This is a genomic window from Paenibacillus sp. FSL L8-0641 (assembly GCF_038006265.1).
GTDB lineage: Bacteria > Bacillota > Bacilli > Paenibacillales > Paenibacillaceae > Paenibacillus > Paenibacillus polymyxa_D.
In genome coordinates this window covers 115,001-172,671 of sequence record NZ_JBBOUW010000001.1, presented here as the reverse complement: position 1 = coordinate 172,671, position 57,671 = coordinate 115,001, and the positions used below count along the sequence as shown (strand labels likewise).

Sequence of the window (57,671 nt, the reverse complement as noted above, 5' to 3'; positions counted from 1 at the left end):
ACCTTTGATATGCTGATCAATGGGCCGGGGTTCGAAATTGCACCCTCCTGGCAAACCGATGATCGCTTCCTTGAATCTGCCCAGCATGGCTCCCATCATATAATAAGAGGCTCGTAATTTCTTAACAGGCCCATTCGGCATAGGAATGGATTTAATAGAGGATGGATCTATTTTCATCTGGCTACCTTCCCAGGCAACCGTTGCACCAAGTTCCTCCAGTATCTCGGAATACACCGCCACATCACTTAACAGTGGCAAATTGTCCAAAATGACTTCCGACTCTGCCAGAATGGCTGCGGGAATCAAGGCGATGGCACTGTTTTTGGCACCGCTGATGGAAACTGTACCCTGAAGCGGCCGTCCACCGGTGATCATCAATTTTTCCATAAGCTTGAGGGTCCCCCTACGTGTTTTGCAGTCGGTCAAACAATAATCTCAAATCAAAATTTTTAACTTTTTTAGTGGTGAAAATGGAAAGACACCGGCTAAGCGGTGTGCTTTCCATACCAAACTATTCAACTGTACAGATTTAAGTATTTTGTGCAGCAGAACTACAGCTACAACTAAGAAATACATCTAGCCTGTGCAGACGCACGACCAGTTTAACTTATTATTACGCTTTGTTGTTGGAACCGAACTCACGAATTTTACCGATAACGGTTTGTTTAATCGCTTCACGACCTGGAGCGATGAATGTACGTGGGTCATAAGCATCCGGTTTCTCAGCAAGCACTTCACGAACCACTTTCGCAAATACGATTTGGTTCTCAGTGTTTACATTGATTTTGGAAGTTCCCAAGGAGATTGCTTTTTTAATGTCATGTGTTGGGATGCCAGTACCACCGTGCAGAACGAGTGGAAGTTTGATTGCATTGCAGATCTCTTCCATTTCTTTGAATCCGAGGTTTGGCTCGCCTTTGTATGGTCCGTGTACGGAACCCAGTGCAGGTGCCAGTGTATCGATACCTGTTTCGTTAACGATACGCAGACAGTCGTCCAACTTAGCGTACATTACGTCGCCGACAACATCATCCTCTTGACCGCCAACCATTCCAACTTCAGCTTCAACAGAAACGCCTTTGGAATGAGCATATTCAACCACTTTTTTCGTTGTAGCAATGTTTGTGTCGATTGGGCTGTGGGAATCGTCAATCATAACGGATGTGAACCCAGCGTCGATAGCTTCTTTACATTTTTCAAAGCTGGAACCGTGGTCCAAATGGATCGCAACCGGAACGGTGATTTTCATGTCATGAATAAGACCTTCTACCATTTTAACTACAGTGTAGAATCCGCCCATGTGACGTGCTGCGCCTTCAGAAACACCCAAGATTACTGGGGATTTTTCTTCTTCAGCAGCGCCCAAAATAGCTTGAGTCCACTCCAGGTTATTAATGTTGTATTGACCTACTGCGTATTTTCCTTCGAGTGCTTTGTTCAACATGTCTTTCATAGATACCAATGGCATGGTTACAGTCCTCCTAAAGGTGTTTGGGTTTGTCTATATTTTTAGCCGACATCACATACGGGCTTATTATACCACAACCCATGTTAAATACTAAACAAGCTTTTGCATATCAACACATACAAAAATCACGCTCAGGACGCCGTTTTTCGATAGAATTGTATAAGGAGAGGATTTACTTTCAGTATTTCCCATAATCACAAACAAAAAACCCTGTTGTGTTAACAGAGTTCTCAACCACCGTGACTCACCTAGTCACCTCTGAGTTGTTTGTTCACAGCAATCCGCATTTCGTCAATATCAAAGGGCTTGGTAAAATGCATTAGCGCACCTAGCTCCGTCGCCTCTTTAATCATGTCCAGTTCTCCATATGCTGTCATCATAATAACCTTGATATCGGGATTCATGGTTTTTAGATGTTTCAGAATTTCGAGTCCGTCCATACCTGGAATTTTCATATCGAGCAGAACCAGATCAGGTGGTTCCTTCTCAACAATTTCAAGTGCAATTTTCCCGTTCGCCGCCTGAAAGGTCTCATAACCCTCACTTCCGAACACTTCCATCAGTAAAATCCGTATTCCATTCTGGTCATCGACGATTAATACTTTCTTCTTTTCCAATGTTTTAACCTCCTAAGATCTTAAAACGAGGATCATGCAGCTATTGCCATAACAGCGTCCGATGACGTACAATATCCGTCCCATACCTAAAACTATATTCGCTCCTGCAAAAAGAAAATCCTTCTCTAATACATAATTGTGGAATATTCTTTCATAATCAGGAAGCATGGGATAAAAAAAGACCTCCCGTAGGAGGTCTTTCAAGCCGTAGCATTAACCTTGAAGCTGCAATGCTGCCTTTACAAATTCACGGAACAAAGGCTGCGGACGATTCGGACGGGAAGTAAATTCCGGGTGGAATTGTACCGCCAGGAACCACGGATGCTCAGGGAGCTCCACGATTTCCACCAAGCGTCCATCCGGTGAAGTACCGGAAATGCGAAGACCCGCTTTTTCAATAACTTCACGATATTCGTTATTGAATTCGTACCGATGACGGTGTCTTTCGTACACCAGCTCGTCGTTGTAGCAAGCCGAAGCCAGGGAACCTTCCACCAGTTTGCATGGATACAAGCCAAGACGCATCGTACCGCCCAGATCTTCGATGTCTTTTTGGTCGGGAAGCAAGTCAATGACAGGATAATCCGTTGCCGGATTAATTTCCGAGCTGTTGGCTCCTTCGAGACCAGCCAGGGAACGTGCAACCTCAATGACAGATACCTGCATACCCAGACAAATACCGAAGAACGGAATTTTTTGCTCCCGTGCATAACGGATAGTACTAATTTTGCCTTCAATTCCGCGATCGCCGAAGCCACCTGGTACGAGAATGCCGCCAATGCCGCCCAGCATGTCAGCTACGTTCTCGTCCGTCACTTCTTCAGCGTTCACCCAACGGATTTTTACGTCTGCATTCGCATCAAATCCAGCGTGCGAAAGTGATTCAACCACACTTAAATAAGCATCATGTAATGCAACATATTTACCAACAATAGCAATTTCAACCGTTTTATCCAGCTTGCTGATTCGATCAACTAACCCTTCCCATTCGGTCATATCTGGTGCAGGTGTTGTCAGCTTGAGATGGTTAACTACGATTTCGTCCAAGCCTTCTTCACGTAGGTTCAACGGAACCTCGTAGAGGGTTGAAGCATCGCGGCATTCTACCACTGCATTCGCATCAATATCGCAGAACAATGCAATTTTAGCCTTCATATCGGAGGACAGTTCATGCTCTGTACGGCAAACAATGACATTCGGTTGGATGCCGATGCTGCGCAGTTCTTTTACACTGTGCTGGGTTGGCTTGGTTTTAACCTCACCAGCAGCTTTAATATAAGGAATGAGCGTTACGTGAATATACATCACATTTTCGCGCCCAACTTCGCTTTTGAGCTGACGAATAGCTTCCAAAAATGGCAAGCTCTCAATATCGCCCACAGTACCGCCGATTTCTGTAATAATTACGTCCGAACCCGCTTCACGGCCTGCACGGTACACGCGCTCCTTGATTTCGTTCGTAATATGAGGGATAACCTGCACCGTACCGCCCAAATATTCTCCGCGACGCTCTTTGCTGATTACGCTGGAATATACCTTGCCTGTTGTGACATTGCTGTTCTTGGACAGATTAATATCAATAAAGCGCTCATAGTGTCCCAAGTCAAGGTCCGTTTCCGCACCATCATCCGTTACAAACACTTCACCGTGCTGGTAAGGACTCATCGTACCCGGATCGACATTCAGGTAAGGGTCAAATTTTTGAATCGTTACCTTCAGTCCCCTGTTCTTCAAAAGCCTCCCCAGTGAAGCTGCCGTAATCCCTTTGCCCAAGGAAGACACAACCCCGCCTGTCACAAAAATATACTTTGTCACTGTTCAAAACCCTCCTAGATAAGATGCAAAATTCAGGCGACATTATGATGTTATCGTAACCCGTTTGCACGGATTATCATCCATGAAGAAGGCAGCGGAATCATTTTCCATGTCCGCCGCCCTTAGCCTTCTTTCATGAGTGAAAACACCCCTATAAAAAACAAAAAAGCACTCCCGTAGTACGGGGCACTTTTATAAAAAAAGCAAACATATAAGTGAATCAATCATAAGCCCAAGCAATAGTTTACCCCGTGTCCAATCCGCTGTCAAGGAAGTTATATGTGTTAATTTGTCCATTGAACCAGATTGGAGAGAATCCACCTGAAAGCTTTAAATCAGAAGAGGTTTTCAATAAAACGGTCATGAAAAAGGGGAGAACGCATCTCCCCTTGCAGCCTGTTCCTAACGAAGTGAATCGTCGTCTTCCGTCGACTCATCGTCATTTTCATCTTCTGAATCTTCCTCATCACTGAGGTCCTCGTCGTCTATAACCACGTCTTCATCACTATCATCATCATCTTCTCCGTCGAACAGCTCGTCTTCGCCGTCCTCGTCTTCGCTATCTGCATCGAAGTCGTCATCAGAGTTGTATGTTTCTTCTTCATGATAGTCATCTTCGTCGTCATCGTCTTCGTCGTTAATAATACGAGGACGCTTGGCGCCTGTCAGGGCATCTTCGGATTTATCTACCGGATACCAACGTTTCAAGCCCCACAGATTCGTACCGACACAGGCAAAACGCCCGTCAATGTTGATTTCAGTATATAGCTGAGCAATAACGTCATTAATTTCTTCGTCAGACAAGCCGCGCAATTTGGCGACTTCCTTCATCAGGTCACGGTAATAATATGGAGTATTGGCTGCTTTCAATACCATAAATGCCAAGTCCACCATTGGAGTCTCGTGGACTTTCTCCGGGTCAATCTTCAAGTTGAGTGGGGTACTCACCTAGGGACACTTCCTCTCACACGTAATTCACAAGAACATGTTTCAGAGCATACACGATACATGCAATACTAACATATCCATTATCAAAACTAAGTAAAACCTATTTGGAAGCAAATTGCAAGTTAAAGATGGGTATCGTCATAATTTCCAGGAATATCCCCCTAAACAAGACGGCACACGTAAAAAGACGGGGTCCCCCCCGTCTTCGACTGTACCCGCTTCGGGAGAACCCCCCAAAGTTGTTGCACAAGAGCTTATGCCCTCCATGTATCGTATGTGTCCACATCCACTTTGACACGACAAGCAGGCCTATTTACTTAAAAAAGGGGCAGGTTTCCCATGCCGCAGCTGACGCTTGCTCATACTATACCTCAGCATGGCTCATCGGAGGGGGACCGTCTCAAATGGACTATCCGGATTTTTTGCAGCGTTTGCATGAGGGTATTTCGGAGCCGTCCGGCAGTGGACGGAACAAACAGATCATCACGTTCGATAAGCCTCACCAATACCGGGAATGCCTGTCCTATCTCAGGAAGCTGAAACCCGAGCTTGCGGGATTACGGCAAGTACAACCGGCCAGACTAATCCGTGCTTTAATCGCTCCGCTTTCAGGGGGAGACAGGCTGGGCAAATATCACAACGGTGTTACCGTTGAAGAAGATACCCGCATGAAGGTTCACGCTGAAACTGCTCATATACCAAAAGCAGAGAAGAACCTTTCCATGCCATGGGGAGTCAAACAGGTACGTGCATACAAGGCTTGGCCTTCCTCGACAGGGAATCGGGTCAGAATCGGTGTAATCGACACAGGAGCGGATTTTCAACATCCTGATCTTCGCCATTCTCTCGCCAGAGGTATTAATTTGCTTAACCGAACCATGCTACCCTATGACGATAATGGCCATGGTACTCATATTGCTGGAACTATCGCGGCGTCCAACTATGACGAAGGTATGGTGGGCGTAGCACCACGAGCTTTAATTCATCCCGTAAAAGCATTTGATCATAATGGAGCCGCCTACGTCTCCGATATCATTCTTGGTATCGACTGGTGTGTATTAAATCGTGTCGATATCATCAATATGAGCTTTGGTATGAAGTCGCGCAGCAAGGCATTACTTGATATGGTGAATAAGGCATATCATAACGGCATCGTCGTTGTAGCGTCCTCAGGAAACGAGGGCAAGCGCCGAAGTATTGACTACCCCGCCCGCTATTCCCAGACGATCTCAGTGGGGGCTACCGACAAATACAGACGCATTGCACCTTTCAGCAACCGAGGGCAATTTGTAGACGTGTACGCACCTGGCGAAAAGATCACATCCTCCTGGATCCATGGCAAGCATCACGAAATGAGTGGTACCTCTATGGCTACTTCCCATGTGACCGGAAGCATCGCACTTCTCCTTTCACTGAGGCCGGAACTGGGGCCTGGAGAAATCAAGGCGTTGCTTAAGCGTACCGCCACACCACTACGCCTGCGCAAAAGCGCTGGACGTAGCTCTATCTCGACCAAACTTGGCGAAGTCGATGCCTTCCGGTTGATGCAGGAGGGCACAAAGTGAATGATGATGTGATGCTAAACCTCTAGTGTATCGCCTGGCTCCAGAGAGTGAACTTTTCTGGAAGGACCTTCACATCCACTATTTTCTTCTCTTATCAACTCATCTCGTACCAGGTCAGTCTGCAGCTTCGGCGCATGAACGAGTACAACCTGTTTGCTAGGCAGCTCCTTCAGCATTTGCCGCACATCTGATAATCCCTGATGCACCTTATAAATCAAATGCCGAGCTACACAGCTGTTATTTTGATCCACACGTTCCAACAGATATTTGCCAAAAGAACCATGTGGAGCATGCCCGGTCAATATAACACTGTTGCTGATTCTTTCTCCGCTATCATTACCCTCCCCCATGTTGCGGTTATCCGATAGATACTGATAGTACCAGCGCGCCTGTGGGGAATCCATCATGCCGTCTCTTGTTATGATAATAGCCGTTGGGTTCTGTTCCAGCAGACTCACTCGTTCCGCAGCATCACGAGGCACGAAGACCCTGTCACTGTTTAGCACATGTTTTATTCGCGCTAGAGCTTCCGGACGCAGCCATTCTTTCCAGCGGTTTAACTGTTTCAATCCCTGCCATATGTCGTGCTCTACAATCATTGCCTGTTCAGGGAATTGCTCACTAGCCCATACAATCAAGTCCTGTCCTCTGCCAAAGGCAGGCACCGGCAACAACACATGGCCACCAGACCATAATATCCGCTCCATCTCGACCCTCAGCCGCTCCAGCTTAACAGGCTGCGGGTCTATATCCATGCCATACGCATTGTCCATAATGGATATGTCCGCTAGATTGGGCTCTGACTTCCATTCAGGCAGGTCATGCAGCCCCTCCCCAACACCCAAGTCTGGCGCATCGGCAGCAAGAAGCTCAGATTCGCGGCTGTAATCTCCAGAAAAAAACAACCGCTTCCCTTCCATTTCTACCACATACCATACTGCACCAGCCAAATGTCCACTGCGTCCCCACATGATTCTCATACTCGGACAAGCCTCAAGCCATTCTCCTGCTGGCGCCTCATCTTCTAGATAGCGATAAGCAATGGATTGGATGTTCTGTTCGTCGTATGGTAGTTCTGCTCCTCTTGATTCAACATAAGTATGCCAGGAGCGAAAATAGGAGCCTAACTGCTCAGCAGTGGCCTTGGTCGTCCAGACCTCCCCCTGGTATCCATACTTGTACAGTAGGGGGAGTGCCATGGAATGATCCTCATGTGCATGAGACAGCAATACAGCGGTCAGTCTCTCCGCCACCTGCGGTGGGAAAACCGGATATTGTCCGGTTCCTTCCTTTTTCACGCCACAATCCAGCATGACGCGATGCTGTTTTCCTTCAAAAACATAGCAGGAACGGCCATGTTCGCCCGCCCCTCCCCAAATCCTAAGCTTAGTCATGATTATTTCCACTTTCTTCGCGAGTTTAAGCTTTCCATTAAGATCAGTAGCAACGTGGTCATTCCGACCGATATGACAGCCATCGCCATCCCAAGCGACACCTGTCCCTGTTCAAATTGTGCAAATATGTAGGTTGCTGACGTCTGAACGGATGGTGGCAAAATCAGTAATGATCCTACCAATTCGCGTGAAGCAATGGTAAATGTCAACATCCAACCAGCGAGCATTCCCGGTACAATCAGCGGCAGTACAATCCGGCGGAATATATAAGACAGTCGCCCGCCAAATACCTGCCCCGCCTGAAAAAGGCCAGCGTCCACCTGTGTAAAGGCGCTTTTGACATACTGCACAGTATAAGGAACAAACAAGATAACATACGTCAGAATGACCATGCCGTATGTGTTATACAATGGAATCGGCATCCATGGTGAGTTCCACCACAAAATCAGGCCCACCACCATAACAATTCCCGGCACCGTATTCGGAAGCAAACTAAATGCATCAACCGTCCGTTGGATTCTTGTGCGTGAGCCGCCAATGACAAGTGCAAACCAAGTGCCCAGCACCACAGCAAGCGTCGATGCGCCCAAAGAGAGAAATACGCTGTTCAGGAGCGCCTCCATACTCTCTGATCCCCAAGACAGCAGTTCCTTGTAAGAGTCGAGCGTCAAATTATCCCAGGCAAGTCCCATTCCCCTCAGCTTCATCGTCGAGGCTGAAAGAATTGAAAAATAAGGAATGCCAATGGACGCAATGAGCAACAATAGAATGAATGCAACACTCAGCCCCGTAGTCCAACCGGATATACGAAGACGGGACGGACGCGAACCTTTACCACCTACCAGCCTATACGTAAACTTCCGGTTGATCACCGACTGCGCATACCACATGAGCAGGCAGGCGGTTAACAGCACAGAGGCCATCGACGTCGCTTTGCTAAAATCTATGGGCCAGCTAGAAATGTATTTGTGGATTTCTGAAGTCATGACCTCATACCCGATACGTCGCCCAAAGGTAGCGGGGGTGCCAAACTCGGCAATCGTTTTAACGAAAATGAGCAGCGCGCCCATTCCGTAAGCCGAAAGCAGCAGCGGTAAAATGATTCGACGGAATCTGTACAGAAAGCCGCCGCCCATTACGGCACCCGCCTCCTCCAGACTCCCGCCAATCCTCACCAGCGCCCCGCGCAGCAGCAGGTACAGGAATGGAAATAGATGTAGGCTCATGATCATCACCATGCCACCAAGGCTAAAGAAGGATGGCGTTAAGAAATACAGGTCCGGGAACAACTGCTCCAGATATCCGTTTTTTTGCATAAACAGAATCCAGCCCATGGACCCGATATAGGGCGGGGTCATAAACGGAATTAGCAGCACGACATCCAACCAGCGCCAGTGCGCAAGACGAGTGTTGGACATGATCCAGGCTAGCGGAAGTGCAAGTACCGTTGTTCCTGCAATCACACAGATACCTAGCCAAATCGAGCTGAATAGCACTCCCGCAAATGGTGAAGCAGCTAACGTTCGAAAAGGTGCATCCCACTGAAATTCTTCATCAACATACACACTTTGGATAAAGATTTGCAGCAACGGCATCACAATCAAGAAAAGAAGCGCGATCAGAGCCAGCGTCAGACACCACGCTCTGATGTGTTTAACGGATAAGCCTCCCATCGGCTTATTTGAACATTTGCGTGAACTTCTCTGTCACGTCTGATCCATGTTCGCCCATCCATTCCCAATTGGTTTTCAGCAATGGGATCTCGTCCAGATTGGCACGCTTGTCAGCTTTGATATCCGTGCGGCCCGGGAGTAAGGAGGCATCCGCTACTAGTTTCTGTGCGTCGTCCGACAACAGATAGTCAATAAATGCCTTGGCATTCTGCTCATGCTGCGTTGACTTGAGAATTGCAGCAGGACGTGGGCTGATGACGGTTCCCTCTGTTGGATAGACGATGTCAATCGGCTCGCCTTTGGCTTTAGCCTTGTAGGTCATGTAATCGACCGCAGCAACGACTATACCTTTAGCTCCGGTAATCACGGGGTCCAGCGCTTCCTGATTGGCACCAGCCATGGCCACACCGTTTGCCTTGTACTGCTCAAACAACGTCCAGCCTCCATCGCCCTTGGCGCTCAGATAGCCTGTCATAAAGTCCAATGCTGAGCCGGACAGTGATGGGTCGGGGATGTTAACCTGATCCTTGTACTCAGGCTTCGCTAAATCGGCCCATGAAGTTGGTGGTGTTTTCACCAGCTTTGTGTTATACGCAATGCCCAGAGCAGAAGCACTGGTACTGAAGTAGTTGCCCTCCTTATCGGACCAGTCTGGATTTAGCTTGTCCGCGTTTTTGGCATCCGGGTAAGGCAGTGTTAGTCCTTCCTTTTTCAAGCCTTGTACAGACGGAAGCGATGCCAGCACAACCACGTCCGCTACCGGATTCGTCTTCTCGGCTTCCATACGGGCCAAAATTTTTCCTGTCGTTCCCTGAAACAACTCTACCTTCACTCCGCTCTGCGCCTCATATCCTGCTATCAGCTTTTTCGCCAGTCCATCCGGGCCTGCGCTGTAGACCACCAACTTCTGATCGGTGGATGCCGCCTCCGCTTGTCCTGCTGATCCATTAGCTGGCGCCCCATCCTTGGTTGGCGTTGCTGTTCCGCAACCCGCCACAGCGAGTCCAAAAGTCAAGGTTAATGCGAGCATCGTCCCTTTTTTCCATCCTGTACGAAAAACATGCCTATTCATCATCTTATATATACCCCTTTTCCTTATGCTTCAAGTTGGTGGATGTGTTGCGGTGATACCCAAATGTGCATTTTTTCGCCAATCGGCAAGCGGGTGGAGTGATATGCAGTCCATTGCTCACCGTTCTCGGCTAGTATACGAATTTCATAACGATCGCCGACATAGCTGACATGCAGGATCTCTACTGTAAAAGCGTGCTGATCCGCTTGCTCCTGTTCCCAACGGACATGTTCAGGACGAAACAGTGTCCGTTCCAACTCCAGCCAGTTGGATTTGCCGATAAACCTCGCCACCTCTGGATGAGCTGGGCAACCGTAGATCACCTCTGGTGTTCCGGTCTGCAAAATATGTCCATTTTTCATAACAACCACTTCATCAGACATGGACATGGCCTCGATCTGATCATGGGTGACATATAGGGCGGTCAGCCCCAGATCGCGCACAAGCGACAACATCTCAATGCGCATCTCCTCCCGTAGCACCGCATCCAGCGCACTGAGAGGCTCGTCGAACAACACCAGTCGAGGCCGGATAGCAACCGCTCTTGCGAAGGCAACCCGCTGCTGCTGACCACCGGACAGCTGATGAGGATACCGATCCTCCATCCCTGACAATCTGACCATGTCGAGCGCCTCCAGCACCACTGTCCGCAGTTCCTTGTCTCGGGCGCTGGCAAACCCTTTCCCCCGCTTGCCCGCACGCAGGCCGAAGGCCACATTTTCAAACACCGTCATATGCGGCCACAGAGCGAAATCCTGAAAGACCATACCAAAGTGGCGGAGATGTGCGGGAATATCCTTTTTGCGTTCAGCCGAAAAAAGAATTTCCTCTCCCATCGTGATTGTGCCGGTATCCGGTGTCTCCAGACCAGCAATCAAGCGCAAGAGCGTTGTTTTCCCACATCCGGACGGTCCGAGCAGTGTTGTGAATTTACCCCGTCGTACGACCAGATTCGTCTCATGCAGCGCTGTTATTTGGCTGAAGGTTTTACTTAATCCGTGAATATATAGATCCTGATTCATCGCATTACCTGCCTGTTCTTCTGACTGACCCCAGTGTAAAACTTGAATTCGCAAGCTGTGTTATTGGAAAGTTAAAACAAAATTAATTATTTCAATGAATTGTGTTAACACTCATAGATTTAATCTATATAGAGGGGATTGATGCTGCTACCCATACAAATAGGCATGATTGTTCGATTAACCTGAAAGCGAGGCATTCTAAGTGAATTTAAGTCTTCTAAAGTTACATATTGTAGAACTGCTGAATAAGCACCATAAAATTACCACGGTCGCCGAGCTTCTTGGCCTAAAGCAACCCACTGTTACTTTTCATATGAAAAATCTGGAGCGTGAATTCGGCGTAAAGCTGTTTGACACACGCATGGGCAAAATCATCCTGACGGATGCTGGAAATGCGCTACTGCACTATGCCAGCAAAATTAATGCACTGGCTGCTGAAGCTGAGCGAGTCGTCCGCGAGTTCGATACGCTCCAGCGGGGAAGCATACGTATTGGCGCAAGCTATGTACCCGCTACCTACTTGCTTCCTGCTGTGTTGCACCGCTTTGCCCGTGAGCATCCGGGCATTCACATCGCCTTGTCTGTGAAAACTGCGCCCGTGATCAAGGACATGCTCGCTCGTCACGAAATTGATCTTGGCATCATTTCGGCAGAGCCGTTTCAATCCCCAACGCTACTCTCAGAATCCTTGGGCGAAGATGAACTGATGCTCATCTGCTCACCCACTCATCCGCTCGCCAACGAAACCGATTTGACACCCGAGCTTATCGCTTCTTCCTCCTTCGTATTACATGGCAAGGATTCCAGCACACGCCACGTGACCGACAAATGGCTGGAGCGTGGGAGTCGGCGACTTCCCTCCTATCTGGAGTTGGATTCACTGGAAGCCATCAAACATGCGGTTATGCTGGGAGAACACATCTCCTTTGTCTCTCGCATTGCCGTTCAGTCAGAGGTTGAGCGGGGCTTACTGGTTGTAAGACCTATTCCGGGGCAGTCTGTTGAGCGGTATATTTATATGGTCAGCAACAAAGACCGCCATCGCTCGGCGCTCATTCACAGATTCACCGAATATTTATCATGGAACCAAGATTAAATCTTACCTGTCATATAGAAATTATGTCTTTTTTTTACCGGAGCACCCTCTTGCTTTGACATACGACTGACAATACACCCGTAAAGTGTAGCGTGTAACCTATTCAGACGAACAGGAGAGGATGAAATGAAAACAGGCCTTCGTATCACCCAATTGATGTCGGTAGTAACTCTGAGTGCAGTACTGCTCGTAACAGGATGGAAAGGAGCAGAACCGGTACAAGCTGCCGCCAATGCCACACCAAGCTATGAGGTGAAGCTACTACTGGATACGGCTCAGGTGCTCAATGCGGATGGCTCATTAAAAAGTGGCATCGTGAACGAGTTTCAAATTAGCGACGATGCACAACGATTGAGCGTCGAGTATTTTGATACAAATTCATTGCAATTAAATGACGAGGGCTGGAACGTGAGGTTTCGCAAAAAAGAGGACAAAAAAAATTATGAATTAACCTACAAAAAGCGCTATACGGTCACAAATGGAAATATCGACGCGGCGCTCACCCAAGCGAATAAAGAAGGGTTCAGCGCATCTGATGATAATTATGAGGCTGAGGTGGATTGGGGATACAGCAAGCAAACACTAAGTTTTTCCAATGATAAAAAAACAAACGCCTCCAAAGGATTGGCTCTGCCTTCCCCAGATCAAGCATTAAAGCAACTACAGGATAATCTTCCGGGCAAGCTGCAAAACTGGAAATCCAGCAACTGGGGCAAGAAAACTCTGGCAGACTCCAGAGTACGCGGTCCGGTACAGGTCAGCAAATATGAAGGTAGCTTTCAGGGACTGGATACCGACGTTGAAATATGGCCTATTCGCAGCGCAAACGGATCAGGTACAGAAAATATTATCGAAATCTCCTTCAAAACCTCGGATTACAGTGTTGCCGCCAGCAACCGCACCAAGCTGATGAACCTGTTGCAATCCAAAGGATGGCTGGTTCCCGCCGATTCCCTGAAAACGAATTTGGTACTGGAACGCTACTAAGCTAATCCAACATAAAAAGGAACCGAGGCGCCAACCTGTTGAGAGTGGCGCCTCGGTTCCTTTTATTATTATTTATATGACTACAAGGTCATGATGTTAAAGTTGCTTGCTTACATACGTTCCGGTGCAGACACGCCCACTAGCTTCAGTACGTTGGCAATGGTCGTGCGCACCGCACCAAACAACGCCAAGCGTGCCTGCGTTTGAGCGGCATCCTCTGTAATGACGCGCTCTGCCTTATAGTAGCTGTGGAACAATGAAGCCAGCTCGTAGACATAGCGAATCATACGGTGTGGTGCAAAGTTTGCAGCCGCCACCGATACTTCCTCCGGCAGCTCGCCGATTTTGCGGAGCAAATCGTATTCATGCTCAGCCGTCAGCTTGGACAAGTCAACTTCTGCCAACGGCAGCACAGCAATCCCCTGCTCTTCAGCTTGACGATATACGCTGCATGCACGTGCGTGCGCATATTGTACGTAGAATACTGGATTCTCATTGGAAGTGGAAATCGCCAAATCCATGTCAAAATCCAGGTGCGAATCCATGCTGCGCATAGTGAAGAAGTAACGGATCGCGTCTACACCCACTTCTTCCATCAGATCTTCCATCGTCACGGCCTTGCCAGTACGTTTGGACATTTTTACTTTTTCCCCATTTTGGAACAAGCTGACCATTTGGGCAATCAACACTTTAAGCTTATCCGGGTCATTACCCAGTGCTTCCATTGCTGCCTTCATCCGTGGAATATAGCCATGGTGATCCGCTCCCCAAATGTTGATGATCGTGTCATACCCACGAGCATATTTATCGCGATGGTAAGCGATATCCGGGGTCAGGTACGTATATGTACCGTCATTTTTGATCAAGACACGGTCTTTATCGTCGCCGTACTTGGTCGTATTCAGCCATGTAGCTCCGTCCTTCTCGTAAATCTCTTCACGGTCACGCAGCTCATTCAGCGCTTTAAGCACTTCACCATTTTCATACAGCGACGTTTCGCTGAACCAGGAGTCAAAAGGTACACGGAACAGCTCCAGATCACGCTTAATCTTGTTTAGTTCCTTTTCCAGACCGTAGTCACGGAAATAAGCAGCACGATCTCCCGGTTCCATGGACAACAGAGAATCGCCCTTTTCGGCCACCAGTTCCTTGGCAAACCCGATGATATCCTCACCATGGTAACCATCCTCCGGCATCTCCGCAGGCTGTCCCAGCTCCTGCAAATAACGCGCTTCAATAGAGCGGCTCATGTTGTAAATCTGGTTGCCCGCATCATTAATGTAGTATTCACGAGTTACTTTGTATCCGGCAAAATCAAGCACGTTGCAGAGAGCATCCCCTACGGCTGCACCACGTGCATGACCTAAGTGAAGGCTACCTGTCGGATTGGCGCTGACAAACTCGATTTGTACTTTTTTGCCTTCACCTTCCTGTATACGCCCGTAATCTGCCCCCTGCTCCTGCACTTGTCCAATGACTGCATACAGGTAGCTCTTGTTCAGGCGAAAGTTAATAAAGCCCGGTCCAGCGATTTCCGCACTTTCAATAGAAGCGGAAGCTAAATCCATATTCGCGATCAAATCTTCAGCGATTTGCCGTGGGTTCTTCTTCGCAATGCGGGTGAGCTGCATCGCAGCGTTGGTAGCCAAATCACCGTGTGACTTGTCCTTTGGTACCTCCAGCGTAATGGTCGGTAGCTCTTCGCGGCTCACGATTCCAGTAGCCAGCACCGCCGCCTCGATTGCTGAAGTCACCTTTTGATTAATAAGTTCCAGTGGATTGCTTGTCATGATTATTGCTCCTCCTGTATATGCAAACTGATGGCAAAATGCCCCGAGAAATCCTCAAATACGTACAGATCATAGGTCCAGCTCACATGTCCGGTGAAACCATCCATCCGAATATCGAGCTTCTGCGTATGCGCAGACATGTTCAGGTTTAAATAAGGCGAGCGGTAAAATCCAGGCAACCTGCGTCCCAGCGCAAACGACTGCTCTGATTGTACCTCACCGTGACGAATCAGCTTTAGCTCATCCGATCCGATTTTGACTGTGTTCCGTGTCGTACCGCCCTCAGGACTTTCTTGCGGCTCATCGTACCTTATATATAGATGCTTCCCACGCACGATCGCTTCTCCGGGAAGTTCCTGTACCACATCTTCTCCGTCATGATGACTATGAAGACGGATTCGGACCTTTGCATTATGTGGCATGTATTCAAACTCCATTCTATTGCTATCCTACTGTACTACTATATCCAGTTCCCGATTGCAATTCAAATGAGTTTTTACAAAAAGATGCTTTCATCCAAAAAATTTAGCTACCTTAAGTCAGCTCCATCAGATGCTTGGCTAAAACTTTCAATGAATCGAGAGGCTAGAGAAGACATGTATTTATCCTTCATCCAGACAGCCGCCACACGTGTATGCAATTCTTCACACATAATTTCCTTAACGATTAACTGGTTATTGCTTCCGAGTGACAACGCAGACCGCGAAATCATACCGATCCCCAGCCCTTCATTAGCCCAATGAAGCGTGGTGCGAGCATCATCGTTTTTGCAGAAGATATTCGGCTCAAAGCCATGCTTTATACAGGTATCGTGGATCAATTGTTCAAAGCGGCGATATACGATGAGCGGCCTGTTTTTCAAGCCAGACAACGGGATGGTCTTCTGTTCGGGGTTCCAGTCATGTTCTTCTGTCATCACTGCGATCATCGGTTCGGAGGACGCATATCTGCACCCTAAATCAGTGGTATTAAAAGGGGTTCTGACGATACCGACCTCGACAATTCCTTTGTTCAAAAGATCGAGAATCCTAAAGGTATTTCCCTCATGAATTTCAAATTTTACACCCGCATAGGTTTTATGAAATTCGGAAAGCCTGTCTTTCATTAGGGCTGCGCCGGAAGAGGAGACCGTTCCAATGGTAAGCGTACCCTTCATCCCCAAGGCAAAATCATTAATTTCTCTCGTTGTGGCATCTGTCAGCTCCAGAATCTGCTTGGCCCTATTCTGTAAAATGATGCCGGCCTCCGTCAACTGGATGCTTCGCGAGCCTCGATGCACGAGCTTTACACCAAGCTCTTCCTCCAGTTGCATGAGCTGCTGACTTAAGGGAGGCTGTGCGATTTGCAGCTTTTTGGCTGCCGCTGTAATCTGTCCGGCCTCTGCGATCGCCAAAAAATACTTGAGATGTCTCAATTCCATCATTATGGCCCTCCGGTACTGATATATGTAAAACCTATACCTCTAATATATATTAAATATTATTCATATGGTTGGGGATATGACATAATCAAATTCAGATATGCTATTGCGGCATGAGGCTATATACATTATTTAGGTTAGGTGATGGTTTATTTGCTGAAATTTGCTGTTTTTTTGAAACCCTATAAAAAGGAAACGATTCTTGGGCCTCTATTTAAACTGATTGAGGCCATCTTGGAACTATTGCTGCCCACTATGGTTGCCTTAATGATCAATCATGGTGTAGGTAAAGGAGACACCCATTATGTTTGGCAGATGGGTCTTTTGATGTTACTCATGACTATACTGGGCTTTGGCAGTTCATTAGTGTGTCAGTTTTACGCAGCCCGTGCCTCCCAAGGATTCGGGACTACGCTGCGCAATACGATGTTTAAACATATTTCATCGTTTTCTTATGCTGATCTCGATAAGTTCGGTACGCCCTCGCTCATCAACCGGATTACGAATGATGTCAATCAACTCCAAACGGCTGTAGCGATGCTGATTCGTCTGGTCATTCGTGCTCCTTTTATTTGTATCGGGGCTATTATCATGTCCATGATCCTGGATTTCCGCCTGGCTTTGGTGCTGTTGGCGGCTACACCGGTTCTAGCTTTGATCCTGTATGTGGTCATTACGAAGGCTTCACCACTGTATCGTCGGTATCAAAAAAAACTCGATAAAATCGCTCTGGTACTTAGCGAAAATCTTACAGGCGTACGGGTCATACGCGCATTTGCCAAAAGAGGCGCTGAGCGAGTTAAATTCAAGGCCGCTTCGGATGACCTGACTCAGACCGCTATTCGTGTCGGACGTATTTCTGCTTTGCTAAGCCCTGCCACCTTGCTGGTGGTAAACGGAGCTATTATTGCAATCCTGTGGATCGGCGGCATCCATATCCAATATGGATCACTTACACAAGGGGAGATTATTGCCTTTATTAATTACATTACGCAAATTTTATTAGCTCTGATTGTGGTGACCAATTTAATTATTTTGTTCACCAAGGCTGCCACTTCAGCAGCGCGGATTCAGGAGGTCCTAGACACGCAAGCTTCGATTTCCGACACTGCTGCTACTTCTACATCTATAGACAGGGAGGGAACAAGTGGGCATGGCGCTGTACCAGCCATCTCTTTTGATCATGTTTCCTTTGGATACAATAAGACAGGACAACTGGCACTTAGTGATGTAGTCGTAAACATCTATCCCGGTGAGACGGTCGGCATCATCGGAGGGACAGGTTCGGGGAAATCCACTTTTGTGAATCTCATTCCCCGTTTCTATGATGCGGTAGAGGGTCGTGTGCAGGTTGACGGCATCGACGTTCGGCAGTATAAGCTTGAGCAATTGCGGCAGAAAATCGGTATTGTTCCTCAGAAGGCGCTGCTGTTCACTGGGACGATAGCGGATAATATCCGTTGGGGACATGAACACGCCACCGACGAGGAAGTCGCTCAAGCCGCAGCAATCGCGCAAGCGGATGAATTTATTTCTAACTTGCCGGAAAAATTCGATGCCCCGATCACCCGAGGAGGACTTAATCTATCGGGAGGACAAAAACAGCGACTTACCATTGCCAGAGCTATTGTAGGCAATCCGGAAATTCTGATTTTGGACGATTCCTCAAGCGCACTTGATTTTGCAACCGATGCCGCTCTCCGTAAATCGCTACGGGAAAATAGCACCCGCATGACTGTCCTACTGGTCTCGCAACGAGTAAGCAGTGTACAGCATGCCGATAAAATCATTGTATTTGATGAAGGCCGGATTGTCGGAATCGGCACACATGATCAGTTGATGAGCAGCTCGGAGGTATATCAGGAAATTAATCGCTCCCAGCTCTCAACGCAGGAGGTGGACCAATGAGTGGCAAGGAAACCTGGAGAAGATTGTTAACCTATGTCGGTCAATATAAAACAACAACATTTTGGGTCATCGTCAGTGCGATTCTCAGCGTGCTTGCCAGTCTGATCGGACCCTACATGATTGGTCAAGCTATCGACCACATGGTGAATAAGGGAGCAGTGGATTTTAAAGGTATTGTACAGATTCTAGCTGGATTAGGCATTGTATATGTTGTAGGCAGTCTGTTTAGCTGGCTGCTCACGTATTTGACGAACCGTATTGCTTTTCAGACCGTAAATGATATGCGGCGGAAGTTATTTGATCATTTTAATATCCTTCCGTTAAGCTTTCATGACACTCATCCGCAAGGAGACAGCATTAGCCGTTTTGTGAACGATATGGATGCTGTGTCGGATGGATTGCTGCAAGGCTTTTCCACCTTGATTACCGGGATTATTACGATTATAGGCTCCATTGTACTCATGCTGTATATCAGTCCGATCATGACGTTGGTCGTATTGGTGTCTGCCCCGATCACATACGGTGTGGCACGGTTCATTACGACAAGGTCACAGCGTATGTTCCGCGAACAGGCCAAAATTTTAGGAAGCCTGAACGGTTACGTAGAAGAAATGATTGACGGACAACGGGTAGTTACTGCTTTTCATTATGAAAACCGCTCGCTTGAGGAATTTTCCGCCAGAAACGAACAATTGTATCAAGCCGGGGTGAAATCACAGTTTTACGGATCATTGTCCAACCCCTCCACCCGATTGGTGAACAACATGACTTTTTCAGTCACCGCCATGATTGGTTGTATCTCCATCATTTTGGGTGGGATCTCGGTAGGTGGATTGTCGAGCTTTCTGATTTATACCAATTTGTTCGCCAAGCCCTTTAATGAAATTACGGGTGTTCTCACCCAGTTCCAGGCAGCCACGGCTTCTGCTCAGCGCATATTTGCGATTTTGGACTCACCGCCAGAGCAGCCGGAAAAATCGAACGCCGTACAGCTGGAGCGCAGCAAAGGCACGATTCTTTTTGATCATGTCAAATTCTCCTATAACCCGGAACGTACGCTCATTACGAACTTTAGTTTAGAAGTTAAGCCAGGCACTCGTGTGGCCATTGTCGGGCAGACCGGAGCTGGCAAAACCACACTCGTCAATCTGCTCATGCGGTTTTACGATGTAGACAGCGGCTCGATATCCATCGACGGGGTGAATATCAACGACATGAGCCGGGACAGCCTGCGGACTAACTTTGGTATGGTGCTTCAAGATACATGGCTGTTCAGCGGAACCATTCGGGACAATATCGCTTACGGGAAGCCGGAAGCCACGGACGAAGAAGTCATCGCGGCTGCAACAGCTGCCAATGCGCATAGCTTCATCAAGCGACTGCCTCATGGCTACGATACGGTCATCAGCGGGTCAGGCGACAGCCTGTCGCAAGGCCAAAAACAGCTGCTTACCATCGCGAGGGTAATCCTCGTCGATCCACCTATGCTGATCCTGGATGAAGCGACCAGTAGCATAGACACTCTGACAGAAGCGCGTATCCAAAAAGCATTTATGAAAATGATTGCCGGACGCACCAGCTTTGTGATCGCCCACAGACTATCGACCATCCGCGAAGCGGATTTGATTCTATACATGAAAAACGGCGATGTCGTCGAAAGTGGTACCCATGAGGGGCTGCTTGCCAGCGGCGGCCATTATGCCTCGCTCTATAACAGCCAGTTTACTACGGCTTAAAAGGCTGACCGGATACGGTCGCATCAGTAAGGTCAACGTTCTTAAAAAAAGTCGGTTGCTTTTTAAGCAATTGGCTTTTTTATTTTTCTTTGATAAATCCCCCCCTATATTATATAATAAAACGAGAACAAACGTTCCGTTTCATCTAAACCTTATGGTTTGTATAGCCAACATCATGCATGGGTTTCAGTTGGGAGGCTGAATATGGATATTAATGAATTTCAAAAGTGGGTCAAGCAATATTATCAAGAGAGGAACTGGTCTGATTTAGATATCTTCGTCCGAATTGGTTTCTTGGCAGAGGAAACCGGGGAGGTTGCGAGAGCTATTCGCGCCCTGGAGATCGGCAGAGACCGGCCTGATGAGATCGATGGTTCATTCGAGGAGAACAGGGAGCATTTAACTGAAGAACTTGGAGACGTACTGGGTAATCTCATCGTGATCGCCAACAAGTATGACATCACCTTGGAGGATATATTTCGAACACACCAGCAAAAACTTGCAAAAAGATATACATAAAGGAGAATCTCATATGAAAAGCATTGCTGTTTTTTGCGGTTCCAGTAATGGAGCGTCTGAGATTTATCGAGAGCATGCTGTTGCTCTGGGCAAGGCACTTGCCGAACAGGAAATAAGCCTGATTTATGGAGGAGCAAGTGTTGGTTTAATGGGTGCAGTGGCTGACGCGGCACTTCATGCAGGAGGTCACGTCATCGGTGTACTCCCTCACTTTTTGCAAAGCCGTGAAATTGCACATAATGGCCTGAGCGAATTAATCATTGTTGATTCCATGCACGAACGAAAATCTAAAATGGCAGAGATTGCGGACGGATTCATTGTTTTACCAGGTGGCCCAGGTACAATGGAAGAATACTTTGAAATTTTCACATGGGCGCAATTAGGCTTGCATGAAAAGCCATGCGGTCTTTTAAATATTAACCATTATTACGATCCTCTTATTTCCTTGTTTAATCGTATGGTTGAGGAACAATTTATGCAGGAAAAATATCGTGCGTTGGTAATTACGGATACTACTTCGCAAGGAATCCTACAGCAATTTACAAATTACACTCCTCCTGCCGTCAAAACATATCTCACGAGCAAACGGACCTGACATTAGGAATGGCACGTATTGCTCAACAGACATACCATTTAATTTAATATGATATGAAAGGAACACCACCGTCAACGTTATTCCAGTGGTGTTCCTGTAAAATTGAACTCATCCAATGAATGCTGTCACGCCTAACGGGAACCCCAATTTTAAATCCCAGCGCCCGTAGCGGTTGGTTGGTCCATTTGCTCACTTTCCTGAAAATCCCTGCGGTAGAACCAGCCGATCAGAACAGCAACGGTAGTCATGGCCGCAGCCAACAAATACACCTGCACCATACCGAAACGGTCTGCATACCAGCCCATGAATAACAAAGACAGACCGAAAGCGAGATTTGTAAGCACATCAATTCCCGCCATCACTTTGGGCAGCTGGGCTGCCGGTGCACTGGTTTGCAGCAAGGTGCGGCGAATGATACCAGCCATCTGAACAGGTAAGCCTGATACAGCAAAAAGAATAAGCGCAGCAGCGGGGATGGTATTCAGCGCAAATACAATGGTAATCAGTACATACACCAGCAATGCTCCGAGCATGTACAAAAAGCTGTTCTTTTGCAATCGCTTGACCAAGCCAACGACAATCAATCCACCCAAAATCGTGCCCGAGAAAAAGGACGCATTCATAAAGCCCCACCAGCTCGCATCCCGATGCAGCACTTGGCTGACGTACGCCAGAATAAATACCCCAAGCCAGGAGACTCCCCCGATACTATCCACGCTATCGACGATCATCAGAGAACGAATACGACGGTTGTGCCAAATGATTGTCCAGCCTTCCCCAAGCTCTTTCCAATGGGAGCCTTTTTCCTTTGCCTTTGCAGGCTCTACTGCATTTGTCGAGGAATCTGAAGCTTCAAGACTTAATTCCTTCTGATCCAGCGGATCACGAATGAAGGACGTGACAGTTACAGCCACGAGATAACAACAGGATGCAATCACAAGCGTATTCAGGGAACCCAGCCAAGCCACAATAATTCCGCTCAGCGCCCAGCCTGCACACCTGACCACCTGATCACTGACCGCCACCATGCCGTTGGCACGCATTAGCCCTTCACCCGTAGCCAAACGGGGTACAAGCGCATTACGCGCAGGATTGGTCCAGCCATCCAGAAAAGACATACCGAACACCATCACAAAAATAAATAGAAACGACCTCTGCTCAGGTACGATCCACAAATAAAGCAGCAGTAGCGTAAAAATGACAAACTGACCAAACTGGGAAAATAGCAACACGCGTGTTAGCCGAAATCGGCCGAGGACGATTGGTGCAACGAGCCCACTAAGCACTTGGGCAGACAATCGGAACAGCGGGATTAGAATAGTCGTCATTAAGGAATTACTTGAGCTGAACACCAATACCACTACACTCAACATGTAGATGATATCTGCTACGTTGGAGATCGTCTGGGACCCCCACAGGTAATAAAAAGAGCGTCTGATCAAAAAAGTTTCCCCCTCTTTGGTACATCGCCGATTTATGTATTTCCATAACCAAACCGTCCCTGTTGACATTACAAATCTGTTAAATGTCTGGTTTTTTGTATATTCTACACACACCCTTAAATTTCCTTCTTTTATCTTAAAAGGAAATTCAGTGTCCAGTATGCATCATGGCCATTTTTAAATCTTATTCAAGACAAAAAAGCGCCTATAGCGCTCCTTTCCGCCCAAAAACAGGCAATAAAGACCACTAAGACGCTTTTTCTTAAAATGTTTACTTCGTTAAATCCTCTACAAACTTAGGTAGTACAAACGCCGCTTTGTGCAAACGCGGACTATAATATCGGGTGTCCATCTCTGGAATTCGGTTTTCGTCTACTTCGAGCGGATCATACTTCTTACTACCCAACGTGAATGTCCATAGACCACTCGGATAGGTTGGAATGTTCGCACCATATACACGCACAATCGGGAAAATTTCCTTCACATCTTTGTTAACCTTCTGAATCAGATCTGCCTTGAACCAAGGATTATCCGTTTGTGCAACGAAAATACCGTCTTCCTTCAATGCTTCAAAAATACCTTGGTAAAACCCGCGCTCGAACAGCGGGGCTGCCGGACCTACGGGCTCCGTCGAATCGACCATAATGACGTCGTATTCATTTTTGTGTTCAATAATGTGCATGTATCCGTCATTGACCAGCACTTCTACATTAGGCTCGTCCAGCTTTCCTGCGATTTCAGGCAAATATTTCTTGGAATATTCTATCACCTTACCGTCGATCTCCACCAATACAGCCTTTTCCACTTCAGGGTGCTTGATGACCTCACGAATAACGCCGCCATCGCCACCGCCCACAACCAAAACCTTTTTCGGATTGGGATGTGTATTCAAAGCTGGATGTGCTACCATTTCGTGATACACAAATTCATCCTTAACCGTTGTCATCACCATGCCATCCAGAACAAGCATATTGCCGAATTCCTCTGTCTCGATCATAGCCAGATCCTGAAAATCTGTTTTCTCAGAGACGTAGGTTTGTTTGATTTTTGCTGTAATACCGAAAGAGGGAGTCTGCTTCTCCGTAAACCACAAGTCCATCATTCCAACCTTCTTTCTGATCAAAGTATGTGTCCGGCAATCCGGTAGCATAAACGTTGACTTTCCTTATATCAGTAACACGCAAACGCCAAGTTTGCTATATTTATTGTACCAAACACATTGGAATTTCACACTTTTTGCATTATAAGTGATACCTGAATGAGCTGCTAAAGCAATTTGGAGATTTAATCTTGTTTAAAATAGACACGTATGTGTATCTGATGAATAGACGCTTTCGGATTGACTATACTGAGAACATCAACTATGGAAGGAGGTGGCATGATGACCGATACGACCGGACGATCCCCCAAGCGTAAACCGCTTTGGCTTCGATTGTTTCAAGGACTGATGTCTCTCACGATCCTGACGGTCATCGCCGCCTGCATCCTGCTCGCCTATTTGTACACGACCAGCCTTCCGCTCGCGGATACGGATCGGAATTCACGTCTGCTCGATAGTCAGGGGCAAGTCATCGCCACTTTCTCTGCTGGAGGCAAAGAATCCATTCCGGTCCAGCTTGATCACATTTCACCCGATTTGATTGCAGCTACCCTGGCTGTGGAAGATCGGAAGTTTTACGATCATTTTGGCTTTGATTTCAAAGGTCTGGGCCGGGCGGTAATCGTTAATCTGACCCACTGGGATATGTCGCAAGGGGCCAGCACGCTGACTCAGCAGCTTGCACGCAATCTATACTTATCTCATGAGAAAACGTGGACGCGCAAGGCCAAGGAGGCCATCTATACTGCACAGCTTGAAATGAAGTACACCAAAAATGAGCTGCTACAAATGTATTTGAACGAAATTTACTATGGTCACGGCGCCTATGGCATTGAAGCAGCTTCGCAAATGTATTTCGGTAAATCCGCAAAGGATCTGGACTTGGCCGAAAGCGCCCTGTTAGCAGGTATTCCGAAAGGGCCGACCTACTATTCACCGTATAATCATATGAAAAATGCAAAGGATCGGCAGAAAATTGTTCTGGACTCCATGGCGCTTATCGGCAAAATTACACCGGCTGAAGCCACCAAGGCCTATGAGGAAATGTTAGCCCTGCGGCCCGAGAGCCAGCGTCGGACAGTGGAAACCGCTCCCTGGTTCCGCGATTACGTCCGCCAGTTGGTGACACATCAGCTCGGGATTAGCGAAGGGGTGCTTGAGCATGGCGGCCTGAGTATTTATACCACGCTGGACATGCACATGCAGCAAGCAGCCGAGGCGGCTGTAAACGAAGGCATGAAGAACAGCAACGGACTGGAAACCGCGTTAATCTCCATGGACCCGCGCAACGGACATGTCAAGGCCATGGTCGGCGGAACGAACTATGTCGGGAATCAATATAATCATGCGCTGGCCACAACCCGGCAGCCTGGCTCCTCCTTCAAGCCGATTATGTATCTAAGCGCACTGGATTCCGGCGAATTGACGAGTACGTCCAAGTTCGAAAGCCGACCGACGTTGTTCCACTACGATAACAACCGCAAGACCTATAAGCCCAAAAATTTTGGAGACAAATACTTGGGCGAAATAGATCTTCGGCGCGCAATTGCGGCGTCCGATAATATCTATGCCGTAAGCACCATTTTGAAGGTGGGAACGGATAAGGTCATGGACCTCGCCAGCAAAATGGGCATTACAAGCGAGCTCAAGCCCGTACCTTCGCTAGCGCTGGGTGTGTCGCCCGTCAGCCCGTTCGAGATGGCCTCGGCCTTCTCGGTCATCGGTAGCGGCGGGGAAAAGGTGGCTCCGGTGGCAGTGCTGCGCATCACCGATGCTGCCGGGCGGTCGCTGTACGAAGCGCCCCAAGCCGCGCCCGTGCAGGTGGTGAAGCCCGCCTCCGCCTACGTCCTCACACGCCTTATGGAAGGCGTGTTCGAGGAAGGCGGCACTGGCAACCGGGTCGCGAAGCTGATCAAGCGCCCGGTTGCCGGCAAGAGCGGCACGACCAACACCGATGCGTGGATGGTCGGCTTTACCCCCGAGCTGTCCACCGCTGTCTGGGTCGGCTATGACAAGGGCAAGGACATCAGCACACAGGATGCCCGACGGGCGGCTCCGATTTTTGCGCAATATACGGAGAAAGCGCTGGAGAATGTGCCACCCAAAATCTTTCCTATCCCTGACGGCGTAGTCAGCGCTTATATTGACCCGGCCAGCGGCAAGCTGGCTGCACCGGACAGCCCGGACAAGCGGCTGGAGGTATTCGTCAGCGGCACGGAGCCGAAGGAGACGCTATCGGGGCAAGATAACCAACCGGCATCCACACCAACTGACCAAGCGGAGCGACAAGCTGAAAAGAAATCGTGGTGGGGCAATTTTAAGCGTTGGTGGATGGATTAATAGCAAAAAAAGACTGGGGGAACGCGATGAGCGCTCTCTCAGTCTTTTTATTTTCGCATCACTTACCTCATATGCCCATTTACCTCTCTTGCCAGTGCCATCAGCCATCATCCCGTTAAACCCCGCTCTTCCCTAAAGTTGCGCTATTACCAATAACAGCTAAACGACTCAATACGGTTGAGGTCTACACCATAATAAAACCAAAAACGTCCACTCCACCGAAAACCCGCTACCGATGTTCTGCCTACAAAGACAGGGTACAGCCAAAAACGCTCTCCGTTCGTCAGCCATACAAACGTGTTGCGGAACAAACAACCGAAGATGGCTCCAGGGTCAACAGCATAGGCCGAAACCAGCGGCTTCGGTGGCGTAAATTGCGGTGGTGGAGAAGTGGGTGCTTGAGCTTGCTGCCCACCTTGCGGACCGAACGGCCCTTGCGGCGGCGGTGAGAACGGCTGTGGCGAAAATGATCCTGGGCCTGGTGGCGGACCTATCGGAGACGGGAACGAATCCTGCATATCAGGAAATTGTGGAATCGAAGGACTTGACGGCGTGAATGGACCCGGAATACCCGGTTGCGTTCCGAAAGGAACTTGTGGCAGTAAAGACATGTGTTTCACTCCTTGTGTCTAGGCTGATGTATCCTATGCGGGACACCAGCCCGCGGACTGGGCGAATCCCCATATCTCCGCCAAACTCCGCTATTTCGTCCTTTTACATCAAAAATTCTTATTTCCTGATACGATTAACTTCCTTTTTTGAACATGCTCCAGCTCAATTTCATGTATCATTTTAATCTCGACTCGTTTCCTGAGCTCATCATACTGTTCCAGCAGCCGATGCTTATACCCTAAATTGTCGTTCATCCAGCCTATCATAGAGTCATCCTTATGCTCTGTGGACCAGCTAAATAAATCGCTATAGAGCTGACCAAATGATTCCTCGTTACAGCGAGCGAACCGGATCGGTCGGGCTGTATAACTTAGTTTTAGTTCCAGCATCTCATACAACACTTCCAAACGGTACTCCAAGTCCTGTACACCTGCTTTGGACACATCACAGCTTTTTATATCCTGAATAAGCTCTCTAAAGGTCAACCCTACATGCTGCATAGCAATATAAGACCACACACAGCTTCCCGTAGCTGTTCCATGAGCCTCCCAAAGCGGATTCCACAAAATAGACCGAATCGTATCCCTTTGCTCCTCTCCAAATAAGGCAATTCCAGCAATAATTCCCGCATTACAGTCTACCGAGGCATGTTGCTCTCCCCAATGTACCAATCGCGGAATCATATCTTCAGTAGTACATTTGAAGCTTAGCAGAGGTAAGAATTCATTAAACAAATGCTGATCCAATACTTTTTCCAATTCAGCCGCCAGTTTCTCACGGTACGGTTCGCATGGAAGATGTACCAGTCCCAAACAGGCATCCACAGACACAGCTCCATACGATCCGTTCACCAAAGCGACAAGATCAGCAGCAGCCTCCACATAACCCAAATAACCTAGCACATACAGCACACCGTCAGGTATATGTTCTGGGGATGCCTGATTTCGCACATAACGCTCGTACATATCCTGCGCCAAAGTAACATCCCCGCATCTCATGATCGGCTGGAGGAGCAACCCCCTGATATAATGGTGGGGATCTTCTACAAAAAGCCTATATAACTCCCACGCATCCTCCACTGTCCCATATTGGGCAACCACATCCGTATAGGCGGAAATGATGCTGGCGTCCAGCTTCTTGCCTGAGCCGAACATATCCATAAGTCTTGCTGTCGCGTCCATCATCCTGTTTTCTCCTTTCACGTGTGTACGTCTTCATAAAGCAATTCTCTAATGCTGAATATTTCTATTAAAAAAGAGGAAAGATGTTACCATCTACGATCCAGTCTAGGGAGTTGATCTCATGCATGATTCCAATCCAAAAATTACAACATTTTTCATGTTCTCTGGTCAAGCAGAAGAAGCCATGCAATATTATACCTCTGTCTTTAAGCCGTCTGGTATCATGAGCATTTTCCATCAGGAAGATGGGACCGTGTTACATGCCGTATTCAACCTCAAAGGGCAAACCTTTATGGCTATAGACTATAACCATCAGGACAAACACCCTTTTACCCCAGCTCTATCGCTATTCGTCACTTGTGATTCGGAAGAAGAAATTCATCGTGTGTTTAGTCAGCTATCTCAGGAAGGCCGAGTTCTAATGCCCCTTGAAGCCTCGCCCGTAAGCCAACAATTTGGCTGGGTTGAAGACAAATACGGTGTTTCATGGCAATTAAATTTGGCAAAAGACTAAATTTCTTCTCTAAACGATCCAGCAGACTCTAGAAGTCTATAGAAAAACAATAGACCATGCTCCATCTTTTTTTGGTAATATTATATTTAATAGGTGCCAATAAAAGGATGTGTGTTTATTGTATAGTGCAAATTGTGAACAATGTTTTGGTTTATGCTGTGTAGCCTTGCCTTATGCTAAATCAGCCGATTTTGCTTTTAATAAGGACGGAGGAACCCCTTGTCAAAACCTAAATGCGGATTATCGTTGTAATATTCATAAGAACCTAAGAAATAACGGCTTGCGAGGCTGTACAGTATATGATTGCTTTGGAGCTGGCCAAAAAGTTTCCCAAGTTACATACAACGGAAAAAGCTGGCGAGACGATCCGGCAATAGCTGAGGAAATGTTCAATATATTTCCCATCATGCAACAGCTTCATGAAATGCTTTATTACCTAAATGAAGCCCTTAACTTAAAAGAAACTCATCCCATCTATACAGACTTACAAAAGGCTATGGCGAAAACCGAGCAGCTTACGAATCAAGATCCAAAATCTCTCATAAATCTTCATGTACCCACCCATAGGGCGTTAGTCAATGATTTACTTTTACAAACAAGTGAGTTAGTACGAGAAAAAGTTAAGAAAAACATAGAGCACAACAAATATAGTAAAAAAATCAGAAGTAGAGACCTTATCGGGGCTAATTTAAGAGGCGCTAATCTTAGAGGTACCAACCTGAGAGGAGTTTTACTGATTGCTGCTGATTTGCGAGAGGCTGACCTGAGAATGACAGACTTGATCGGTACGGATTTTAGAGATGCTGATTTAAGTGGGGCTAATCTGGAAGGAAGTATCTTTCTTACACAGGCGCAATTAAATTCGGCTAAGGGCAATTGTAAAACCAAACTGCCCCCTTCTCTAAGCATTCCATACCATTGGCTGCATTAGTTTTTTTCTAAGCAGTGGTTGTATATTCGAGTCGTGTTAGCGCACGACTTCTTTATTATTCTTACCTCAGTATATAGCTCATTTTATAACGTAAATACAGCTCTTATCTTCAAGAATTTTACTGATTACTCAGTTCTTTAATGTATATTGGGCAACAAAAAGCACCTTCCATTGGATCAGGTTCAAAAATCACGTCTTTATGACTGCATCAAGATTTAAATCCCCTTATTCTTCTTCGTTTGAAAATTCCTTCAATCTCTGACTTAAGGCTGCATACTGCTCTGCATTGGTGTCCGAAAAAGCCTCCTCCCGGTTGGAGTATACATCCTGATACTGTGGAGGGATTGAAAATTGAGACCTCGTAAAATCTACAATGTCCTCACCAATACGGTTGTAATAGTGCCAACCACTATCCAGCCATGTTTTCAAAATATCGCCGCCAAGCCTGTCCTGAACGACGAGTGCTGTGACACCACATTGCCCAGACGCGGGGTTATTTGCTGTCCATTTAGAGCTAGACTCCAAAGACCAAGCTCGAAACAACGCCTTTTCTAATTCTAAAAAACGGTTTGCCTTCAACATGCGCCTCCCCTTTCGATTCCATTCTGCACTTATGTGAACGTGCTTTATTTATTTCAACCCCACACTCTGTGAATCTTGGCTTCTGCTTCTTTCAGTTCTAGCAAATACACGTCGGGATTCGAAAGCTTTTTCCAGTCCTCAAACCCAAACTGCGGATCGTAATGTCGAATGAGAAGAGATAGTAAAGCTCCATGAGTTACAATGATAACCGTTTTTTCCGCCCGCTCTATAAGCTCCTGAACAAGCTGGATTCCTCGATCTACTGCTTCACGGGATGATTCCCCTCCCTCCAGCTTCAAGTCCTCGTCCAAATAGGTCTGTTCCAGCACGTCCAGCCAATGATCCAAATGCTCATGGCTAAGTACCCGTTCTTGAAGACGTACATCAGTATACACCTGCAACTGTTTCCGTTCAGCCAAGGGCTGAATGGTTCGCACGGCCCGTTTCCACGGGCTGGACACAATATATTCCACACCTACATTCTCCATAAAATCAACCAACTGCTCAGCTTGTCGGGTACCCTCATCGGTAAGTCGGGCATCTGGTTCCTGTCCTGTTGCTTGGGCATGTCTGACAAAATAAATTCTCTTCACGTCATCACTCCTAACTGTCACACAAATTTAAAATTCTACATATTTACAAATAATTATTTTTATGATATAGTATAGGTTTACATATTTATGTTTAATGATACGATTCCTTTGTATTACATCAACTCTTATGGGAGGGATTCGATGCAATTAGACAAGGGAATACACATGCTCCAGGTTTCTGCTAACATTATGGGAAGTATAGAGAGTATTCACCCGACTTTAGTGTGGGACGAAGATAACATGATTTTAGTTGATACGGCTTACCCCGGGCAACTCTCACTTTTACATGAGGCTATTCTAGACACCGGATTAGCAATCCATAAACTTACCTCTATATTAATAACACACCAGGACCTTGACCATATCGGCAGTTTAGCAGATATAGTCCGAGCCTCTTCATCCCCAGTTCAAGTATTAGCCAGTTCTATCGAAAAGCCCTATATACAGGGGGAAAAACAGCTTATAAAGCTGACTCCAGAAGCAATAGATCAAGCTGTAAGCTCCATGCCCGAATCCGTTCCGGTAGAGTGGAGACACGCATTCCGGCGTACACTTGAAAATCCCCCAAAGGCTATTGTAAACTCCACCATCGTTGCCGGAGAGAAACTGCCCTTCTGTGGGGGGATCGTAGTTATAGATACTGCTGGACATACACCAGGACACCTAAGTTTCTATCATAAATCCAGTCAAACCCTGATTGCAGGAGATGCTCTACGCGTGGTAAGCGGCAAATTACTGGCTCCAGACCCGCAATATTGCTGTGATTTCAATATGGCCAAAGAATCTCTTAAAAACCTGCTGCCATATGATATTAAAAAAGTGGTCTGCTTTCATGGAGGGCTGTACGAAGGCAATTGTAATCAGCGGATATCTGAAATATATGAATCCTAACCTTTGATTTACATGGTCGTACCCACCCCTTGACTGGTCAGTGAATCATCTAAAGAAAAGACTAACCAGGAATTCCTGGTTAGTCTTTTTTGAATGAGAACTAGGCTTTTAAGTGAACTCTTAATACAGGTACTTCTGGAGAGGCAGATGTACCTTCCAGGATTTCCACATGGCTAATCATCTCTTGCCCATCTGGAACGATTACCGGCGTAATTACAGGCAATCCACCCTGTTGAATCGCATCCAGGTCAAACTCCATCAATAATTGCCCAGCTTTAATGCTATCTCCTACTTGGACATGAGGATTAAACCCTTGTCCTTTGAGAGAGACGGTATTAATCCCGACATGTATCAAAACTTGTACGCCGGATTCATGTTCAATAATCAGAGCATGCTTACTTTTCTCCATGACATGGGCAACTTTTCCCGCGAAAGGAGCGGTGACCCTACCCTCAGACGGATGAATAGCGATGCCATCCCCCATAGCTTTCGTAGAGAACGCAGGATCTGGAACCTCCTCCAGGGAAACCACTTTTCCTTTGATTGGTGCTATCATTTCGAATTCTTCAATACGAGGAGCCGCCTTCTTTTTCAACCATTTAAACATAACGATGCCACCTTATTTAGAGATTACATTCATAAACAGTAAATAGGACTTAACTACATCTTTCAAGGAACCGGTTCCACAAAATGAATAGAAAGAAGAGTGGAAGCGATTTCTATCTGAATTATAGTGAATGCCTTTCCAGGATGTCAAGGAGCTATCAGTTCATAACTACATATCTGTTACAATAATTTTCATGTAACTTGGAGGTGCTCTAACAAATTGCGGATTTAAGTGTTTTATCTCTTAAAAACAGATTTTTTATAGTATACTTTTCCAGCAATTTCTTTAATGATCATGTTTGGCATGTTCATTCAGCATTGCTTACCTACATGAAAAAGAAGTAGACCGCCCCCAACCAAGGTATCGGTCTACTTCTGAACCTTACTGCCGACTGCTCTTTAAGCAGTTGTGTACACTGGAATCGTGTTAACGCTTGGCCTACCCTTCCAGCGCTTGCTTCAATTCCTCAGGCGAAGCGTCCCACCATTCCTCGTTATGCGAAATGAGCAGGCTTTTGAGCGCTGCCTTATCTTCGCTGCCGAGATCCTCCAGCATGAAACGACGCTTGAGCGCGTAATCCATACGGTTGACGTGATCGGCGAGGATTTTCCAGCCGCGTTTGGCCTCGTCGTCAATCAGCATCTCGCAGGCGGTGGCGCCGCCGTACATACGTCCTTCGGCTGTACGGTCCACAGCTACCCATACGAGCCATACCTGGCGTCCGTTCGGTACGTCCTCTTTATTCGTAGAGAACTTGATACCACGTTCTACTTTACTTTTGGCATGCATGGCACCGATATCAATTTTCGCCTCTCCTCGGTCAATGATGACCGGTGACATGCTGTTCAGGTCAATTGAGCCTGCGCCGAAACCCTTATGTTTACTCTTGCCACTGACAATGTTCAGTGCAATCTGTTTTTTGCCGTCCGGCTGATTTTCACTCATGCGTCACTAGACCTCCATTTTCCGTCTTCACACTCATTCTACACTATAAATATTTTAACTAATAATCTCCTGAAAGCAAACATATACATGCTGTAGATGCTTGTCAACGGGAGGTATCCATTGTATGACCCCAGCACGCACTAAAATCGTTTTATTGTCTACACTAGCCCTCGGTCTCCTCGCAGGGACGTTATGGTTTGCCTGGCAGCCCCAATCGCAATCCGACCCGCAGTCCATAGGCCAACCACTATACGGCTCCCTGTCTGAGTCTGCGCTTGCCCCAAATGTGGGCAAGCCTCTAGGGGCAAACATCCTGCCTGACCTGCCCAAGAACCCTCCACAACCCGCTACAGAAATCCTCAGCAAACGGGTGGTAGAGTACCACATTGATGTATCTCTGGAAAAGGGACAGGTTTTGCGAGGCACTGAGACACTGACCTGGAAACATCCGGGCAAGAAAACCGTGAATGATCTGTATCTTCATCTATACCCGAACGCCTTCTCTTCCATGGAAACCACCTTTATGAAGGAATCCGGTGGAAAGCTGCGCGGAGACACCATGCCCAAAGACGGCTTTGGCTCTATGACGCTGACTGAACTAAAAACAGAAGACGGTTTATCCCTCATGCATCGCATCCAATATGTGCAGCCAGATGACGGTAACGCAGGCGACCGTTCGCTCATGAAGGTGCGTCTACCCAAGCCAGTACGAGGTGGCGAAGAAATCACATTATATATGAAGTTTGAGGTAAAACTGCCTGCCATCTTTGCTCGTATGGGTGGGACAGATGATTTTGTAATGGCAGGACAGTGGTTCCCGAAGCTCAGTGTCTACGAGACTGCAGGACAGCGTGGACGCGCCGAGGAGGGCTGGAACCTCCACCAGTATCATGGTAACTCCGAGTTTTATGCCGATTTTGGAATTTACAGCGTACGGATTCGGGTGCCTGAAACTCATATCGTAGCAGCGACCGGATTCCCCACCCGTGGTGCCGTCCGACAGAACGGACAAAAAATATATCAATTTTATGCCGATGATGTACACGATTTTGCCTGGTCCGCTTCACCCAACTTTGTAGCCGTAGAAGAACCCTTTTCTTCTGCTGAAGTCCCTGGTGTCAAAATCAAGCTCTACCTTGACCCATCGCACAAGGAGCTCAAAGGACGCTATATGAGCGCAGCGAAGGCCGCTCTTTTGTACTACAGCAAATGGTACGGGCCTTATCCATATTCCACCCTGTCCATCGTGGTTCCACCTAAATCAAGCAATGGAGCTGGCGGCATGGAGTATCCGACACTCATCACGGCCGCTGCTGCGGGTAATCTCAATCCTGGCTATAGTCTGGAACGGACATTAGTTCATGAGATTGGACATCAATATTTCTATGGAATGGTAGCCAATAATGAATTTGAGGAGCCGTGGCTGGATGAAGGCTTCACCTCCTATGCAGAGGAGCGACTTATGGAGCAAGAATATGGGCTTACCCCCAACTTGCCATTACAATCGGGACAGGTATCCTCCCCACAGCCGCTAAACCGTGAGTCATGGAAGTACGGCTCGGCTGCTGAGTACGCGCAAAATGCCTACTCTCGAGGCAAGCTGGTACTACGGGGCATTGAACGTCAGGTGGGTATGAAAAAAATGGATCGCATTATGCGGACCTACGTCCAGACGTACCGATTTAAGCATCCGTCCTCACTGGATTTTCAACGTATCGTGGAGAGAGTCACCGGACGCTCATGGAGCCACTATTTTGAACAGTATGTATATGACGGCCAGATGGCGGACTTTTCAGTGGATCACATCACAAACCACAAGCTGGAGAATGGATATGAAGCAGTCGTGACGGTCAGCAAAAAAGGGGCGGATTATCCCAAGATCCCTGTCCAATTTACCTTCAAGGATGGAACCACGAAATTCAAGGCTTGGGACGGTGCGGGCAAAAGCACAACTTTTCGGATCAAAAGTACTTCTCCCGTTTCCTATGTAACCCTTGATCCCCTATATACCATTGCACTGGAGAACAAGCATATTAACAATACCTTAAAAGCCGAATTGGACGAAAAGCAACAAACCCGTTGGAGTATAAGTGTAACCAAGCTGTTGGAGACACTGCTTGGAAGTCTGTCATGGTGAGGTGTCTATAGATGCGGACTGTTATAAAAGAGGGCTGGGCGCTGGTGCGCATACGATTCTATATCGTTATCATTTTATTTCTGTATCGACTACTGTGGGGGGTGTTTCTCTATCGACTGGTGCAGTCTGCCGTTATCCCGCTATTGCTCCGTTATCCTGATCAGGGTCAAAACGAGCTGGGACAGACCTTGTTTTGGATGGAGAGCCAGATTGCTCTGATGGACAGCCGGGAAGTACATGTGTATTTGTGGATACTACTAGGGGCGACTGTACTACGCATACTAATCACTCCCTTCATTAGAGCCGGAATATATCAAAGCCTGCATACCGATGCGACTGAGCCGCAAAGCCTGTCCTTTTTCAAAGGTATGAAACGCCATGGCATGTCGTCGCTGTTGTATTACATCATCGAGTTGGGACTGCTGCTGATTCCCGCCTTTTGGGTAGTACCGAGACTCTACCCTATTGTAGCAGGTACGCTTCAATCTCCCTCTTACCTGCTGCACTTGTTGCCCTATGCCATGGGATGGATGGCATACGGATGGTTCATTCGGCAGTGCATCCTGTATATGCAACTAGGCACTGTCGGTGGTCACGCCATACTATCGTCCCTGCTCGCCTTCTTTCGCCAGCTTCTCCCAGCTGTCGGTATATCCCTTTTGCTCGGTGCTTGTGTGCTGCTGGTCTTCGGTCTATTTGGCACCGTGGCGATGATTTGGACTGGCATGCTCGCGCTCATTCTCCAACAATCGTATCATTTTGTTACTAGTCTGGTCAGGCTGTGGCATATCAGTTCGCAGTACAGACTATGGCATACCGATATCTCCAGTAGAAGCTAAGCCCTTCCTTTATGTTAATCACTTCATTTCCGTCTGTCGAAAAAACTTTATGCATAACCGCGCAAACGGCACATAACTGAATACTGTTAACAAGATCTGTTCCTGGGACATTAGGAGCAGATTTTTTTTGTAACTTTTTGCAATGAAACATTTGCCAAAGCCAGCCGACTTTGTTACAATAATCGCAGTGAACTGATAGTAACAACTTTGTAATCTTTATTGTAACCTTTATCTCAAAAATATCGTTATTGTGAATACTGCTCTCCAAGGTGCACATCTTAAGTAAAGCCTAATTCCTGGCACCTAGGAAGCGGGGGAACCAGTTTGGGTGAATTGATCTCGCAACAGAGTGGTCATAGGGGAACCTTCTACCGAATCCTTAAGCTAACCTCGCAGGCATTGGAAGGGGTATATTTTTTTTGAAGAAGAAGCTAACGATCGCAGCTATGAGTCTTGCCATTGCCTTTACATCTTTTACATTCGGTGGCGGCAGTGCATTTGCAGACTCCAAGATGGACCAGGTCATCCAAGATGCCAAAGGAACGAACTACAGAAGCGGAGGCACTACACTCGAGGGATTCGATTGCTCCGGCTTCACAATGTATGTATTCAACAAACTGGGAATTAAACTTCCGCATCAATCTGGATCACAATTCAAAATGGGATCTTCTGTATCCCGCGATGAAATGAGGCCTGGGGACCTGGTGTTCTTCAACACCACAGGAAGAGGCATTTCCCATGTAGGTATCTTCGTAGGTGAAGGGAAATTTGCCCACTCCTCGACTTCACGTGGTGTAGTAGTTAGCTCACTGAACGAAAATTATTACGCTAACCGCTATGTCGGTGCAAAAAGAATTATGAGCACAGACGCTTACCATTCTGTAGCTTCAGATATTCCTGATGACGACAACGTAGAATAACTAACGCACAGCAAGCTAACTCTAGCCGCAATTTGATTCTGCCGGAATCGAATTGCGGCTTTTTATGTCCACAACATCAGCAATGATTATCTTTACTGACGAACTGACACCTCAAAAGGTTTCAATTTTAGCGAACATCGTCGGTTTTACCGTCACCGCTGGGGGAGCATATGAGCAGTAATTCCTTCTTATTGAATGTATACCCGTCTTGGGTATAAAATAAACACGCTTGCTATTCCCCTGCAACTTGTCTACAATCTGTTGTTAATGATTGAAGCACCTGTAAAAGGAGGATGGAACACATGCCGGCCTCAATATCCAACTATCGGATCGTACCGATGGACGAGCATCAAGCGGCTGCAATCTGTGAGTGGCGCTATGATCCACCTTATAACATATACGGTTGGCTCCCCTGGGAACAAATGAAGGCGCTTGAGGTCGAATTTGGAAGTCCCACGCTTCGCCAAGAGCAATATGTTGCCGTACTGGATGAAGAGAACAAGCTGATGGGATTTGCTCAATATTTTCCTATGATCGGTGTGACCCGGCTAGGTCTTGGCATGCATCCTGAAAGATGCGGACATGGCAAAGGCTCTGATTTTGTCCGTGCCATTGCAGAGGAAGCCCAACGACGCAACCCGAAGAATGAAATTGATCTAGAGGTGCTTACTTGGAATGGGCGCGCTATCCGGGCCTACAAGGCGGCTGGATTTGAGCTTACAGATACCTATGAACGCCAGACCCCCGACGGCAAGAAACCATTTTATTGTATGGTATATCGTCCCGAGCACCCAACCCAGGTTCTATGATAAAAGCGCCTTCGGCATACAACCACGATGTTGTATAGCGAAGGCGCTTTTATCATCATACGACAGATCATTACAAGCTCAATGACTGCTACGCATTTTTTCAAAAGCTTCATTATATTGTTGGGCTTCCTTAATATCCACGGCCATAATACCGCCATCGTCCCAAGAGGTCAAACGCAGAGTCACGGTCTTGTAATCAATCGTAATAAATGGATGATGATTGAATGCTTCAGATATAGCGGCAACTTCATCCACGAATGCAATCCCTTTCATAAAACTGGAAAAATTATATTTCCGAACGATCCAACGTCCTTCCTCCAGCTCCCAGCCCTCCAGTTTCTCCAGATGTGCTTCAATCTCTTCTTGTGTAAAAGGCATGTTACGAACTCCTCCCCGTTTATACGGAAGCCTTTCGACCGCTTAAATACGGCCAAAACTACGATATATTGGTGTACATATTACCACGGCCCCGTTGATAAATCCATAAGACGGACCTCAAATCAAAGGGACTGACGTCAGCTCCTCGTCCCCAATCAGTACATAGATACGATGCTGCTCCGGCTCATAGATCACAACGCCACTCCCTACAGTGATTGTGGGCTCTGTACCCAGTGCATAAAATAAGTCTTCTGCCAAAGCTTCATTGACTTCCTGACGTCCCGCCGGGTCCAGCCTGTCCCAATCTTCTGCTTCCATCTCAAAAAATTCATAGCTATCTGGGATGCGCCCCACAGCCTCTGTCAAATCGTTCAAAATTTGTTCATACTCACGTCCATGCTTTACTCCCATGCCATTTCCTCCAATGGTTCCGCCATTCAATACATAATCACCTTATTATACCGGAAATTCGCACTTAACAAAAAAGAGAGTTTTGTCGATAAATACTATAATCCGTCTTGTAATGACGCGCTTGGGGCAAGGACGACCCCGGCGGCATGAAAGGATTCAAAATCTATTCTCATGGATGAGGTGTATCATGCAAATTTCAACCATTATTGGACTTGTGCTCGGGATTTTGTCACTGGTCGTCGGGATGATCTTAAAAGGCGCTCCGGTCGTCAATCTGGTCAATAATCCCGCTGCTTACATGATTATTTTCGTCGGAACGGCAGCGAGTATATTTATGGCCTTCCCGATGGCAGAAATCAAACGGATTCCGAAGCTGTTCAAGGTTATTTTCACCGAACAAAAACTGTTAGACCGCAAAGAGCTCATCGGTACGTTTACCGAGTGGGCATCCATTACCCGTCGTGAAGGTCTGCTCGCCTTGGAATCCAAGGTAGAGGAAATCGACGATCCCTTTATGCGTGGCGGCATGCGAATGATTATTGACGGCAATGATCAGGAATTCGTACGGGACGTTCTAATGGAGGATATCAATGCCACCGAGGATCGACATCGCTCTGGCGCGCTGATCTTCTCCCAAGCCGGTATGTACGCTCCAACGCTCGGGGTACTCGGTGCGGTTGTAGGTCTGATCGCCGCTCTGGCCGACCTTAGTGACATGGAAAAGCTCTCTCATGCCATTGCAGCAGCCTTCATTGCGACGTTGCTCGGTATTTTTACAGGTTATGTCCTGTGGCATCCGATGTCCAACAAGCTGAAACGGTTATCCAAAAAAGAAGTCGAGCTTAAATTAATGATGGTCGAAGGTCTGCTTTCCATTCAATCGGGGATATCGACGATCGCCATCAGTCAGAAACTGACGATCTTCCTGACTCCGACCGAACGGGCTACGATGACCCAGAAGGATGGCGATTCCAGTGAGTAAAAAGAGACATGAACCGCATGAAGAGCATGCTGACGAAAGCTGGCTGTTGCCATATTCCGACTTAATGACCCTTCTGTTGGCTCTTTTCATTGTCTTATTCGGTATGAGCTCGCTCGACGCCAAAAAATTTGAAACTATGGCTCAATCCCTGAGTGCAGCTTTTAATGGCGGCACTGGCGTGCTGGATCACTCAGCCGCGAATCCGTCGTCACAATCCATGGATATGGGCAAAAATAAAGAACAAGTGTCACAACCCGTAAAATCGAAAGCTACTTCTACCTCTGAACTGCAAAAACAGCTGGCCCAACGGGAAGAAGAAGATTTAAAAAAGCTTAAAAAACAGATGGATCAATATATTCAAAATAACGGCCTGACCCCGTTGCTGAATACCAAGCTAAACCAATCGCAACTAATGATCACCATTAGTGATAATGCCTTGTTTTCATCCGGGCAGGCCGAAGTAAAGCCGGAAGCAAGAAAGCTGGCCAAGTCCATTTCTAGTATGCTCCAGCAGTTCCCTGGCTATGATGTTATCGTATCGGGTCACACGGATAATGTACCGATCTCCAACAGCCAGTTCCCGTCCAATTTTGATTTGAGCGCCAAGCGCTCTCTGAATTTCTTGCGTATCTTGTTGCTCAATCCAGATCTCGACCCAACCAAGTTTGTATCCATCGGTTATGGCCAGTATCGTCCATTGGCAAGCAATCAAGATGGTCAAGGGCGCTCTAAAAACCGTCGTGTTGAAATATCTGTTCTCCGCAAATATCAGAACGGGACACAAGTCATCAGTCCTACCTCAAGCTCGAGTGAAGGTTGATTATGCATATGTTATATGAACAAAGGCACCGCCGCATTTTTATGCAGCTGGTGCCTCTTTGTTTAGTGCTTCCTGTACTTTGCCCTTTCAGATACGACGATCATACGCTCTAGGCTATACGAGCCCCTCTGGCATTAGCTAAGCGTATAATCGAGCATCTGACCAAGCTCCAGCTTCTCAGCCTCTGTCAGATCACGCCAGGCACCTTTCTGAAGGGACCCCAACCGAATATTCATGATTCGCAGCCTTTGCAGTTTTTTAACTTCATAACCGAAGGCTGCACACATACGCCGGATCTGACGATTTTTCCCTTCAGTCAGGATAATACGGAATACATACTCAGATACACGCGTCACCTCACAAGGTAGCGTCCGCTGACCGAGTATTTTCACCCCGCTAGACATGCCCTGCACAAAAGACGGTACGACAGGGCGGTCCACTGTTACAATATATTCTTTCTCATGCTTGCCTTCTGCCCGTAGAATCTTATTCACAATGTCTCCATCGTTGGTAAGTAAAATGAGACCTTCCGAATCCTTATCCAGGCGTCCAATCGGGAATATCCGCTGCGGGTGCCCCACAAAATCAACAACATTGCCTCTAATGTGGCTCTCCGTTGTACTTGTAATGCCCACCGGTTTGTTCAATGCAATATAGACGTGATCAGACTTATCGCGCAGTGGCTTGCCGTTCACGCGAACATCATCGCCTTCTTCCGCTTGACTACCCAGCACAGCCACTTCGCCGTTAATCGTCACGCGACCGCTCTCTACCAGCTTGTCTGCCTCCCGGCGCGAGCAAAAACCGGTTTCGCTGATAAACTTGTTAATGCGCAACCTGTGTACCCTCCATTTCTACTAACACACTTCCTCCTGCGCCCCAGCCCGTTACTCCGGCTTGGCAATCGGAAGCTGCACCAGGGCTGTCGTTCCCTCTCCCTCTGTGCTTTCAATATCCAGTGTGCCTTTATGACTCTGTATAATACGCTGGCTGACCATAAGTCCTAGTCCTGTACCTGTTTCTTTGTTTGTGAAAAAAGGTTCTCCCAACTTGGACAGCATTTCTGCGGGAATACCCGCTCCCTGGTCCCGTATGAAGATTTTAACGTTTTCTCCCTCCAAGAACAAATGAATCGTGATGATGCCACCTTTACTCATAGCCTCCATGCTATTTTTAAGTAAATTAATGAATACTTGCTTTAACTGATTTTCTTCAGCGTATACCAGGGCAGGCTCGTCCGTGACCTGAAGGTTGAATACAATGCCCAGCAGATGCGCCTGACTATCTAGTAAAGAAATCACGTCGCTCACAATATAACGAACATCTTTTTTCTGAAAATGCACTGCCTGTGGCTTCGCCAGTATTAAAAACTCGCTAACGATCAAATTAATGCGATCCAGCTCAGACATCATAATATCGTTGTGTTTCATATTCAACACTTGATTTTGCTGCTGTAGTTGGAGAAAGCCACGTAGCGTGGTTAGCGGATTACGAATCTCATGTGCTACGCCTGCCGCCAGTTGCCCGACGGTTGTCAGTTTCTCTGATCTGCGCAACAACTCCTCCATCCGGTTGCGACCCGTGATATCACGCGACACGCAGATAAACCCCAAAATCTGGCCTTCTTCATCCAGAATAGGCGATGTGCTCATACTAATCTCTACTGTACTTCCATCCTTCCGCATTCTAAGGGACTCACTTGATACGATGCTCTCTCCCTGAAGCAGGCTCTTCTTCTGAAATTCATATTCCTCCTGTTGCTGTGGAGGTACAAATTCCAACTTACGACCAACCAATTCTTTCTTGGTCCAGCCGTACAAAGCTTCAAAGGCATGATTGACCCGAACGACGCGATCCTCCTCGTCGGTTACATGAATCGCATCTGCTGTCTGATTAATAACCGATTCTAGATGTTCCTTTACAGAACGGTTCTCTTCATACATCTGCTCGAGTCTTCTCGTGTACATCCCTAGGTTGTAGGCCATCGCATTGATGCGCTCACCCAACTGTGCAAGCTCATGACCACCTTTTATTTCTAGCCGTGTATCAAAATGACCGTCAGCCATCTCATTCACTTTCCCCAGAATCGACTGAATTGGGCGGACAAACAGACTTGCCAGCACATAGCTTCCAATGATCACCACCTCTAAAAGGACAATGGAAATGGCAATTAAACTTATCAATTGCTTGGAAATAACAGAAGTGATCGTATCATAATTCATAACAATACGGATAACATAGGCATCACGATTAGCCGGATAAAAAGGTATGTAACTGACGAGAACCCGCTCACCTTTAATATAGCAGTCTTGTACAATACTCTCCCCCGAGAGGATAGCTCTGGACACGGCCAAACGATCTTCCTGCACCCTTGTTAGTTGATACGTGCCGAATTGGATCGGTTTGTTGTACATGTAATAGTATTTCGAATCGTTTCCGTTCTTGTCCATCGAAGCGCCACCAAAGGTTGCAGGGTTAATTCCTGTAATCTCCATGATGCGATAATCCACTTGTTGAGTTTGCTTTACGATCTCATCGGGGCTCAGGATGGTTATGAAATTTTGTACTGAAGTATCCTGAAAGGAAATTCGAATTAAGTAGTTACGTTTTTGATCATAATAAAATCCCCATTTGTTAATATCTGAGGAGTCTGAACCGGTGTAGTCAAATGACCCCGTCCAAAAATGATCCAGTTTCTGACCTTGCACCATTGCAGCCTGTCCGTGCTCATATAATTGGTCAACTGCATTTTTCCAATATCCTGTCAATGGATCGGATGGCGTTACTTCTTTAGGATCCGAGGATCTAACAACCTTATACCCCTGCCCGTCTCGAATCATCAAGGAAATATTAGTATCTCTGTGGAGTGAGGCCACCTTTTGAAGCTGTTCCTGCTGAATATTTCGAATGTCAGGATCGAGCTGATTGGCAGCCAACGTGGCAGAAAGCCACAGATTATATCCGAGCTGTTTGTCAACGGCCTCCCAGCTATGTTGGGTTTGTTCGATAGCTCCTCCGATAATTTTAGCCGTCAGAACCATTTTAGTTTCACTGTCACTTCTTAGGTTTTCGTGGGTCGTGTAATAATTAAGTGCGATGTTTAATAAAAGGATAAACAGGACGGACCCCGACAAAATGATCGTTATTCTGATTTTTATCGACACACTGATTTCTCACCTCTTGCCGCATGCTGGCGATTACTGGGAATTGCTAACTCAATGATACCGTAATAGCGCCTGTGATACCAGCATTTACATTTACCGGATATACATAAATACACACCTTGTGTACAGTATTGTCAATAGACGAGGATTTGCCTACAATATAAAAGATAATCATCCACAGGTAGTCCACAAATACACAGATTTTATTATAAACTGTGGATAAACCTGTGGACAAGTACCTTGTTATCCACAATTTTATTCACATCATGTTAACAACGGAATATTTGTTCGTTGGATAATTCCGCGTTTTGAAAGGAGCATTTTCCCAGTGACCACCATGGATCACGCCTATTGGATGAAAGAAGCCATTCAGGAAGCGTATAAGGCAGAAACGTTAGGTGAAGTCCCTATCGGGGCTGTCATCGTAAAAGATAATGAAATCATCGGTCGCGGCTACAATTTGCGCGAGACGGATGCTGACCCAACCGCACATGCAGAGATGGTCGCCATTCGTCAGGCCAGTGAGCACTTAGGTGCCTGGCGCCTGCTGGATTGTAGGCTGTATGTCACTCTGGAGCCGTGTCCAATGTGCGCCGGAGCCATTGTGCAATCACGGGTTCCCCATTTGATATACGGCACTACAGATCCCAAGGCAGGCTGCGCAGGCACGCTGATGAATTTATTACAGGAGCCTCGGTTCAATCATTGTACAGAAGTAACTAGTGGTGTACTGCAGGAGGAATGTGCATCGCTGCTAACGAGCTTCTTTCGGCATCTGCGGCAAAAAAGAGCGGCAGCCAAATTGTCTCCTCCCCCGTCTTCATTCTGAGGAGACACAGTCCAAAATACCTCATCTCATTGCTAATTCCCCATGGAAGGAGATCACCCCATGCCTATGAGCTTGTATAATACGCCTCAAGGTATCTTTTTACGGCCATTTAGCTTGGCGGATAGCGAAGCCCTTCTCGCCCTTAGGCACCGAAATAGGGATTCCCATGCGCCTTATGAGCCGCTTTACGAGGATTCATTTTTCACATTAGAGAAACAACAGGACTACATCCGTCAGAAATTGCGGCAAGCCGAAGAAGATCGAGGTTACGTATTCGGTATCTTTCTCTTAAAGGAAGAACGGCTCATCGGTTATATCTCCATTTCCAATCTAGTACGTGGAGTTGGACAATTCGCTGATATCGGCTACATGATGGATCATCATGAACAGGGTAAAGGGCATATGACCGCCGCCTTAAAGTTGATCATACAATATGCCTTTCGTGCCTTATCTCTACATCGTCTTCAAGCGGGTACTCTTTTGCATAATGATCGCTCACAACGTGTATTAGAAAAATGTGGCTTTCGACCAGAAGGCATTGCTCGCAAGCTTGTACAGATTCAGGGCACATGGCAGGATCACCAGATGTTTGGACTTTTAGCCGAGGATGACGTGTGGCAGAGCTAAATGACTGTACAGGGCAACATTAACAAACAAAAAACCGCCCGGCTTATGCCGAGCGGTTTTCTTGCAATCATGTTATCCCATACTTAAGGAGCAACAGTTTGCATTTTTTGTTGCAGTTGTTCCATCGTCAGGACTTGATCAGCTGTTGGAATACCTACTTTAAATGCTGCTTTAGCATTGATTTTGTTGTATTGCGTGTAGCCTGTTACAGACAATTTTACATTGTCTTTTGTAGCCGGATCATTCATCTCTACATTCGCATTCAGGTCTTGATACACAGGAATGTTATCCTTGTTCAAAGCTGTGTTAATGTCAAACTGCTTCACTGTCAAGTAGTTTTTCAACTCATCCAGCTTTTTGCTAACTTCACTGGTGTTAGATTGCAGTTCTTTCTTCGCTTCAGCCAGCTCTTCCTTCTTCACTTGAAGCATGCTAGCATATTCGTCCTTAGACATTATATCAAGGACTTTAGGAAGCGCCTTAGTGATAAATGTATTGGTTGCTTGCTTCACGTTGTCGTTCGTTATTTTAAACTGAACTACTTGTTTAGCTTCAACGCCTTGTGGCAACTTAGCGTCTTTAGGATCAATATCAAAGAAGTACGTAGCTTGATCATACTCGTTCATAATAGCAGCGATCACTTCATTCGCAAATTTCTGCGATTTTTCTTGATCCATAGCTGCAGGGTTAAATTCTTGTCCCGATTGTTTAGCCAGTTCTTGTGGATCAATGATCAGGAATTTACCTACAACATCCTGTGGAAGCGGGTAAAATGGAATATTAGGAATTTTAACGTACAGTTTATCTTTAGTCATCACCATTGGAATCGTGAAGCTGGTGGAAAGATCACCTTTCAAATGAATGCCGAGCGTCATTTCAGATTGGAAAGGTTCTTTTTGATATACACCGTCCAGCGTAATGTCTGCATTTTTCAGCATACTGGTTATCATTGCACTTTGTTCACTTGGTAAAGTAGCAGATGAAATTGTCAGATCCTTAACGGTAAATTGACTTTTGGATTCATAAGAATTCAACTTCATTGCATTTGCAGTACCGGTCGTAACTGCTTCCTTCGGTTCTAACTTCTTGCTACAACCTACCAGGGCTACCGTCAAAAGCAACACCATAGTGAGTACCAAGACGGATAACTTTTTACTCATTGTGTAGATTCTCTCCTCTCGTAATTAACCCCTTTTTTATGCTAACAAAAAAATACACACCTCCTATTTTAACTCATATTCTCAAACAGCGAAACACTTATTGGAAAATTTTCTTACAATAAGCACAAAGACACCCTGGTTCTCCTAACCAGGGTGTACTATCGATGCAATATATTTTTAGGAGAAAGGTCTTCCTGCTTATGAACCTTCTCTGTTATGATGATCCACGTGATTCCGCTGTTTCACCTTCTTGGAACCAGATAACGGCTCCTGCTGATGACTACGCTCACGCTTTTCGTTACTTCCACCAGAATCCTGTGCTTCAGGGACAGGAATGGCTTTAGGCTTGCCCATTTATGCATCCTCCATTCTCAGTCTATATTTGTGGTACATCAACAAATCCGTTTATTACCATTAAAAATAGGACTATAGATGGTGTAGATCTTCTGTTTTATCGTGGTTTAGTGAATCCTGATGACGGCGATCATTACGATCCTGCTGCACTTGCTGTGCCTGATGACTATTCACTGGACGTTGCTCCAAATCATCAACAATGTTAGACAGGTTTTTATCCAGTCCGTTTTTGGCTTTTGTCATGTAGCCTTCCTCCTCATTCCTTCATACTACGAATGCGTCAATGACTGTAATGTCTGGGCACATTGGTGAATATGCCGAGTATAATCAGACACCAGCTGTTGAATGATATCTGTTCGTTCATCTACAGACTGTCCATCCCGCTCTACATCGACTAAGCTAACCTGCACTTCCCGGGAATCTACATAAGTACATGCAAAATCAAAGGAGTACATTTGTCGGCCTTCTACCTCGATGTGGATTCGTATTGCCCGGTTGTCAGCTTCATCTGCCTGTACCTGCGATTTATCCCCTGAATTCAAAAGAATCGGCAGTTGTTCCTGCCAGGCCTCTACCAGCTTTTGCTGATCTACTGTCATTTCTCGATTCATGCCAGCACCTCCATATCTGATAACGTGTGAAAAAACCGAGCTTTTTATACAACAAAAAAACCATTCTCCACGATTCCTGATCATTAGCATCTAAAGGCCAATGTACCAGCTATCGTATTTGAATGGCTTGGTTTATTTAGAATATGGCGGAGAGGATGGGATTCGAACCCATGTGAGCTTGCACTCTAACGGTTTTCAAGACCGCCCCGTTATGACCGCTTCGGTACCTCTCCAGGTGGTAAATGGATAAAGCTGCTTCCCTTTTAAACATACTCAGGCGCAACAAAATTATTTTACCACAGGATTTCTAAGAATGCAATACTTACTGTTTAGGAGCAATAACCTCAATGCCTCGCATATATGAACGCAGTACTTCTGGGATCACGATGCTTCCATCCTCTTGCTGATAGTTCTCCAAAATAGCAGCCACAGTCCGCCCTACAGCCAATCCTGAACCGTTCAGCGTATGTACAAATTCAGGCTTCGCCTTCGAATCTGGACGAAACCGGATGTTCGCACGACGCGCTTGGAAGTCTTCTGTGTTTGAACAAGAAGAAATCTCGCGGTACATGCCACTCTCAGGCAACCATACTTCCAGATCGTACGTTTTGGCAGACGTAAAGCCCATATCTCCAGTGCAAAGTGCCAGCACGCGATATGGAAGTCCGAGCAGTTGTAGAACACGCTCAGCGTTATTCGTCATTTTCTCCAATTCTTCATAAGAGGTATCCGGGTGAACCAGCTTAAGCATCTCTACCTTATTGAACTGATGCTGACGGATCAGGCCACGTGTATCACGTCCCGCTGATCCTGCCTCCGAGCGAAAGCAAGAGCTGTATGCCACATAATATTTCGGAAGCTGTTCCGCATTCATGATCTCTTCACGGTGGTAGTTCGTTACCGGAACTTCAGCCGTAGGAATGAGATAATACTCCGTATCACGCAGCTTGAACAAATCTTCTTCAAACTTCGGAAGTTGGCCCGTTCCGTACAAGCTGTCCCGATTTACGATGTATGGAGGAAGCATTTCTTCATAACCATGCTCACTGCTGTGCAGATCCATCATAAAGTTAATCAGCGCACGCTCTAGTCTTGCTCCCAGTCCTTTGTAGAACGTAAAACGAGAACCCGTTACCTTGGCTGCTGCTTCAAAATCAAGAATATCTAGATCCTGAGCCAACTCCCAATGCGCTTTGGGTTTAAAGGAAAACTCGCGCGGCTCCGACCAGCGACGGATTTCTACATTATCCTCTTCCGATGCGCCAACAGGTACTGTTTCATTGGGAATATTCGGAATAGACATCACCAGTTCGTCGATCTGAACTTCCAGTTCGCGTACTTGCTCATCTAATTCTTTGATACGATCGGAGACTTGACGCATTTCTGCAATAAGATCATCCGCATTTTCCTTATTCTTCTTCAACTTGGCTACTTCACCGGATACCACGTTCCGACGATTTTTGAGCCCTTCACTTTCCTGAAGTAACTCACGACGGCTTACATCCAGATCTGTAAAACCATTAATCAGATCCAGAGATTTCCCCCTGTTCTGCAAAGCTTTCTCAACCCTACCAAGCTCATTACGTAAAATCTTTATATCTAACACAGGTAATCCCTCCTACACTACAAACCTGACTTTCACTATTCGCGGACCATATCCACAAAATATTGATGTAACCGGTAATCGTCTGTTAACTCCGGATGGAAGGATGAAGCCAGCAAATGACCCTGACGGGCTGCCACGATCTCGCCGTTATACTCAGACAGCACATCTACTCCCGTTCCAACAGACTGTATTAATGGTGCGCGTATAAATACGGCACGAACCGGTTCCTCAATCCCTTTAATGTTCAAGTCTGTTTCAAAGCTCTCTCTTTGGCGACCAAATGCATTACGCGATACTGTAATATCCATGAGTCCCAAATGTGCTTCTTCCTGTCCTTGAATCGTTTTAGCCAGTACAATCAATCCTGCGCAAGTGCCAAATACAGGCTTGCCTTGATTGGAAAACTGACGTATAGCCTCTATAAAGTCATACTTGCGCATTAGCTTACCGATAGTGGTACTTTCACCACCGGGAATGATAAGACCGGACAGCTCATCGAGCTGTTCGATCTTCTTCACCGCTATACCTTCCGCACCCGCACGTTCAACGCTTCGTATATGTTCAGCTACAGCGCCTTGCAGCGACAATACACCTATTTTCATGCCGGTCCCTTCTTTCTTACCAACCACGATCCTGCATGCGCTCATGCGGTGCCAGTTTGGAAATTTCAATGCCTTTCATAGGAGTTCCCAAATTCTTGGAGACTTCTGCGATCAGCTTGTAATCCGTATAATGAGTGGTCGCTTCCACGATTGCCCGTGCAAACTTCTCAGGGCTATCCGACTTGAAAATACCAGAACCTACAAAGACGCCATCAGCGCCTAAATGCATCATTAACGCGGCATCAGCAGGTGTTGCTACACCACCCGCTGCAAAGTTAACCACTGGCAGCTTGCCAAGCTCATGCACTTCTAACAGCAGTTCATATGCAACACCGAGGTTTTTCGCTTCTGCATACAGCTCGTCCTTCGACAAGTTTTGCACCTTGCGAATTTGACCATTGATAAAACGCATATGACGAACGGCCTCAACAATATTCCCCGTTCCCGGTTCACCCTTCGTACGGATCATAGATGCACCCTCACCAATGCGACGCAGCGCTTCTCCCAGATCCTTGGCTCCACAAACAAATGGAACGGTGAACTCCCGCTTATCAATATGGAAAACTTCATCCGCAGGTGTCAATACTTCGCTCTCATCGAGATAGTCAACACCGAGAGATTCCAGTACCTTTGCCTCTACAAAGTGACCGATGCGAGCCTTAGCCATAACAGGAATAGAAACAACCTTCATAACTTCTTCCACAATCGTTGGGTCAGCCATACGAGCAACCCCACCAGCTGCACGGATATCCGAAGGTACCCGTTCAAGAGCCATTACAGCTGTAGCTCCTGCTGCCTCTGCAATTTTAGCCTGCTCAGCGTTCATGACATCCATGATTACGCCACCTTTTTGCATCTCTGCCATACCTCTTTTTACACGCGAAGTTCCCGTTTCCATGTCGTTGCCTCCTGTAAGGGTTACGTTTAGATTCTAACTAAATATTTTACCGCACGAATGCCAAATACACAATCATTTCAAGCTGCAAAATAAGTAATGAAAAACAAGGTAGGTTGCTTAGCTTTGCTTATTTAGAAGAGATTCTTAATTCCTTGGAACAGATCTCCGAAGAAATCACCGATTGCCCGGAAAAGCATTCGGAACCAGCCGCCCTCTTCTACTGCCGTCGTAGTAACCAGATCAACGGTTTTCGTCTGCCCTTTATCCACACCGTCTGTCTTGTACGTGTACGTAATGGTTCCGACTTTGGCCCCTTGCTTCAAAGGTGCTACAAGAGAGCTTGCTGGTGTAATGTTCGTTGTAAAGGTTACCTTGGAATTGCTCGCACCCTTGGGTACGATAAAACTTACTGCATCTTTTGTAACGATCGGCACTTCTGTTTCCGTGCCTTTGGTCACTGGCACATTCTCAACACCCTTAACCACCGTCTTTGGGGCAATAACCTGCTTCACTTCAAAATTATCAAAACCATAGTTCAGCACTTTAGCTGTCTCTGTAAAACGGTGTGCATCTGAATCAGCTCCCATAACTACACTGATGAGACGCATTCCGTTGCGTTCAGCGGTTCCTGTAAAACAGTTGCCAGCATTAGCCGTATGGCCTGTTTTCATTCCGTCTAAACCTGGGTAAGCAAACTTTCTAAAGTTAGTAATATTTTTGTTTGCTTCTAGCATCCAGTTATAGTTAATAATCGGCGCCTTGTCAGTAGGACGGAATTTGTAAGATTGAATTGTCGTAAATCGTGTGTAATCCGGATGATCTTTAATGATGTAACCAGCCAGAGTACCTGCATCTCTCGCTGTCATTACCGTTTCCCGGTCTGTATCCGGCTGGAAGCCTTTCGGCATATCACCACGGTCCAAACCAGTCGAGTTGATAAAATACGTATTTTTCATGCCCATTTTCTGAGCTGTTTCATTCATTAGTTTTACAAAATCCTGCTCAGTTCCGGATACGCGTTCAGCAAGGGCTACTGTTGCATCATTAGCAGAACCTACCGCCATTGCAATATAAAGCTCTTCTACCGTATGTTGATCCCCTTGAGCCAAAAAAATACGTGATCCAATGCTCTTAGAAGCATTCTCGTTAACCGTAACCTTATCCGTCCACTTGAGTTTACCTTGCTTAACCTGTTCAGCCACGATGTATTCTGTCATCATTTTAGTCATACTTGCTGGGGGAAGTGGCTCATCTGGATTCATAGACAGCAATACTTGCCCAGTGGAGGGCTCGATCAAAATGGCAGAACGTAGTGCCAGACTAGGGGGAGTAATAGAACCTGTCCCCGTAATATTGGTTGCCTGTGTTGCTGCTCCAGCTGCAAAAGTAGCCACGCTCGGATCGAAATTGCTTACCACAGGCAATGCTGACATATACATCATATTGAGCACCATGACTGCAGTCACGCTCTTTTTAATCATGCTGCGTTTTGTATTTTGCTTTAAATTGTTCGCTTTCAAATGAATACAAACTCCTCTCGTACCTCAACCCGATCCGTTATGTACAACGAGACGGTGGTTACAGCCTCTACTTGGCCAATGTAATTAATGTTTTAGTGTTAAAATCCAGTTTCATTTCGTTTTATTTCGTTTTCTTAGTTGTATCCTGTCATGAGCATTTTCTGCTCGAATCTTCTTTACTGGTAGGAATCGTCCAAAAGACCTACGTGCCCTAATTCGTCAATAATTTCGTCATAAAGGCGGACACTTGTCTATTCTATCACAGGGGTATCTCTAAAAAAAGACAGGCAGAGCGAAATACGCTCTGCCTGTCGTCAAGTCTACTACAGCCGAACTTTATAGAGAGTAGTTTGGTGCTTCTTTCGTAATTTGCACATCATGCGGATGGCTCTCACGCAGACCAGCACCTGTAATACGGATAAAGCTTGTATCGTTACGAAGCTCCTCAATATTAGCTGTACCGCAATAACCCATACCGGAACGAAGACCGCCCAACAGCTGATGGACAGTGTCGGAAAGTGGTCCTTTATAAGCAACGCGTCCTTCAATGCCTTCCGGTACCAATTTCTTGTCGTCATCTTGGAAATAACGATCTTTACTACCTTGCTTCATCGCAGCCATAGAGCCCATACCACGATATACTTTAAAGCGGCGTCCTTGATAAATTTCAGATTCGCCTGGGCTTTCCTCCGTACCTGCAAAAAGACTTCCCAGCATTACCGCAGAAGCGCCTGCCGCAATGGCCTTTGTAATTTCACCGGAGTATTTAATACCACCGTCTGCAATAATCGGAATATTATATTCACGTGCTACTGTTGCACAATCATAAATTGCTGTTACTTGTGGAACACCTATCCCTGCAATTACGCGTGTTGTACAGATGGAACCTGGACCAATACCGACTTTTACGACCGATGCTCCTGCTTCAATCAATTCGCGCGTTCCGTCACCAGTAGCTACATTACCTGCTACAATCGTCAGATCAGGATAAGCTTCACGCAACTTGCGGACCGCTTCAATAATGTTAATATGATGGCCGTGAGCAGAGTCCACAACAATCATATCCACACCAGCTTTTACAAGTGCTTCAGTCCGATCAAATGTATCCTTGGAAATGCCGACAGCCGCACCGACCAGAAGACGCCCTTGTGCATCTTTCGCTGCGTTCGGAAATTGAATAGCTTTCTCAATATCTTTAATGGTGATAAGACCTTTGAGATAATTTTCATCATCAACCAAAGGGAGCTTTTCAATCTTATGCTTTTGCAAAATAACTTCCGCTTCCTGTAAAGTCGTACCTACAGGTGCAGTTACCAGTTCTTCCTTCGTCATGACTTCACTGATTTTAAGGTTAAAATCGTGAATAAAGCGAAGATCGCGGTTGGTAATAATACCCACCAGTTTGTTTTCTTCGTTTACAACAGGTACACCAGAAATACGGTATTTACCCATAACTGCTTCAGCATCAGATACCAAATGATCCGGAGTCAATGAGAATGGATTGGTGATAACACCGCTCTCCGAACGTTTGACCCGATCCACCTCTACCGCTTGCTGTTCAATCGACATATTTTTATGAATAATACCGATACCGCCCTCACGAGCCATCGCGATTGCCAACACTGCCTCAGTAACAGTATCCATACCAGCACTCATCAAAGGAATATTCAGCTTTACGTTATCACTCAAACGAGTCGCCACGCTTACTTCTTTGGGCAGAACCACCGACTTGCGAGGTACCAGCAAAACATCGTCAAAGGTAAGGCCTTCCTTACCGAATTTATCTTCCCACACCAAGATGATCCTCCTTCAAATTGTTTAGTCTGTATTGGTCTTGTTGTCTGTCCGACACGGACAAATCAAGGCTCTCTGAAAATATATTATTGCAATCTTAGCAAAGCGGTATAGGGGTGTCAAGCCTTCATCAATAGCCCTAACCTTTAGTATTCCCCTGTACAAACAACTGTACTCCTACGGAGGACAACCTTTAAAAATAAGTGTTTCCAAAGGTAAAAACTTTTCACAAAGGCATATCTCCTCTATGAATGCGCAACATGAAAGCAATTATAGAAGTGGTTTGTACCCTAATATACCAAAGAGGACCATGATCTCATTGAGATCATGGTCCTCTTTACTTGTTGCTTGGCGACGTCCTACTCTCCCAGGACCCTACGGTCCAAGTACCATCGGCGCTGGAGGGCTTAACGGTCGTGTTCGGGATGGGTACGTGTGGAACCCCTCCGCTATCGCCACCAAACATGAATTTGCTACGCAAATTCTTCCGTATTGAAACTCGGTTCATCACAGCTGTGTGAATGAATTTCAATGCGTATTTCGTATGTATTTCTACATACCTTCAAGGTTACACCCTGAAAACTGGATCCGAAACTTATTTGCGTTTTATCTTAGGATAAGCCCTCGACCGATTAGTATTGGTCAGCTCCATGCATTACTGCACTTCCACCCCCAACCTATCTACCTCGTCGTCTTCAAGGGGTCTTACTAATTGGGAAATCTCATCTTGAGGGGGGCTTCACGCTTAGATGCTTTCAGCGCTTATCCCTTCCGTACATAGCTACCCAGCGGTGCTCCTGGCGGAACAACTGGTACACCAGCGGTACGTCCATCCCGGTCCTCTCGTACTAAGGACAGCTCCTCTCAAATTTCCTACGCCCACGACAGATAGGGACCGAACTGTCTCACGACGTTCTGAACCCAGCTCGCGTACCGCTTTAATGGGCGAACAGCCCAACCCTTGGGACCTACTTCAGCCCCAGGATGCGATGAGCCGACATCGAGGTGCCAAACCTCCCCGTCGATGTGGACTCTTGGGGGAGATAAGCCTGTTATCCCCAGGGTAGCTTTTATCCGTTGAGCGATGGCCCTTCCATGCGGTACCACCGGATCACTAAGCCCGACTTTCGTCCCTGCTCGACTTGTAGGTCTCGCAGTCAAGCTCCCTTCTGCCTTTGCACTCTTCGAATGATTTCCAACCATTCTGAGGGAACCTTGGGGCGCCTCCGTTACTCTTTAGGAGGCGACCGCCCCAGTCAAACTGCCCACCTGACACTGTCCTCGCACCGGTTCACGGTACCAAGTTAGAACCTAGATACGATCAGGGTGGTATCCCAAGGATGCCTCCCTTCAAGCTGGCGCTCAAAGTTCTACGGCTCCCACCTATCCTGTACAGATCGTACCCAAATTCAATATCAAGCTGCAGTAAAGCTCCATGGGGTCTTTCCGTCTTGTCGCGGGTAACCTGCATCTTCACAGGTATTAAAATTTCACCGGATCTCTCGTTGAGACAGCGCCCAAGTCGTTACGCCATTCGTGCGGGTCAGAATTTACCTGACAAGGAATTTCGCTACCTTAGGACCGTTATAGTTACGGCCGCCGTTTACTGGGGCTTCGGTTCATAGCTTCGCTCTTGCGAGCTTACCACTCCCCTTAACCTTCCAGCACCGGGCAGGCGTCAGCCCGTATACTTCGCCTTGCGGCTTCGCACAGACCTGTGTTTTTGCTAAACAGTCGCTTGGGCCTTTTCACTGCGGCCCCCTCGGGCTATTCACCCTACCGAGGCACCCCTTCTCCCGAAGTTACGGGGTCATTTTGCCGAGTTCCTTAACGAGAGTTCTTCCGCGCGCCTTAGAATTCTCTTCTCGCCTACCTGTGTCGGTTTGCGGTACGGGCACCTTCTCCTGGCTAGAGGCTTTTCTTGGCAGTCTGAGATCATGACCTTCGCTACTACAATTTTCGCTCCCCATCACAGCCCAGCCTTACGATGTGCGGATTTGCCTACACATCAGCCTCACTGCTTAGACGGACATCCATCAGTCCGCGTCACTACCCTACTGCGTCACCCCATCGCTCATAACGGATTACGGTGGTACAGGAATTTCGACCTGTTGTCCTTCGACTACGCCTATCGGCCTCGCCTTAGGTCCCGACTTACCCTGAGCGGACGAACCTTCCTCAGGAACCCTTAGGCTTTCGGCGGATCTGATTCTCACAGATCTTTTCGTTACTCATACCGGCATTCTCACTTGAATGCAGTCCAGCGCTCCTTACGGTACACCTTCAACCCGCATTCAACGCTCCCCTACCCCTGATGCAAGCATCAAGCCATAGCTTCGGTGGTGTGTTTAGCCCCGTTACATTTTCGGCGCAGAGTCACTCGACCAGTGAGCTATTACGCACTCTTTCAATGGTGGCTGCTTCTAAGCCAACATCCTGGTTGTCTGTGCAACTCCACATCCTTTCCCACTTAACACACACTTGGGGACCTTAGCTGATGGTCTGGGCTGTTTCCCTTTCGACAATGGATCTTAGCACTCACTGTCTGACTCCCGGAACTAAATCTATGGCATTCGGAGTTTGACTGAGCTTGGTAACCCTTGCGGGCCCCGCACCCAATCAGTGCTCTACCTCCACGATTCTTCTTTCCGAGGCTAGCCCTAAAGCTATTTCGGGGAGAACCAGCTATCTCCGGGTTCGATTGGAATTTCTCCGCTACCCCCACCTCATCCCCGCATTTTTCAACATGCGTGGGTTCGGGCCTCCAGTGCGTGTTACCGCACCTTCACCCTGGACAGGGGTAGATCACCCGGTTTCGGGTCTACGTCCACGTACTCATTCGCCCTATTCAGACTCGCTTTCGCTGCGGCTTCAGCTCTTCACCTTAACCTTGCACGGGAACGTAACTCGCCGGTTCATTCTACAAAAGGCACGCCATCACCCATAGATCGGGCTCTGACTTCTTGTAAGCACACGGTTTCAGGATCTATTTCACTCCCCTTCCGGGGTGCTTTTCACCTTTCCCTCACGGTACTGCTTCACTATCGGTCGCCAGGGAGTATTTAGCCTTGGCAGATGGTCCTGCCGGATTCATACGGGGTTTCACGTGCCCCGCACTACTCGGGATCCGTCTCGGAGGGAACAAGTTTTGAATTACAGGGCTTTTACCTTCTCTGGCGGGCCTTTCCAGACCTCTTCATCTAACCGGTTCCTTTGTAACTCCATGTGAGACGTCCCACAACCCCAAGGAGCAAGCTCCTTGGTTTGGGCTAATCCGCGTTCGCTCGCCGCTACTGACGGAATCACTATTGTTTTCTCTTCCTCAGGGTACTTAGATGTTTCAGTTCCCCTGGTCTGCCTCTATTCTGCCTATGTATTCAGCAGAAAGTGACTGTCGATGAAGACAGCCGGGTTTCCCCATTCGGACATCCCCGGATCAAAGCTTGCTTACAGCTCCCCGAGGCTTTATCGTTGTTCGCCACGTCCTTCGTCGGCTCCTGGCGCCTAGGCATCCTCCGTGTGCTCTTTGTAGCTTAACCTAGTATTTACATCGTAAATACGATTTGCTTTGAATTTCGGTTCAACACTTACGTGTGAATGAAATTCAAGGCAGCTACCTTTATTTCACTTGTTTACACAAGATCAGCTTAAAGGAATATTCTAAAACGCAATTTCGTTTCGGTATCCAGTTTTCAAGGTGCAATTCGCTTCATCGAAGCGAAACCCGATGAATATTTCGGCTCCACACGAATGTGTGAATGAAGTATTCGTCGAAGCTTGAGAGTTTGAGCTCTCAAAACTGAGCAACGAGTGAGTAGTTTTGAAGCTTACGCTTCATATTTGAATGT

General features: G+C 46.9%; 52 protein-coding genes, 1 tRNA gene, 2 rRNA genes and 1 riboswitch (1 of these 56 cut by a window edge). Of the genes, 19 read left to right on the top strand and 36 right to left on the bottom strand.

What is annotated here, in order from left to right:
- The 5 genes from MKY16_RS00700 to rpoE all read right to left on the bottom strand — a co-directional run.
- Window positions 1-387, bottom strand: the 5' portion of a protein-coding gene (locus MKY16_RS00700; protein ID WP_029514892.1) for a UDP-N-acetylglucosamine 1-carboxyvinyltransferase. It extends 867 nt beyond the left edge of the window; only the first 387 of its 1,254 coding nucleotides appear in the window; the start codon lies at window positions 385-387; its stop codon lies beyond the left edge, outside the window.
- Window positions 388-613: 226 nt separating this feature from the next.
- Window positions 614-1,468 (bottom strand): class II fructose-1,6-bisphosphate aldolase, encoded by an 855-nt coding sequence (gene fba / locus MKY16_RS00695; protein WP_013308219.1) that lies wholly within the window; start codon window positions 1,466-1,468, stop codon window positions 614-616.
- Between the two features lie 248 nt (window positions 1,469-1,716).
- Window positions 1,717-2,085 (bottom strand): response regulator, encoded by a 369-nt coding sequence (locus MKY16_RS00690; protein WP_013308218.1) that lies wholly within the window; start codon window positions 2,083-2,085, stop codon window positions 1,717-1,719.
- Between the two features lie 213 nt (window positions 2,086-2,298).
- On the bottom strand, window positions 2,299-3,900 hold the full coding sequence (locus tag MKY16_RS00685; RefSeq protein ID WP_013368772.1) for a CTP synthase: 1,602 nt from the start codon (window positions 3,898-3,900) through the stop codon (window positions 2,299-2,301).
- A gap of 402 nt (window positions 3,901-4,302) precedes the next feature.
- Window positions 4,303-4,848 carry a DNA-directed RNA polymerase subunit delta gene (rpoE, locus tag MKY16_RS00680; RefSeq protein WP_029514893.1) on the bottom strand — a complete coding sequence of 182 codons (546 nt, stop codon included), beginning with the start codon at window positions 4,846-4,848 and terminating at the stop codon, window positions 4,303-4,305.
- A gap of 404 nt (window positions 4,849-5,252) precedes the next feature.
- Here rpoE and MKY16_RS00675 point away from each other — a divergent pair, with 404 nt between their 5' ends.
- Complete coding sequence (locus MKY16_RS00675) at window positions 5,253-6,413, top strand: S8 family peptidase (RefSeq protein ID WP_029514895.1); 1,161 nt, start codon at window positions 5,253-5,255, stop codon at window positions 6,411-6,413.
- Window positions 6,414-6,427: 14 nt separating this feature from the next.
- Here the strand turns inward: MKY16_RS00675 and MKY16_RS00670 are convergent, their stop codons facing one another.
- From MKY16_RS00670 to MKY16_RS00655, 4 genes are read right to left on the bottom strand one after another with little or no spacing between them, the layout of a single operon-like run.
- Window positions 6,428-7,813 carry an MBL fold metallo-hydrolase gene (locus MKY16_RS00670; protein WP_029514896.1) on the bottom strand — a complete coding sequence of 462 codons (1,386 nt, stop codon included), beginning with the start codon at window positions 7,811-7,813 and terminating at the stop codon, window positions 6,428-6,430.
- Window positions 7,810-9,480, bottom strand: a complete 1,671-nt coding sequence (locus tag MKY16_RS00665) for an ABC transporter permease (protein ID WP_340953636.1) — start codon at window positions 9,478-9,480, stop codon at window positions 7,810-7,812. Before MKY16_RS00665 ends, MKY16_RS00670 begins: the two co-directional genes overlap by 4 nt.
- Before the next feature lie 4 nt (window positions 9,481-9,484).
- Window positions 9,485-10,555 (bottom strand): ABC transporter substrate-binding protein, encoded by a 1,071-nt coding sequence (locus tag MKY16_RS00660; protein WP_029514900.1) that lies wholly within the window; start codon window positions 10,553-10,555, stop codon window positions 9,485-9,487.
- 20 nt (window positions 10,556-10,575) lie between these two features.
- Window positions 10,576-11,574 carry an ABC transporter ATP-binding protein gene (locus tag MKY16_RS00655; RefSeq protein ID WP_340953634.1) on the bottom strand — a complete coding sequence of 333 codons (999 nt, stop codon included), beginning with the start codon at window positions 11,572-11,574 and terminating at the stop codon, window positions 10,576-10,578.
- A gap of 202 nt (window positions 11,575-11,776) precedes the next feature.
- On the opposite strand from MKY16_RS00655, the gene MKY16_RS00650 reads away from it, so the two are divergent.
- Window positions 11,777-12,670 (top strand): LysR family transcriptional regulator, encoded by an 894-nt coding sequence (locus MKY16_RS00650; RefSeq protein ID WP_340953631.1) that lies wholly within the window; start codon window positions 11,777-11,779, stop codon window positions 12,668-12,670.
- Window positions 12,671-12,796: 126 nt separating this feature from the next.
- Window positions 12,797-13,657, top strand: coding sequence for a hypothetical protein (locus MKY16_RS00645; RefSeq protein WP_069011481.1), 861 nt, complete (start codon window positions 12,797-12,799; stop codon window positions 13,655-13,657).
- Window positions 13,658-13,767: 110 nt separating this feature from the next.
- On the opposite strand, the gene argS is transcribed toward MKY16_RS00645, so the two are convergent.
- The 3 genes from argS to MKY16_RS00630 all read right to left on the bottom strand — a co-directional run bounded on the left by argS (window position 13,768) and on the right by MKY16_RS00630 (window position 16,867).
- The gene (argS, locus tag MKY16_RS00640; RefSeq protein ID WP_340953629.1) at window positions 13,768-15,447 is read right to left on the bottom strand and encodes an arginine--tRNA ligase; all 1,680 of its coding nucleotides are present in this window, start codon (window positions 15,445-15,447) and stop codon (window positions 13,768-13,770) included.
- 2 nt (window positions 15,448-15,449) lie between these two features.
- Complete coding sequence (locus MKY16_RS00635; protein WP_081112515.1) at window positions 15,450-15,884, bottom strand: DUF1934 domain-containing protein; 435 nt, start codon at window positions 15,882-15,884, stop codon at window positions 15,450-15,452.
- Window positions 15,885-15,976: 92 nt separating this feature from the next.
- Complete coding sequence (locus MKY16_RS00630; protein ID WP_165150572.1) at window positions 15,977-16,867, bottom strand: LysR family transcriptional regulator; 891 nt, start codon at window positions 16,865-16,867, stop codon at window positions 15,977-15,979.
- 153 nt (window positions 16,868-17,020) lie between these two features.
- Here MKY16_RS00630 and MKY16_RS00625 point away from each other — a divergent pair, with 153 nt between their 5' ends.
- From MKY16_RS00625 to MKY16_RS00610, 4 genes are all read left to right on the top strand, one after another.
- Window positions 17,021-18,775: an ABC transporter ATP-binding protein gene (locus tag MKY16_RS00625; RefSeq protein ID WP_340953626.1), complete on the top strand. Its 1,755-nt coding sequence runs from the start codon at window positions 17,021-17,023 to the stop codon at window positions 18,773-18,775.
- Window positions 18,772-20,511 carry an ABC transporter ATP-binding protein gene (locus MKY16_RS00620; RefSeq protein ID WP_340953625.1) on the top strand — a complete coding sequence of 580 codons (1,740 nt, stop codon included), beginning with the start codon at window positions 18,772-18,774 and terminating at the stop codon, window positions 20,509-20,511. Before MKY16_RS00625 ends, MKY16_RS00620 begins: the two co-directional genes overlap by 4 nt.
- Window positions 20,512-20,715: 204 nt before the next feature.
- Window positions 20,716-21,030, top strand: coding sequence for a MazG nucleotide pyrophosphohydrolase domain-containing protein (locus tag MKY16_RS00615; RefSeq protein WP_029514913.1), 315 nt, complete (start codon window positions 20,716-20,718; stop codon window positions 21,028-21,030).
- A gap of 13 nt (window positions 21,031-21,043) precedes the next feature.
- Window positions 21,044-21,625 (top strand): LOG family protein, encoded by a 582-nt coding sequence (locus MKY16_RS00610; protein ID WP_029514915.1) that lies wholly within the window; start codon window positions 21,044-21,046, stop codon window positions 21,623-21,625.
- A 149-nt stretch (window positions 21,626-21,774) separates the two neighbouring features.
- Here MKY16_RS00610 and MKY16_RS00605 read toward each other — a convergent pair whose 3' ends face one another.
- Both MKY16_RS00605 and speE read right to left on the bottom strand, forming a co-directional pair.
- Complete coding sequence (locus MKY16_RS00605; protein ID WP_029514918.1) at window positions 21,775-23,067, bottom strand: MFS transporter; 1,293 nt, start codon at window positions 23,065-23,067, stop codon at window positions 21,775-21,777.
- A 271-nt stretch (window positions 23,068-23,338) separates the two neighbouring features.
- Window positions 23,339-24,166, bottom strand: coding sequence for a polyamine aminopropyltransferase (gene speE / locus MKY16_RS00600; RefSeq protein WP_029514919.1), 828 nt, complete (start codon window positions 24,164-24,166; stop codon window positions 23,339-23,341).
- A 282-nt stretch (window positions 24,167-24,448) separates the two neighbouring features.
- Between speE and MKY16_RS00595 the strand changes: the two genes are divergently transcribed.
- Window positions 24,449-26,506, top strand: coding sequence for a transglycosylase domain-containing protein (locus MKY16_RS00595; protein WP_340953622.1), 2,058 nt, complete (start codon window positions 24,449-24,451; stop codon window positions 26,504-26,506).
- Window positions 26,507-26,652: 146 nt separating this feature from the next.
- Here the strand turns inward: MKY16_RS00595 and MKY16_RS00590 are convergent, their stop codons facing one another.
- On the bottom strand, window positions 26,653-27,117 hold the full coding sequence (locus MKY16_RS00590; RefSeq protein ID WP_069011486.1) for a transporter: 465 nt from the start codon (window positions 27,115-27,117) through the stop codon (window positions 26,653-26,655).
- A gap of 108 nt (window positions 27,118-27,225) precedes the next feature.
- Window positions 27,226-28,302: a hypothetical protein gene (locus MKY16_RS00585; protein ID WP_340953620.1), complete on the bottom strand. Its 1,077-nt coding sequence runs from the start codon at window positions 28,300-28,302 to the stop codon at window positions 27,226-27,228.
- Between the two features lie 118 nt (window positions 28,303-28,420).
- On the opposite strand from MKY16_RS00585, the gene MKY16_RS00580 reads away from it, so the two are divergent.
- Window positions 28,421-28,813 (top strand): VOC family protein, encoded by a 393-nt coding sequence (locus MKY16_RS00580; protein ID WP_165150540.1) that lies wholly within the window; start codon window positions 28,421-28,423, stop codon window positions 28,811-28,813.
- Window positions 28,814-28,931: 118 nt separating this feature from the next.
- Complete coding sequence (locus MKY16_RS00575; RefSeq protein WP_029514927.1) at window positions 28,932-29,744, top strand: pentapeptide repeat-containing protein; 813 nt, start codon at window positions 28,932-28,934, stop codon at window positions 29,742-29,744.
- Between the two features lie 225 nt (window positions 29,745-29,969).
- Here MKY16_RS00575 and MKY16_RS00570 read toward each other — a convergent pair whose 3' ends face one another.
- Window positions 29,970-30,323, bottom strand: coding sequence for a YunG family protein (locus tag MKY16_RS00570; protein WP_209950359.1), 354 nt, complete (start codon window positions 30,321-30,323; stop codon window positions 29,970-29,972).
- Window positions 30,324-30,379: 56 nt separating this feature from the next.
- The gene (locus MKY16_RS00565) at window positions 30,380-30,919 is read right to left on the bottom strand and encodes a histidine phosphatase family protein (protein WP_029514930.1); all 540 of its coding nucleotides are present in this window, start codon (window positions 30,917-30,919) and stop codon (window positions 30,380-30,382) included.
- Between the two features lie 141 nt (window positions 30,920-31,060).
- Between MKY16_RS00565 and MKY16_RS00560 the strand changes: the two genes are divergently transcribed.
- Window positions 31,061-31,810 carry an MBL fold metallo-hydrolase gene (locus MKY16_RS00560; RefSeq protein WP_029514932.1) on the top strand — a complete coding sequence of 250 codons (750 nt, stop codon included), beginning with the start codon at window positions 31,061-31,063 and terminating at the stop codon, window positions 31,808-31,810.
- A gap of 100 nt (window positions 31,811-31,910) precedes the next feature.
- On the opposite strand, the gene MKY16_RS00555 is transcribed toward MKY16_RS00560, so the two are convergent.
- Together MKY16_RS00555 and MKY16_RS00550 are read right to left on the bottom strand one after the other, a co-directional pair.
- Entirely contained in the window at window positions 31,911-32,417 is a 507-nt protein-coding gene (locus tag MKY16_RS00555; RefSeq protein ID WP_029514933.1) for a PTS sugar transporter subunit IIA, read from the bottom strand.
- 438 nt (window positions 32,418-32,855) lie between these two features.
- A complete protein-coding gene (locus MKY16_RS00550; RefSeq protein WP_029514934.1) occupies window positions 32,856-33,362 on the bottom strand; it encodes a YwhD family protein in 507 nt (168 codons plus the stop codon).
- A 124-nt stretch (window positions 33,363-33,486) separates the two neighbouring features.
- Here MKY16_RS00550 and MKY16_RS00545 point away from each other — a divergent pair, with 124 nt between their 5' ends.
- The 4 genes from MKY16_RS00545 to MKY16_RS00530 all read left to right on the top strand — a co-directional run bounded on the left by MKY16_RS00545 (window position 33,487) and on the right by MKY16_RS00530 (window position 38,067).
- Window positions 33,487-35,499, top strand: coding sequence for a M1 family metallopeptidase (locus MKY16_RS00545; RefSeq protein ID WP_340953616.1), 2,013 nt, complete (start codon window positions 33,487-33,489; stop codon window positions 35,497-35,499).
- Between the two features lie 11 nt (window positions 35,500-35,510).
- On the top strand, window positions 35,511-36,338 hold the full coding sequence (locus MKY16_RS00540) for a hypothetical protein (protein ID WP_029514937.1): 828 nt from the start codon (window positions 35,511-35,513) through the stop codon (window positions 36,336-36,338).
- A 276-nt stretch (window positions 36,339-36,614) separates the two neighbouring features.
- Window positions 36,615-36,752: riboswitch (cyclic di-AMP (ydaO/yuaA leader) on the top strand.
- Window positions 36,753-36,757: 5 nt separating this feature from the next.
- Window positions 36,758-37,258: a C40 family peptidase gene (locus tag MKY16_RS00535; RefSeq protein WP_029514939.1), complete on the top strand. Its 501-nt coding sequence runs from the start codon at window positions 36,758-36,760 to the stop codon at window positions 37,256-37,258.
- Window positions 37,259-37,560: 302 nt separating this feature from the next.
- Window positions 37,561-38,067, top strand: coding sequence for a GNAT family N-acetyltransferase (locus tag MKY16_RS00530; protein ID WP_029514941.1), 507 nt, complete (start codon window positions 37,561-37,563; stop codon window positions 38,065-38,067).
- 78 nt (window positions 38,068-38,145) lie between these two features.
- Here the strand turns inward: MKY16_RS00530 and MKY16_RS00525 are convergent, their stop codons facing one another.
- Complete coding sequence (locus MKY16_RS00525; RefSeq protein WP_007428083.1) at window positions 38,146-38,445, bottom strand: 4a-hydroxytetrahydrobiopterin dehydratase; 300 nt, start codon at window positions 38,443-38,445, stop codon at window positions 38,146-38,148.
- Between the two features lie 117 nt (window positions 38,446-38,562).
- Window positions 38,563-38,856: a hypothetical protein gene (locus MKY16_RS00520; RefSeq protein ID WP_013308186.1), complete on the bottom strand. Its 294-nt coding sequence runs from the start codon at window positions 38,854-38,856 to the stop codon at window positions 38,563-38,565.
- A 187-nt stretch (window positions 38,857-39,043) separates the two neighbouring features.
- Here MKY16_RS00520 and motA point away from each other — a divergent pair, with 187 nt between their 5' ends.
- On the top strand, window positions 39,044-39,838 hold the full coding sequence (gene motA, locus MKY16_RS00515) for a flagellar motor stator protein MotA (RefSeq protein WP_029514943.1): 795 nt from the start codon (window positions 39,044-39,046) through the stop codon (window positions 39,836-39,838).
- Entirely contained in the window at window positions 39,831-40,658 is an 828-nt protein-coding gene (locus MKY16_RS00510; RefSeq protein WP_029514945.1) for a flagellar motor protein MotB, read from the top strand. Before motA ends, MKY16_RS00510 begins: the two co-directional genes overlap by 8 nt.
- 134 nt (window positions 40,659-40,792) lie before the next feature.
- Here MKY16_RS00510 and rluF read toward each other — a convergent pair whose 3' ends face one another.
- Window positions 40,793-41,494 (bottom strand): 23S rRNA pseudouridine(2604) synthase RluF, encoded by a 702-nt coding sequence (rluF, locus tag MKY16_RS00505; RefSeq protein ID WP_029514947.1) that lies wholly within the window; start codon window positions 41,492-41,494, stop codon window positions 40,793-40,795.
- 51 nt (window positions 41,495-41,545) lie between these two features.
- Complete coding sequence (locus MKY16_RS00500; RefSeq protein WP_029514948.1) at window positions 41,546-43,822, bottom strand: PAS domain S-box protein; 2,277 nt, start codon at window positions 43,820-43,822, stop codon at window positions 41,546-41,548.
- 328 nt (window positions 43,823-44,150) lie between these two features.
- On the opposite strand from MKY16_RS00500, the gene tadA reads away from it, so the two are divergent.
- Together tadA and MKY16_RS00490 are read left to right on the top strand one after the other, a co-directional pair.
- The gene (tadA, locus tag MKY16_RS00495) at window positions 44,151-44,651 is read left to right on the top strand and encodes a tRNA adenosine(34) deaminase TadA (protein WP_069011491.1); all 501 of its coding nucleotides are present in this window, start codon (window positions 44,151-44,153) and stop codon (window positions 44,649-44,651) included.
- Between the two features lie 60 nt (window positions 44,652-44,711).
- Window positions 44,712-45,278 carry a GNAT family N-acetyltransferase gene (locus tag MKY16_RS00490; RefSeq protein ID WP_069011492.1) on the top strand — a complete coding sequence of 189 codons (567 nt, stop codon included), beginning with the start codon at window positions 44,712-44,714 and terminating at the stop codon, window positions 45,276-45,278.
- Between the two features lie 83 nt (window positions 45,279-45,361).
- Here MKY16_RS00490 and MKY16_RS00485 read toward each other — a convergent pair whose 3' ends face one another.
- The 12 genes from MKY16_RS00485 to MKY16_RS00430 form a co-directional block, all read right to left on the bottom strand.
- The gene (locus MKY16_RS00485) at window positions 45,362-46,438 is read right to left on the bottom strand and encodes a hypothetical protein (protein WP_165150530.1); all 1,077 of its coding nucleotides are present in this window, start codon (window positions 46,436-46,438) and stop codon (window positions 45,362-45,364) included.
- Window positions 46,439-46,636: 198 nt separating this feature from the next.
- Window positions 46,637-46,792, bottom strand: a complete 156-nt coding sequence (locus MKY16_RS00480; RefSeq protein WP_029514956.1) for a small acid-soluble spore protein P — start codon at window positions 46,790-46,792, stop codon at window positions 46,637-46,639.
- Window positions 46,793-46,864: 72 nt separating this feature from the next.
- Window positions 46,865-47,035, bottom strand: coding sequence for a hypothetical protein (locus MKY16_RS00475; RefSeq protein WP_007428073.1), 171 nt, complete (start codon window positions 47,033-47,035; stop codon window positions 46,865-46,867).
- A gap of 26 nt (window positions 47,036-47,061) precedes the next feature.
- On the bottom strand, window positions 47,062-47,403 hold the full coding sequence (locus MKY16_RS00470) for a hypothetical protein (RefSeq protein WP_029514958.1): 342 nt from the start codon (window positions 47,401-47,403) through the stop codon (window positions 47,062-47,064).
- A gap of 144 nt (window positions 47,404-47,547) precedes the next feature.
- Window positions 47,548-47,636: transfer RNA gene (locus MKY16_RS00465), tRNA-Ser, on the bottom strand.
- A gap of 89 nt (window positions 47,637-47,725) precedes the next feature.
- On the bottom strand, window positions 47,726-49,009 hold the full coding sequence (serS, locus tag MKY16_RS00460; RefSeq protein ID WP_318628413.1) for a serine--tRNA ligase: 1,284 nt from the start codon (window positions 49,007-49,009) through the stop codon (window positions 47,726-47,728).
- 35 nt (window positions 49,010-49,044) lie between these two features.
- Window positions 49,045-49,611: a pyridoxal 5'-phosphate synthase glutaminase subunit PdxT gene (pdxT, locus tag MKY16_RS00455; RefSeq protein WP_029514961.1), complete on the bottom strand. Its 567-nt coding sequence runs from the start codon at window positions 49,609-49,611 to the stop codon at window positions 49,045-49,047.
- Window positions 49,612-49,627: 16 nt separating this feature from the next.
- Entirely contained in the window at window positions 49,628-50,509 is an 882-nt protein-coding gene (gene pdxS, locus MKY16_RS00450; RefSeq protein WP_025720037.1) for a pyridoxal 5'-phosphate synthase lyase subunit PdxS, read from the bottom strand.
- Window positions 50,510-50,640: 131 nt separating this feature from the next.
- Window positions 50,641-52,029, bottom strand: coding sequence for a D-alanyl-D-alanine carboxypeptidase family protein (locus tag MKY16_RS00445; RefSeq protein ID WP_340953613.1), 1,389 nt, complete (start codon window positions 52,027-52,029; stop codon window positions 50,641-50,643).
- Window positions 52,030-52,365: 336 nt separating this feature from the next.
- Window positions 52,366-53,823, bottom strand: coding sequence for an IMP dehydrogenase (guaB, locus tag MKY16_RS00440; protein WP_013308172.1), 1,458 nt, complete (start codon window positions 53,821-53,823; stop codon window positions 52,366-52,368).
- Window positions 53,824-54,169: 346 nt separating this feature from the next.
- A 5S ribosomal RNA gene (gene rrf / locus MKY16_RS00435) occupies window positions 54,170-54,286 on the bottom strand.
- A gap of 149 nt (window positions 54,287-54,435) precedes the next feature.
- A 23S ribosomal RNA gene (locus tag MKY16_RS00430) occupies window positions 54,436-57,362 on the bottom strand.
- Between the last annotated feature and the right edge of the window lie 309 nt (window positions 57,363-57,671).

What these genes read in the sequence shown, in the direction of transcription:
- pdxS (WP_025720037.1), bottom strand. Translation starts at nt 50,509, where the DNA reads ATGGAAACGGGAACTTCGCGTGTAAAAAGAGGTATGGCAGAGATGCAA.
- MKY16_RS00590 (WP_069011486.1), bottom strand. Translation starts at nt 27,117, where the DNA reads ATGTCTTTACTGCCACAAGTTCCTTTCGGAACGCAACCGGGTATTCCG.
- MKY16_RS00480 (WP_029514956.1), bottom strand. Translation starts at nt 46,792, where the DNA reads ATGGGCAAGCCTAAAGCCATTCCTGTCCCTGAAGCACAGGATTCTGGT.
- MKY16_RS00485 (WP_165150530.1), bottom strand. Translation starts at nt 46,438, where the DNA reads ATGAGTAAAAAGTTATCCGTCTTGGTACTCACTATGGTGTTGCTTTTG.
- MKY16_RS00545 (WP_340953616.1), top strand. Translation starts at nt 33,487, where the DNA reads ATGACCCCAGCACGCACTAAAATCGTTTTATTGTCTACACTAGCCCTC.
- MKY16_RS00665 (WP_340953636.1), bottom strand. Translation starts at nt 9,480, where the DNA reads ATGGGAGGCTTATCCGTTAAACACATCAGAGCGTGGTGTCTGACGCTG.
- MKY16_RS00530 (WP_029514941.1), top strand. Translation starts at nt 37,561, where the DNA reads ATGCCGGCCTCAATATCCAACTATCGGATCGTACCGATGGACGAGCAT.
- MKY16_RS00660 (WP_029514900.1), bottom strand. Translation starts at nt 10,555, where the DNA reads ATGATGAATAGGCATGTTTTTCGTACAGGATGGAAAAAAGGGACGATG.
- MKY16_RS00645 (WP_069011481.1), top strand. Translation starts at nt 12,797, where the DNA reads ATGAAAACAGGCCTTCGTATCACCCAATTGATGTCGGTAGTAACTCTG.
- MKY16_RS00540 (WP_029514937.1), top strand. Translation starts at nt 35,511, where the DNA reads ATGCGGACTGTTATAAAAGAGGGCTGGGCGCTGGTGCGCATACGATTC.
- MKY16_RS00555 (WP_029514933.1), bottom strand. Translation starts at nt 32,417, where the DNA reads ATGTTTAAATGGTTGAAAAAGAAGGCGGCTCCTCGTATTGAAGAATTC.
- motA (WP_029514943.1), top strand. Translation starts at nt 39,044, where the DNA reads ATGCAAATTTCAACCATTATTGGACTTGTGCTCGGGATTTTGTCACTG.
- MKY16_RS00630 (WP_165150572.1), bottom strand. Translation starts at nt 16,867, where the DNA reads ATGGAATTGAGACATCTCAAGTATTTTTTGGCGATCGCAGAGGCCGGA.
- MKY16_RS00560 (WP_029514932.1), top strand. Translation starts at nt 31,061, where the DNA reads ATGCAATTAGACAAGGGAATACACATGCTCCAGGTTTCTGCTAACATT.
- MKY16_RS00620 (WP_340953625.1), top strand. Translation starts at nt 18,772, where the DNA reads ATGAGTGGCAAGGAAACCTGGAGAAGATTGTTAACCTATGTCGGTCAA.
- MKY16_RS00550 (WP_029514934.1), bottom strand. Translation starts at nt 33,362, where the DNA reads ATGAGTGAAAATCAGCCGGACGGCAAAAAACAGATTGCACTGAACATT.
- MKY16_RS00470 (WP_029514958.1), bottom strand. Translation starts at nt 47,403, where the DNA reads ATGAATCGAGAAATGACAGTAGATCAGCAAAAGCTGGTAGAGGCCTGG.
- MKY16_RS00525 (WP_007428083.1), bottom strand. Translation starts at nt 38,445, where the DNA reads ATGCCTTTTACACAAGAAGAGATTGAAGCACATCTGGAGAAACTGGAG.
- MKY16_RS00475 (WP_007428073.1), bottom strand. Translation starts at nt 47,035, where the DNA reads ATGACAAAAGCCAAAAACGGACTGGATAAAAACCTGTCTAACATTGTT.
- MKY16_RS00490 (WP_069011492.1), top strand. Translation starts at nt 44,712, where the DNA reads ATGCCTATGAGCTTGTATAATACGCCTCAAGGTATCTTTTTACGGCCA.
- MKY16_RS00655 (WP_340953634.1), bottom strand. Translation starts at nt 11,574, where the DNA reads ATGAATCAGGATCTATATATTCACGGATTAAGTAAAACCTTCAGCCAA.
- MKY16_RS00580 (WP_165150540.1), top strand. Translation starts at nt 28,421, where the DNA reads ATGCATGATTCCAATCCAAAAATTACAACATTTTTCATGTTCTCTGGT.
- speE (WP_029514919.1), bottom strand. Translation starts at nt 24,166, where the DNA reads ATGGACTTGTGGTTTACGGAGAAGCAGACTCCCTCTTTCGGTATTACA.
- MKY16_RS00675 (WP_029514895.1), top strand. Translation starts at nt 5,253, where the DNA reads ATGGACTATCCGGATTTTTTGCAGCGTTTGCATGAGGGTATTTCGGAG.
- MKY16_RS00585 (WP_340953620.1), bottom strand. Translation starts at nt 28,302, where the DNA reads ATGATGGACGCGACAGCAAGACTTATGGATATGTTCGGCTCAGGCAAG.
- pdxT (WP_029514961.1), bottom strand. Translation starts at nt 49,611, where the DNA reads ATGAAAATAGGTGTATTGTCGCTGCAAGGCGCTGTAGCTGAACATATA.
- MKY16_RS00615 (WP_029514913.1), top strand. Translation starts at nt 20,716, where the DNA reads ATGGATATTAATGAATTTCAAAAGTGGGTCAAGCAATATTATCAAGAG.
- MKY16_RS00635 (WP_081112515.1), bottom strand. Translation starts at nt 15,884, where the DNA reads ATGGAGTTTGAATACATGCCACATAATGCAAAGGTCCGAATCCGTCTT.
- fba (WP_013308219.1), bottom strand. Translation starts at nt 1,468, where the DNA reads ATGCCATTGGTATCTATGAAAGACATGTTGAACAAAGCACTCGAAGGA.
- MKY16_RS00610 (WP_029514915.1), top strand. Translation starts at nt 21,044, where the DNA reads ATGAAAAGCATTGCTGTTTTTTGCGGTTCCAGTAATGGAGCGTCTGAG.
- MKY16_RS00595 (WP_340953622.1), top strand. Translation starts at nt 24,449, where the DNA reads ATGACCGATACGACCGGACGATCCCCCAAGCGTAAACCGCTTTGGCTT.
- argS (WP_340953629.1), bottom strand. Translation starts at nt 15,447, where the DNA reads ATGACAAGCAATCCACTGGAACTTATTAATCAAAAGGTGACTTCAGCA.
- MKY16_RS00520 (WP_013308186.1), bottom strand. Translation starts at nt 38,856, where the DNA reads ATGGGAGTAAAGCATGGACGTGAGTATGAACAAATTTTGAACGATTTG.